General features: G+C 59.3%; 52 protein-coding genes (1 of these 52 only partly in view). 32 read left to right on the forward strand and 20 right to left on the reverse strand.

What is annotated here, in order from left to right; genetic code table 11:
* Positions 1-279, reverse strand: the start of a protein-coding gene (gene recA / locus ABIE13_RS16790) for a recombinase RecA (protein ID WP_354445480.1). Its footprint begins 843 nt before the window's first position; the window shows 279 of its 1,122 coding nt (coding positions 1-279); its start codon is at positions 277-279; its stop codon lies off the left edge, out of view.
* 130 nt (positions 280-409) lie between these two features.
* On the opposite strand from recA, the gene ABIE13_RS16795 reads away from it, so the two are divergent.
* The 4 genes from ABIE13_RS16795 to ABIE13_RS16810 all read left to right on the forward strand — a co-directional run bounded on the left by ABIE13_RS16795 (position 410) and on the right by ABIE13_RS16810 (position 3,924).
* A complete protein-coding gene (locus ABIE13_RS16795; protein WP_354445482.1) occupies positions 410-877 on the forward strand; it encodes a MarR family winged helix-turn-helix transcriptional regulator in 468 nt (155 codons plus the stop codon).
* Positions 878-932: 55 nt separating this feature from the next.
* Positions 933-1,607, forward strand: a complete 675-nt coding sequence (locus ABIE13_RS16800; protein ID WP_354445484.1) for a response regulator transcription factor — start codon at positions 933-935, stop codon at positions 1,605-1,607.
* Between the two features lie 131 nt (positions 1,608-1,738).
* Entirely contained in the window at positions 1,739-3,181 is a 1,443-nt protein-coding gene (locus ABIE13_RS16805; protein WP_354445486.1) for a sensor histidine kinase, read from the forward strand.
* Between the two features lie 122 nt (positions 3,182-3,303).
* A complete protein-coding gene (locus tag ABIE13_RS16810) occupies positions 3,304-3,924 on the forward strand; it encodes a glycosyltransferase family 2 protein (RefSeq protein WP_354445488.1) in 621 nt (206 codons plus the stop codon).
* Between the two features lie 76 nt (positions 3,925-4,000).
* On the opposite strand, the gene ABIE13_RS16815 is transcribed toward ABIE13_RS16810, so the two are convergent.
* From ABIE13_RS16815 to ABIE13_RS16825, 3 genes are all read right to left on the reverse strand, one after another.
* Entirely contained in the window at positions 4,001-5,671 is a 1,671-nt protein-coding gene (locus ABIE13_RS16815) for a glycosyltransferase (RefSeq protein WP_354445490.1), read from the reverse strand.
* Between the two features lie 72 nt (positions 5,672-5,743).
* Entirely contained in the window at positions 5,744-6,400 is a 657-nt protein-coding gene (locus ABIE13_RS16820) for a glutathione S-transferase family protein (RefSeq protein ID WP_354445492.1), read from the reverse strand.
* 127 nt (positions 6,401-6,527) lie between these two features.
* Entirely contained in the window at positions 6,528-7,343 is an 816-nt protein-coding gene (locus ABIE13_RS16825; RefSeq protein ID WP_354445494.1) for an IclR family transcriptional regulator, read from the reverse strand.
* 187 nt (positions 7,344-7,530) lie between these two features.
* On the opposite strand from ABIE13_RS16825, the gene ABIE13_RS16830 reads away from it, so the two are divergent.
* Genes ABIE13_RS16830 through ABIE13_RS16840 form a run of 3 tightly spaced genes read left to right on the forward strand, consistent with a single transcriptional unit; the run spans position 7,531 to position 10,906 of the window.
* On the forward strand, positions 7,531-8,652 hold the full coding sequence (locus ABIE13_RS16830; protein ID WP_354445496.1) for an NAD(P)H-dependent flavin oxidoreductase: 1,122 nt from the start codon (positions 7,531-7,533) through the stop codon (positions 8,650-8,652).
* Between the two features lie 38 nt (positions 8,653-8,690).
* Entirely contained in the window at positions 8,691-9,680 is a 990-nt protein-coding gene (locus ABIE13_RS16835) for a Bug family tripartite tricarboxylate transporter substrate binding protein (RefSeq protein WP_354445498.1), read from the forward strand.
* Between the two features lie 5 nt (positions 9,681-9,685).
* A complete protein-coding gene (locus ABIE13_RS16840) occupies positions 9,686-10,906 on the forward strand; it encodes a CaiB/BaiF CoA transferase family protein (protein WP_354445500.1) in 1,221 nt (406 codons plus the stop codon).
* A gap of 478 nt (positions 10,907-11,384) precedes the next feature.
* Here ABIE13_RS16840 and ABIE13_RS16845 read toward each other — a convergent pair whose 3' ends face one another.
* Both ABIE13_RS16845 and ABIE13_RS16850 read right to left on the reverse strand, forming a co-directional pair.
* Entirely contained in the window at positions 11,385-12,167 is a 783-nt protein-coding gene (locus ABIE13_RS16845; RefSeq protein WP_354445502.1) for a biotin--[acetyl-CoA-carboxylase] ligase, read from the reverse strand.
* Between the two features lie 11 nt (positions 12,168-12,178).
* Entirely contained in the window at positions 12,179-12,754 is a 576-nt protein-coding gene (locus tag ABIE13_RS16850; protein ID WP_436278431.1) for an SET domain-containing protein, read from the reverse strand.
* 87 nt (positions 12,755-12,841) lie between these two features.
* Here ABIE13_RS16850 and ABIE13_RS16855 point away from each other — a divergent pair, with 87 nt between their 5' ends.
* The 4 genes from ABIE13_RS16855 to ABIE13_RS16870 all read left to right on the forward strand — a co-directional run bounded on the left by ABIE13_RS16855 (position 12,842) and on the right by ABIE13_RS16870 (position 18,158).
* Positions 12,842-15,856 (forward strand): DNA topoisomerase III, encoded by a 3,015-nt coding sequence (locus ABIE13_RS16855; RefSeq protein WP_354445504.1) that lies wholly within the window; start codon positions 12,842-12,844, stop codon positions 15,854-15,856.
* A gap of 297 nt (positions 15,857-16,153) precedes the next feature.
* Positions 16,154-16,624 carry an FKBP-type peptidyl-prolyl cis-trans isomerase gene (locus tag ABIE13_RS16860; protein WP_354445506.1) on the forward strand — a complete coding sequence of 157 codons (471 nt, stop codon included), beginning with the start codon at positions 16,154-16,156 and terminating at the stop codon, positions 16,622-16,624.
* A gap of 29 nt (positions 16,625-16,653) precedes the next feature.
* Positions 16,654-17,913 (forward strand): MFS transporter, encoded by a 1,260-nt coding sequence (locus ABIE13_RS16865; RefSeq protein WP_436278432.1) that lies wholly within the window; start codon positions 16,654-16,656, stop codon positions 17,911-17,913.
* A gap of 86 nt (positions 17,914-17,999) precedes the next feature.
* Positions 18,000-18,158, forward strand: coding sequence for a hypothetical protein (locus ABIE13_RS16870; protein WP_354445508.1), 159 nt, complete (start codon positions 18,000-18,002; stop codon positions 18,156-18,158).
* A 38-nt stretch (positions 18,159-18,196) separates the two neighbouring features.
* Here the strand turns inward: ABIE13_RS16870 and ABIE13_RS16875 are convergent, their stop codons facing one another.
* The 3 genes from ABIE13_RS16875 to ABIE13_RS16885 all read right to left on the reverse strand — a co-directional run bounded on the left by ABIE13_RS16875 (position 18,197) and on the right by ABIE13_RS16885 (position 20,914).
* The gene (locus ABIE13_RS16875) at positions 18,197-19,171 is read right to left on the reverse strand and encodes a Bug family tripartite tricarboxylate transporter substrate binding protein (RefSeq protein ID WP_354445510.1); all 975 of its coding nucleotides are present in this window, start codon (positions 19,169-19,171) and stop codon (positions 18,197-18,199) included.
* Between the two features lie 77 nt (positions 19,172-19,248).
* Positions 19,249-19,557, reverse strand: a complete 309-nt coding sequence (locus tag ABIE13_RS16880; protein WP_354445512.1) for an AtuA-related protein — start codon at positions 19,555-19,557, stop codon at positions 19,249-19,251.
* A 1-nt stretch (position 19,558) separates the two neighbouring features.
* Positions 19,559-20,914, reverse strand: a complete 1,356-nt coding sequence (locus ABIE13_RS16885) for an acyclic terpene utilization AtuA family protein (RefSeq protein WP_354445514.1) — start codon at positions 20,912-20,914, stop codon at positions 19,559-19,561.
* A 144-nt stretch (positions 20,915-21,058) separates the two neighbouring features.
* Here ABIE13_RS16885 and ABIE13_RS16890 point away from each other — a divergent pair, with 144 nt between their 5' ends.
* The 8 genes from ABIE13_RS16890 to ABIE13_RS16925 all read left to right on the forward strand — a co-directional run bounded on the left by ABIE13_RS16890 (position 21,059) and on the right by ABIE13_RS16925 (position 27,711).
* Positions 21,059-21,958, forward strand: a complete 900-nt coding sequence (locus ABIE13_RS16890) for a LysR substrate-binding domain-containing protein (protein WP_354445516.1) — start codon at positions 21,059-21,061, stop codon at positions 21,956-21,958.
* Between the two features lie 83 nt (positions 21,959-22,041).
* The gene (locus ABIE13_RS16895) at positions 22,042-22,359 is read left to right on the forward strand and encodes a DUF2007 domain-containing protein (RefSeq protein WP_354445518.1); all 318 of its coding nucleotides are present in this window, start codon (positions 22,042-22,044) and stop codon (positions 22,357-22,359) included.
* Positions 22,360-22,627: 268 nt separating this feature from the next.
* Positions 22,628-23,305, forward strand: coding sequence for a GntR family transcriptional regulator (locus tag ABIE13_RS16900; RefSeq protein WP_354445520.1), 678 nt, complete (start codon positions 22,628-22,630; stop codon positions 23,303-23,305).
* 14 nt (positions 23,306-23,319) lie between these two features.
* The gene (locus tag ABIE13_RS16905) at positions 23,320-24,270 is read left to right on the forward strand and encodes a VOC family protein (protein ID WP_354445522.1); all 951 of its coding nucleotides are present in this window, start codon (positions 23,320-23,322) and stop codon (positions 24,268-24,270) included.
* A 28-nt stretch (positions 24,271-24,298) separates the two neighbouring features.
* The gene (locus tag ABIE13_RS16910) at positions 24,299-25,141 is read left to right on the forward strand and encodes an alpha/beta fold hydrolase (protein WP_354445523.1); all 843 of its coding nucleotides are present in this window, start codon (positions 24,299-24,301) and stop codon (positions 25,139-25,141) included.
* Positions 25,138-25,575, forward strand: a complete 438-nt coding sequence (locus ABIE13_RS16915; protein WP_354445525.1) for a lipocalin-like domain-containing protein — start codon at positions 25,138-25,140, stop codon at positions 25,573-25,575. The genes ABIE13_RS16910 and ABIE13_RS16915 overlap by 4 nt, the downstream gene beginning before the upstream one ends.
* Before the next feature lie 122 nt (positions 25,576-25,697).
* Complete coding sequence (locus ABIE13_RS16920) at positions 25,698-26,666, forward strand: Bug family tripartite tricarboxylate transporter substrate binding protein (RefSeq protein ID WP_354445526.1); 969 nt, start codon at positions 25,698-25,700, stop codon at positions 26,664-26,666.
* 145 nt (positions 26,667-26,811) lie between these two features.
* Positions 26,812-27,711, forward strand: coding sequence for a hypothetical protein (locus ABIE13_RS16925; RefSeq protein ID WP_354445528.1), 900 nt, complete (start codon positions 26,812-26,814; stop codon positions 27,709-27,711).
* Positions 27,712-27,900: 189 nt separating this feature from the next.
* On the opposite strand, the gene ABIE13_RS16930 is transcribed toward ABIE13_RS16925, so the two are convergent.
* Complete coding sequence (locus ABIE13_RS16930; RefSeq protein ID WP_354445530.1) at positions 27,901-28,461, reverse strand: YaeQ family protein; 561 nt, start codon at positions 28,459-28,461, stop codon at positions 27,901-27,903.
* 819 nt (positions 28,462-29,280) lie between these two features.
* Complete coding sequence (gene purB / locus ABIE13_RS16935; RefSeq protein ID WP_354445532.1) at positions 29,281-30,708, reverse strand: adenylosuccinate lyase; 1,428 nt, start codon at positions 30,706-30,708, stop codon at positions 29,281-29,283.
* Between the two features lie 161 nt (positions 30,709-30,869).
* On the opposite strand from purB, the gene ABIE13_RS16940 reads away from it, so the two are divergent.
* Both ABIE13_RS16940 and ABIE13_RS16945 read left to right on the forward strand, forming a co-directional pair.
* Complete coding sequence (locus ABIE13_RS16940; RefSeq protein ID WP_354445627.1) at positions 30,870-31,490, forward strand: glutathione S-transferase N-terminal domain-containing protein; 621 nt, start codon at positions 30,870-30,872, stop codon at positions 31,488-31,490.
* Positions 31,491-32,196: 706 nt separating this feature from the next.
* Entirely contained in the window at positions 32,197-33,048 is an 852-nt protein-coding gene (locus ABIE13_RS16945; RefSeq protein WP_354445533.1) for a ferritin-like domain-containing protein, read from the forward strand.
* A gap of 243 nt (positions 33,049-33,291) precedes the next feature.
* On the opposite strand, the gene ABIE13_RS16950 is transcribed toward ABIE13_RS16945, so the two are convergent.
* Positions 33,292-33,786 (reverse strand): hypothetical protein, encoded by a 495-nt coding sequence (locus ABIE13_RS16950; protein ID WP_354445535.1) that lies wholly within the window; start codon positions 33,784-33,786, stop codon positions 33,292-33,294.
* Between the two features lie 384 nt (positions 33,787-34,170).
* On the opposite strand from ABIE13_RS16950, the gene ABIE13_RS16955 reads away from it, so the two are divergent.
* From ABIE13_RS16955 to ABIE13_RS16965, 3 genes are all read left to right on the forward strand, one after another.
* Positions 34,171-36,495, forward strand: coding sequence for an NADP-dependent malic enzyme (locus ABIE13_RS16955; RefSeq protein WP_354445537.1), 2,325 nt, complete (start codon positions 34,171-34,173; stop codon positions 36,493-36,495).
* 142 nt (positions 36,496-36,637) lie between these two features.
* Positions 36,638-37,039: a ribonuclease domain-containing protein gene (locus ABIE13_RS16960; protein WP_354445539.1), complete on the forward strand. Its 402-nt coding sequence runs from the start codon at positions 36,638-36,640 to the stop codon at positions 37,037-37,039.
* An 80-nt stretch (positions 37,040-37,119) separates the two neighbouring features.
* Positions 37,120-37,542 (forward strand): barstar family protein, encoded by a 423-nt coding sequence (locus tag ABIE13_RS16965; protein WP_354445629.1) that lies wholly within the window; start codon positions 37,120-37,122, stop codon positions 37,540-37,542.
* Between the two features lie 388 nt (positions 37,543-37,930).
* Here the strand turns inward: ABIE13_RS16965 and ABIE13_RS16970 are convergent, their stop codons facing one another.
* Together ABIE13_RS16970 and ABIE13_RS16975 are read right to left on the reverse strand one after the other, a co-directional pair.
* Positions 37,931-39,376: a hypothetical protein gene (locus ABIE13_RS16970; protein WP_354445541.1), complete on the reverse strand. Its 1,446-nt coding sequence runs from the start codon at positions 39,374-39,376 to the stop codon at positions 37,931-37,933.
* Positions 39,377-39,566: 190 nt separating this feature from the next.
* Complete coding sequence (locus ABIE13_RS16975) at positions 39,567-41,015, reverse strand: hypothetical protein (RefSeq protein WP_354445543.1); 1,449 nt, start codon at positions 41,013-41,015, stop codon at positions 39,567-39,569.
* Between the two features lie 357 nt (positions 41,016-41,372).
* Here ABIE13_RS16975 and ABIE13_RS16980 point away from each other — a divergent pair, with 357 nt between their 5' ends.
* Entirely contained in the window at positions 41,373-42,251 is an 879-nt protein-coding gene (locus ABIE13_RS16980; protein WP_354445545.1) for an alpha/beta hydrolase, read from the forward strand.
* A 68-nt stretch (positions 42,252-42,319) separates the two neighbouring features.
* On the opposite strand, the gene ABIE13_RS16985 is transcribed toward ABIE13_RS16980, so the two are convergent.
* Complete coding sequence (locus ABIE13_RS16985) at positions 42,320-43,072, reverse strand: IclR family transcriptional regulator (RefSeq protein WP_354445547.1); 753 nt, start codon at positions 43,070-43,072, stop codon at positions 42,320-42,322.
* Positions 43,073-43,185: 113 nt separating this feature from the next.
* Between ABIE13_RS16985 and ABIE13_RS16990 the strand changes: the two genes are divergently transcribed.
* From ABIE13_RS16990 to ABIE13_RS17015, 6 genes are all read left to right on the forward strand, one after another.
* Positions 43,186-44,277 (forward strand): CobW family GTP-binding protein, encoded by a 1,092-nt coding sequence (locus ABIE13_RS16990; protein ID WP_354445549.1) that lies wholly within the window; start codon positions 43,186-43,188, stop codon positions 44,275-44,277.
* Positions 44,265-45,665 carry a dihydroorotase gene (locus ABIE13_RS16995; protein WP_354445551.1) on the forward strand — a complete coding sequence of 467 codons (1,401 nt, stop codon included), beginning with the start codon at positions 44,265-44,267 and terminating at the stop codon, positions 45,663-45,665. The genes ABIE13_RS16990 and ABIE13_RS16995 overlap by 13 nt, the downstream gene beginning before the upstream one ends.
* A 33-nt stretch (positions 45,666-45,698) precedes the next feature.
* A complete protein-coding gene (locus tag ABIE13_RS17000) occupies positions 45,699-46,691 on the forward strand; it encodes a Bug family tripartite tricarboxylate transporter substrate binding protein (protein ID WP_354445553.1) in 993 nt (330 codons plus the stop codon).
* A gap of 171 nt (positions 46,692-46,862) precedes the next feature.
* Positions 46,863-48,233, forward strand: coding sequence for a flavin-containing monooxygenase (locus ABIE13_RS17005; protein ID WP_354445555.1), 1,371 nt, complete (start codon positions 46,863-46,865; stop codon positions 48,231-48,233).
* A 15-nt stretch (positions 48,234-48,248) separates the two neighbouring features.
* Complete coding sequence (locus ABIE13_RS17010) at positions 48,249-49,178, forward strand: bile acid:sodium symporter family protein (RefSeq protein ID WP_354445557.1); 930 nt, start codon at positions 48,249-48,251, stop codon at positions 49,176-49,178.
* A 5-nt stretch (positions 49,179-49,183) separates the two neighbouring features.
* A complete protein-coding gene (locus ABIE13_RS17015; protein ID WP_354445558.1) occupies positions 49,184-50,194 on the forward strand; it encodes an SDR family oxidoreductase in 1,011 nt (336 codons plus the stop codon).
* A gap of 140 nt (positions 50,195-50,334) precedes the next feature.
* Here the strand turns inward: ABIE13_RS17015 and ABIE13_RS17020 are convergent, their stop codons facing one another.
* From ABIE13_RS17020 to ABIE13_RS17035, 4 genes are read right to left on the reverse strand one after another with little or no spacing between them, the layout of a single operon-like run.
* The gene (locus ABIE13_RS17020; RefSeq protein WP_354445631.1) at positions 50,335-51,249 is read right to left on the reverse strand and encodes a uracil-DNA glycosylase; all 915 of its coding nucleotides are present in this window, start codon (positions 51,247-51,249) and stop codon (positions 50,335-50,337) included.
* Between the two features lie 13 nt (positions 51,250-51,262).
* Positions 51,263-51,754: a ribosomal protein S18-alanine N-acetyltransferase gene (gene rimI, locus ABIE13_RS17025; protein ID WP_354445560.1), complete on the reverse strand. Its 492-nt coding sequence runs from the start codon at positions 51,752-51,754 to the stop codon at positions 51,263-51,265.
* Between the two features lie 29 nt (positions 51,755-51,783).
* Positions 51,784-52,491: a tRNA (adenosine(37)-N6)-threonylcarbamoyltransferase complex dimerization subunit type 1 TsaB gene (gene tsaB / locus ABIE13_RS17030; RefSeq protein ID WP_354445562.1), complete on the reverse strand. Its 708-nt coding sequence runs from the start codon at positions 52,489-52,491 to the stop codon at positions 51,784-51,786.
* On the reverse strand, positions 52,488-53,483 hold the full coding sequence (locus ABIE13_RS17035) for a DMT family transporter (RefSeq protein WP_354445564.1): 996 nt from the start codon (positions 53,481-53,483) through the stop codon (positions 52,488-52,490). The genes tsaB and ABIE13_RS17035 overlap by 4 nt, the downstream gene beginning before the upstream one ends.
* 135 nt (positions 53,484-53,618) lie before the next feature.
* On the opposite strand from ABIE13_RS17035, the gene dacB reads away from it, so the two are divergent.
* Positions 53,619-55,127: a D-alanyl-D-alanine carboxypeptidase/D-alanyl-D-alanine endopeptidase gene (dacB, locus tag ABIE13_RS17040; protein ID WP_354445566.1), complete on the forward strand. Its 1,509-nt coding sequence runs from the start codon at positions 53,619-53,621 to the stop codon at positions 55,125-55,127.
* A 654-nt stretch (positions 55,128-55,781) separates the two neighbouring features.
* Here dacB and ABIE13_RS17045 read toward each other — a convergent pair.
* Positions 55,782-56,699 (reverse strand): GDSL family lipase, encoded by a 918-nt coding sequence (locus ABIE13_RS17045; RefSeq protein WP_354445568.1) that lies wholly within the window; start codon positions 56,697-56,699, stop codon positions 55,782-55,784.
* Positions 56,700-56,798 lie beyond the last annotated feature (99 nt).

Consider the following 56,798-nt stretch of genomic DNA (forward strand, 5'->3'; position numbering starts at 1 on the left):
TTTTTGCATTTCGGCAATGACTTGCAGTGTGAGGGTTGTCTTGCCGGAGCTTTCTGGACCGTAGATCTCGATCACACGGCCACGTGGCAAACCACCTACGCCAAGAGCCACATCCAGGCCCAGTGAACCGGTGGAGACAACCTGGATGTCCTGGATCTGCTCACCTTCGCCCAGGCGCATGATGGTGCCCTTGCCGAACTGCTTTTCGATCTGCGCCAGTGCGGCTTGAAGGGCTTTGGCTTTTTCAACTTTATCCGTAACGGCCAGGCTCGTGCTCATGAGTTTTCCTTTTAAATCAATTAGTTACTGCATTCAGATTGTGTTTAACTGGATGCTTGAACAGGACTGTATATCAATACATTGAATGGTGTAAACTGATTTTTAAGTCAGTTTGCCTTACTATCTAAAAATGGTTCATGAAGATTCCTGGAGACAGACCCATTTCGGCCGATTGTTAGGTCATGCCATGCGTCGCTTCGACGATCGCGTGCTTCACCTGATGGCCGACGATGAACAGGTTCCCCTGGCGCTGGCCCATCTGGCAGCGCGCGACAAAGTCGGCGCGGCGCATATCCACATCACGCGCCACCTGGGGCTGGAAGGCTCGCGCCTGACCGACCTGGCAGATGCGGCAGGCATGAGCAAGCAAGCCATGGGAGACCTCGTGAACCAATGCGAAGCCTGGGGCTTGGTCACACGCCAAGCTGATCCGCTCGATGGCCGGGCGCGTTTGATTCAGTTCACACCTACCGGCCTGGCCTGGCTGGCGGCCTTCAAAAGCGCGGTGGGTCAGGCAGAGGTGGAGTTTCGCGCGGCCGTGGGGGAAGAAGTGGCCACCGTGGTGGCGTTGGGGCTGGAAGCCTATGCACAGGTTTGAAGCGCCCTAGGAATAGAATTTGCCGGGAGGCCGGGTTCAAAAGGAGACAAAAACCATGCGTATTCTTATCGCCGAAGATGATCAGGTACTCGCCGACGGGTTGATGCGCAGTCTGCGCAATGCAGGCGCGGCGGTGGATCACGTCGTCAACGGCACGGAGGCCGATGCCGCGCTCATGACCAATACGGAGTTCGACCTGCTGATCCTGGACTTGGGCCTGCCCAAGATGCATGGCCTTGAAGTCTTGAAAAGATTGCGCTCACGCGGGCAGACCTTGCCCGTGCTGATTCTCACAGCGGCTGACAGCGTGGACGAGCGTGTCAAGGGACTGGACTACGGCGCGGACGACTATATGGCCAAGCCCTTTGCGCTGAGCGAGTTGGAAGCGCGTGTCCGCGCCCTCACACGACGCGGCATGGGTGCGGCCACGTCCACCATCAAGCATGGCCCCCTGGAATACGACCAGGCAGGGCGCGTGGCCAGCATTGATGGCAAGCTGGTCGATCTCTCGGCGCGCGAGCTGGGTTTGCTCGAAGTACTGCTGCAACGCTCTGGCAGATTGGTCAGCAAGGACCAGCTGGTCGACCGCCTCTGTGAATGGGGCGAAGAAGTGAGCAACAACGCGATTGAGGTCTACATCCATCGCCTGCGAAAAAAAATCGAAAAAGGGCCCATCCGCATCGCGACCGTGCGCGGCCTGGGCTACTGCCTGGAGAAGATCCCTGGGTAGGCCATGACGGACCACGCCGGCTTCCCCGGCCCCCATCTTCATTCGGCGTGTGACCAAGGTCGCCGACAACCCTGGAACAACCCGTCCCGTGTGACCCCTGTTCGACCGTGGCATGCGGGTAGTGTGGCCCCATGAAGATCTTCCAGCGCGCGCAGCGTTCGCTATTCGGAGAGATCCTCGATTGGATGCTGACTCCGCTGCTGTTGTTGTGGCCTGTCAGCCTGGCCCTGACCTGGCTGGTGGCGCAAAATCTGGCCAACAAGCCTTTTGACCGCGCCTTGGTCTACAACGCACAAGCGCTGGCGCAGTTCATTCAAGTGGGCCCCGGCAAACGGGTGCGATTCAACCTGCCTCAGCCAGCCAGCGAATTGCTGCGCGCAGACGATTCCGACAACGTGTACTACCAGGTGTTGGGCGGCAACGGTGAGTTTCTCTCCGGCGAGCGCGACTTGCCCAAGCCCGCTGCCCCCGAGCCCAACGAAGACATTGAGGCACCTGAAGGGGCTCACCTGCGCGACACGGAATTCAGGGGCCTTCCCGTGCGCGTGGCTCACCTTTGGGTGCGCATGGAGGGCTCGTCGCAACTGGCCTTGGTGCAAGTGGCGGAAACCCGGGAAAAGCGCAGCGTACTGGCCACGGAAATCATCAAGGGCGTCATGCTGCCGCAATTTGCCATCTTGCCGTTGGCTGTGTTGCTGGTCTGGTTGGCCCTGGTGCGGGGCATCAAGCCACTGGCCGAATTGGAAGAGCGCATTCGCGCCCGCAAGCCTGATGACCTGAGCCCGCTGGATGATCATGCCGTGCCGCAGGAAGTCGCCCCGCTGGTGGCCTCGGTGAACGACTTGCTGACGCGGCTGAAGGACTCCATAGCAACGCAAAAGCGCTTCCTGGCCGATGCGGCGCACCAACTCAAGACACCGCTGGCTGGCCTGAGGATGCAGGCGGATCTGGCCCAGCGTCAGGAATCCAGCGCGGAAGATCTCAAGCAATCACTGCAGCAGATCGGGCGCGCCAGCGTGCGTGCCACGCATACGGTGAATCAGCTTCTGGCATTGGCGCGTGCTGAAGGCGGTGGCGCAACCCTGGGCCAACAGCCTTGTGACTTGGCGCGCCTGACCATTGAAGTCATACAAGATGCAGTGCCTAGAGCCATGGAGCGTCATGTCGATCTCGGTTATGACGGCCTGGAGGCTGGCAGCCCGGACGTCACGATACCGGGCAATCCCACGCTGCTCAAGGAAATGATACGGAACATGGTGGACAACGCCATCAACTATGCGCCTTCCACCCCCGGGCACCAAGGTGTGATCACAGCCCGAGCCTTCAAAGACGGACTCAGCCGCGCACCCATCATTCAGGTGGAAGACAACGGCCCGGGCATACCTGTCAGCGAACGAGAGCGTGTGTTCGAGCCCTTTTACCGCGCACTGGGGACCAATGTGGACGGCTCGGGCCTGGGCCTGCCTATCGTCCGGGAAATTGCACGCCAGCACGGCGCTGAAGTCAGCGTCGAGGACGCTCGCAGCGGCCAGACTCAACCCGGCGCTTGCTTTACGGTGCGGTTTTCCGGTTAGCCATTGCCCTGGAGCGGCCGGCATAGGGCCTGCAAGTTGGAGTAAATGCTAACATTGGCTGTGCATTTCATCTGTCTAACAGCGAGCCTGCGTCTCGCATATTTTCCCCGTTTGCTCCCGTCATGATTACAGTGGTCGTTGCCTCGTATCGCTACGGGCATCTGGCTTCCCACTGCATCGAGTCATTGCTGAGCCAGAGCCGAGCGCCTGAACGTATTTTGTTCGTCGACGACGGTGCGGGAGACTGCGCCTTCCTGCAGGCGCTTTATCCTGAGGTCGAGTTTGTGCTGCGCGACCAGAACCTGGGTGTAGTAGCCAATTTCCAGGACATGTTGGAGAGAGTGAACTCCGAATATGTGATGTTTGTGGGTGCCGACAATTGGCTTAGGTCCGACGCCATCGAAATTCTCTCGCAAGCTCAATCGGACATAGTCACGTACAACATCGTCGTCACAGGTGAACTCAAAGACCATATTCCGCGCAGATACCCGGAAAGTACCCAGCCTGTGCACGGAGATTTCTACTGGCGCCGAGCCGGGCAACACCATGGCTCCATGCTGTACAAAACGTCCCTCGGCAAAAAGGTGGGATACGCCCGCAGGCCCGGAGCCCATGCCAACCACCCTGAAGAAGACTGGAACCTCTGGAACGGCATGCTGGCTGAGGGCGCCTCAGTTTCTCACGTAGATCAGGGACTGCTCTACTACAGGCGCCACCGGGAAAATTTCCTCAAAAGCTACTGACGCCTGCTCGCCTGCGGCAAACTCAGGTTGGCGCCCCATTGCATTGGCCTGTCAATCACAGGATCTGCCCTCACCATCAAGGCGCCGAGGCCATCTCATAGCCGCGAAGTGGATCAATGGCATTCAAGACCATGCCATTGGAGGTGTCGGTCAGATAGTCGTAACCAAGTGCCTGAAACCGATTGTCGGGGTCCAGCCGGACATAGCGGTCTCGGCGGGCTTCACGCTGCGCGGCATGGATCATTCGCAGGTGGTACATGTGGTAGCCCGTCGCGATGAATTGCCCGCGCGCGCGAACTTCGTCCGGATACCACGGGCCGTGCAGATCAGAGGTTGAATTGAAACTGATCTGCTTGGGCAACTTGAAAAAGCGCGCGACCCGCTTTCGGCCCCATACACCGTCCACTCGGTACTGATCAGGCCGGTCCCAAAGCTCTCTCAGCGCCAGGCTCACACACGGCAGCCTTACGGGGCCGAGCGTTGTCGCAACCGCCCGCAGATGCCTGAGAAACAGGCTCTCCAGCCTTTCATCTGCATCGCACACCAAGACCCAGTCGGCACCTGCGCGTTGCGCGGCTCGAAGCAAGCGCAGCTTATTGCCTTTTTCATCCCAATGGTGCGGTTCGACCACGGGAGTTCGCAGATGGACAGCGAGCTTTGGCTCAACTTCGATCACGCGGGGCGTGTGGTCCGTGGAGCCATCATCCAGAATCACGAAGCCATCAACATACGGACGCAGGTGATCGAGACATCCCTTGAGCAGCGCAGCCTCGTTACGTACCTGCACCACGCCCAAAATCCGGCTGCGTTGGATAGCCACTGCTGCCTGCGGTGCACAGAGCCCGCAATGGCCTCGCACAGCTTGGTAGTGCATATAGCGATAGCAAACTGGGCAGACCCGGGTCGACCCTAGTGGCGCCCACGGCGTCGCATCCTGCGACGGCAGCGGTGGCGAAGCCCTTTCAGTGGGGACCGTTCCGGCAATCACGTCTGCCGCTCTTTCCTCCGGGAGCCCTCCCCTCATACAGCCCTGTCCGGCCAGAGCAGACGCTGGCGAATAGGCCATCGCGTTGAGCAAGAGGTCAGGCCAACCTCGGGGCACCTTCGGGCTGTCAGAGATGTGCAAGGCTTGCAATTGAGGGCTTACGCGCAGTCCATACCCTGCGGCCTCTAGCCGGATGCGCAGGTTATCTTCATTGGCGTGTTCACCGGCGATTTGCTCGTCATAACCGGCCACCTCCATGAAGGCCTTGCGTGGGGCGGCAGTTAAACCGCTCAGCGAAGCTGGGTCAATATGGGTTGACGCCACCGCGTCGAACACGGGGGACACGGACTGCGCATTGACCCAACGAGCCACAGGAGCCTGAGCACATCGCCCAAGAAGCACGGTAAACGGATGCCTGGAGAGTTCAGCCACGACCTGCGAGGGGACATCGCTGACAAATGCGAGCGCATCGCCGCAAACCAGTACGAATTCACCCTTGCAATGCCGCAGGCCTGCGTTGAGTGCACGTGCGCTCCAATGAAGGTCCGCAGGAGCACTCACCAGAACCACCGTAGTTCGGATAAGTGGCAGCCCTTGCATCAGTGCCACGGCGGCAGATTCAAGACCTGCATCCGCCGCAAGCACCAGTTCGATGCCAGCGCGAGCGAGCATGGGATGGTTCAGGCCGATGGAACGCTCAAAATCCTCCAAGGCACCGCAAAGCGGCACCACCACACTGAGTCGAGTTTCGGAGGATTGCATGAGCCTTGTACGTCAATACCAAGCTGCACCATGGTCCTGGGCGCGGGAGAGGTCTACCGGCGCCACGTCTAATCAGGGCTTGTAGAGGCTTAACTGAAGCTTCTCGCGTTCCATCGCTCGCGCCACCGCGGGCACTTGAGCCACGCGCTGGACAAATGCCCACAGCTCTGGAAAGTCTTCAGGGTTGATGCCGGCGATGGTGCCCCAGCGCAGGAGCGTGAGAGCATAGGTGTCCAACGGTCCACAATGCACACCGCCCAGCCAGTCGCGACCCTCCGTCTTGGCTTTTTGCACCAGGCCCTGCAGCTCCCCCATCAACTGGCGATACACACCCTTGTTGTAGCCTTTCATTGCTTCCTGGGCAGCGGCATCGTCGCTGTACTTGAACGGCATGAAGATATGGGTGAAGGTGGGATGAACCGTGTTGTTCATCCAAGCCAGGGTTTCTACAAATTTTGCTCGCGCCAGCGGATCCTTAGGAATGAATCCGGCTTCAGGAAACTTGGCGTCGATGTAGTTGATGATGGCGACGATCTGCGTGATGACCTGGTCGCCGTCCACCAACACGGGTACCTGACCGCGCGGGTTGATGGCCTTGTATTCGGGGCTGTTCTGCTCGTTTTTGTGCAGCTTGACCGTCATGGGCTCGAAGGTCGCGCCGGCGATCTCCAGCATGGAATGAGGCACGAAGGAACAAGCGCCCGAGGCGTAATAAAGTTTGATGGTCATGGTGTTTCCTCAAGCAAATTGAAAGGAGCGCGCCGCAGCTTAAGCACTGCATATGCAATGCGGCAAGAAAGCCCTCTTCGACGGCGCGCAGATCGTCAATTATGAAACGAGCAGCACCTGAAGGGAATCAAGGATGCCGCCCCGTAGCGTCTTTCAACACCCGCACCAGGTTGAACAGCCGCGGAGCGATCTGCTTTTGCAGGGTGTCTGGCTGCAAGTTGAATTGGGCGGTGACGCAGTTCAACACGATGCGCTCTTCGTCTATGACTCCCACGGGCACAGCGATCGCCGTGAGGCCCGCTCCGGGGGTCACGACGACGCAATAGCCGTGCGCCTTGAATTGCGCTTGAGACTCTGCAAGTCGCTGGCGCACCTCCGGCCAGCCTTCTGGGTCACGCGCGCGCAGCAAGGAGTCAATCTCAGCACGCTCGGCGTCACTGGCGGCGCAGTAGTACGTGTGCCCGATGGAGGTGTCGTGAAAGTGACGGCCAGCACCGACATCCGGGCGGCCAGATGGGGCGTTGCGGTCCACGCAGGTTTCGATGAGCACGAGCTGATCCCCACCGCGCATGGCCAGAGAAACCGCACCTCGGGCGAAATCAGCCAGTTCCTGCATGTAGGGCCGTGCGAGCTGCCGAACGCCGAGCTGGCATAGCAAGGGATAGCCGAAGGAAAGCACCGGAGCAGCCAACCTGTAGCGCGCTGTGGAATCGTTGTAGCGGAGGTAGCCCAACTGCGAAAGCGTGCGCGTCAAACGCACCACCGTCTGCCGGCCAATGCCGGTTCGCGTGGCGATCTCCCGATTGCTCAAGGTGGGTGACGCGGCGTCGAACGCCCTCAGCACCTCCAGCCCTTTGGCGAGCGTATAGGCGAACTGGGGGTCTTTCTCGGCTTTGGCGGCGGTCGTTTCCACGGAATTCGAGACAACAGATGGAGAAGGCATGGATCGTAATGCCAGCCGGCGAACGGGCTCGGAAATCGGTGCTTCCCCGATCGGCAACAAGGCAGCAAGGTAGGGAGCTTTTCGGTCGAAGGTTGACTTCTTATAAACTCGGTGGAAAAATTATACGTCAATCTGACTGATATTTTGTCAATCAAATTTTTCTGAAAACACTATCAGGAGACTTTTCATGCCTTTCGACCCCCTTCAGACCCGCTTGATCCGACGCCTCGGTATCGCCAACCCAGTCTTCGGGTTTGCACACGACGCGGCAGCCGTCGCAGCCATTACCAACGCGGGGGGTTTCGGCGTGTTGGGTGCCACTCGCCATACGCCAGAAGAAATCGAGCGTGACCTGGCCTGGATTCGCACGCAGGTCGGCAAAAAACCTTTTGGCGTGAATCTTGTGCTGCCCACGGGCATGCCTGAGACTGACAACCGTGCAGCCATTGAGGCGCAACTGCCTGAAGCACACAGGGCTTTTGTACGCGGCCTGCAAGAAAAATATGCCGTACCCGCTGCGAGCCAGGCGGGCATGCGTTCCCGATTCGTGCGCTCTGAAGAATCAGCGCAGGCTCAATTGGAAGTGGTCATGCGTTCCGATGTGAACATGCTGGCCTGCGGAATTGGCTCCCCGCTTGAGGTCATCGAACGCGCCAAGGCTACGGGCAAACTGGTGCTGGCCCTGGTGGGGTCGCCAAAACATGCGAGAAACGCCCTGTCCAAACCTATCGACATCCTGGTGGCGCAGGGCTATGACGCTGGTGCCCACACCGGCTCCATCGGCACTTTTTCCCTGGTGCCACAGATTGTGGACGTCGCAGGCGATGTACCCGTTCTGGCCGCAGGAGGCGTCGCCACAGGAAGACACCTGCTGGCTGCTCTGGCCATGGGCGCCCAGGGGGTATGGATGGGCACGGCGTGGCTGACTACCGCAGAGCACCACATGCACCCCGTGGTCCGCGACAAGCTGCTCGCGGCGCGCAGCGAAGACACCGTGATCTCGCGTGCGGACAGCGGAAAAACATTGCGCCAAATCCGCAGCGCATGGTCAGACGAATGGGCTGCCCCTGGAGCACCTTCACCGCTGAAGATGCCTCTTCAGGACATTCTGGTGGGCGATCTCCTGGGTGCCATTGATGAACATGAAGTGCAAGCGCTCATGCACCACCCCGCAGGTCAAAGCATTGGCTACTTCAATGAAGTTCGCACCGTGGCCGATGTCATGGACGGCATCGTGGCCGAGGCACGCACCCGTCTGGAGCGATTGGCCGACGAGAACGAAGTCACCACTGCAACGGCCACGTCCTAGGCCCCATCCCAGATTCATAAAAACCAAGGAGACATCCAATGAACATCCGCATTCGCTTCTGGCCCCTCGCTTGCCTGGCTTGTTTGGTCGCCACACTGGCAGCGCCTGCATTTGCTCAAAGCGGAGCAGGCGCCTTTCCGACCAAGGCCATACGCCTGGTGGTCCCCTACGCGCCTGGTGGGGGCACCGACCTGGTGATGCGCGCCATTGCCCCTGGTATGGCGGAAGCCTTGGGCCAACCTGTCGTCGTTGAAAACAAGCCCGGTGGGGGCACTATCAATGCGACCGAGATCGTGGTGCGAGCAGCGCCTGATGGCTACACCTTGCTTGCAGTGGGCGCGCCCATCTATCTCAACACGGCACTCGGCATCAAGACACCGTACGATCCTCTGAAAGACCTCACGCCGCTTTCACTTCTGGTCAACAACCCAGGCCTGCTGCTGGTGAGTTCCAAGGTGCCTGCAAAAAACGTTCAGGAACTGATAGCTCACAGCAAATCTCAGCCCAAGGGCTTGAGCTACGCCAGCGCAGGAACGGGCAGCATCGGACATCTGGGGGGTGAGTTGCTGAAGGCCAAACTGGGGCTGAATATGCTGCACATTCCCTACAAGGGAAGCGCGCCCGCATTGGCTGACCTGATGGGAGGACAGATCGAGGTCGCCCTGGACGCGATGATCCCTTCAGGCCCGCAGGTGAAGTCCGGCAAGGTCCGTGCGCTGGCCATCCTGACCAACCAGCGCTCGCCTCAACTCCCCGACGTCCCCACCCTGGCCGAAGCGGGATACCCCGGCCTGGAATTCGGTGCAACTTTCGGCGTGATGCTGCCCGCCAACACGCCTCCTGCCGTTGTCAACCGCTTGCACGGCGCCATGATGCAAGCCATCAACCAGCGTGCCACCCGGAAACAGCTGGTGGAAATGGGCTACGAGATCGTGGCCAACACGCCATCACAGTTTGGCACTTACCTGCGCCAACAGATCGATGCCTGGACGAAGATCGTCAAGGACAACCACATCACCGTGGATTGAGTGCCATGTCGAACTCGACAAACTCTCTGGCAGGCCCTTTGCAAGGCGTGCGCATTCTGGACATGGCGACGGTACTTGCAGCACCCTTCGCAGCCACGCTTTGCGGTGACCTGGGCGCTGAAGTCACCAAGCTGGAACTGCCCGACGGCAGCGACACGCTTCGCCATATGTTGCCTGTGATGGGAGAACATGCCCTTTACTGGAAAGTCACCAACCGCGGCAAGCGAGGCATTTCACTGGATCTACGCAAGCCCGAAGGGCGCGAGCTGTTTCTGAAAATGCTGCCTCGCTACGACGTGCTGGTGGAGAACTTCCGTACCGGCACCCTGGACCGCTGGGATCTGGATCTGGCGACATTGCACGCGCACAACCCTGATCTCATCGTGCTGCGGGTCACAGGCTTCGGCCAGACAGGACCCTACGCCAGCAGACCGGGCTTCGCGCGCATCTTCGAAGCCATGAGCGGCTTCGCCCACCTGACCGGCGAGTCGGGGCGCTCACCCCAGCACATGAATCACCCGCTAGGTGACGTGGTCGCAGGCGTGTTCGGCGCCTTCTCGATCGCAGCGGCCATTGCCGGACAGGCGCGGCAGCCCTCAGGAATGCCCAGAGGCTGCGAGATCGACCTATCCGCCACAGAAGCCCTGCTTCGCACATTAGACCCGCTAGCAGCTGAGTACCAGCTGATGGGCAAGGTACGTGAGCGCACCGGCGCACGCGCCACCTATTCAGCGCTATCCAACATCTTCGCAACGCAAGACGGCTACTGGCTCACGATAGTGGGCACCAGTGGCGCTGCCTTCAAGCGCATCTTTGATGCCATGGGTCGAACCGATCTGCTGGAAGACCCTCGCTTTGCTACGACCGCCACTCGCCTGGTCCACGCCGACGAAATTGACGGCCTGGTGGCCGACTGGTGCCGCAGCCATACCCTGGCCGATCTCCAGCAGAGGTTGACTCACTTTCAGGTCCCCCACAGCAAGATCCACTCCATCGAAGACACCTTGGCCGATCCGCAGATTCAGGCGCGAAAGGCCGTCATAGACCTGCCCGATCCAGATCTGGGCGAGATCCCCGCCCCATGCATCGTGCCTCGCTTTTCGAACTACAGCCCGCCTATTCCTCGCAGCGGGCCAGCGGTAGGCGAGCACAACGAAGAGGTGTATGGCGAGCTGGGATTGAATGCAGCGGAGGTTGCTGAGCTGCGAGCGCATGGAGTCATATGACCGGAATGGCGTGGGCGTGGGCGTGGGCCGAGCGAAGCAATGGCCCGAATCAGGTTCCCCGCCCCTTTGGCCGTGCCGAGGAGCGCAGGGCAAGGGGCGGGCAAGAGCACTGCAAGAGGCTCTTGCTTCGTGAACTAGCTTGCGGCAGCTGTCTGAGCGTATTGAGCGAAGCGAAAGTAGCGAGTTCTGCCGCACCGCCCCTGGACCGAGCACCGGAAGGTGCCTGGAGCGAAGCGGAGGGTCGCGGACAGTGGGGCCGCCTTTTTTCTGCCTACTCTATTTTGGCGGAGCCGGATGGCCGGCCCCAAAAAAGAGTAGGTGCGCTGCCGGGCGCACATCCCGGCCTCCGGCCTATCCGTTAACAGCAGAAGGCCACTACAAAGCACAGCCAACAACTCAAACGCCGCTCGCCCTCACCGGTTGGCCGGCCCCCCAACCCGCTCCCCAAAGGGAGAGGGAGCAGAGAGGGAGAAACCTCTCACGCAGACGGCAAAGGCCTCACACTGACCTCAGAACTAATGATCTCCCGCAACCCCGTGTCAGTCTGCACGCGCAAAGCTCCATTGGCCGCGACGCCAAGAGCCTGCCCTTCCGTGCCATCAGACAGCCGCACCGCCAGCCCCGCAAACGCATCACGCGCATTGAAGCGCTCAGCCAGCGGCGCGAACCCGTGGCGCTCGAATCCGCGCACAGCACGCACTAGCGGTTGCACCAGACGCCCCAGGGCGGTCGGCGCATCCAGTGCCGGATCAAGCGCCTTCAGCCAGGCAGGCCGCGTGGAGAAGTCACCCCCTTCCAGGGGCTCGACATTGATGCCCACGCCAATCACCACAAAGCGCCCGTCGGCCTGGGCCGTCCCTGCCGTCTCAACCAGAATGCCCGCCAGCTTGCGGCCCTGCCACCACAGGTCGTTCGGCCATTTAAGCCGGATGTCCGGGTGCAAGCTCTCAGCCACCGAAAGGCCCACCGCGAGCGACAAACCCGACCAGTCCGCAGGTGCCAATGGAAGCCCGAGCGAAAAAGCCAGCGCACCCCCAGGCTCGCCCGGGCCGCCCTGCCAATGGCGACCCATGCGCCCCCGCCCTGCCGTCTGTCGTTCGGCCACTAGCAGCGTGGGAGCGTCGCGTCCGGCGCGTGCACGACGGATCAGCTCCGTGTTGGTGGAGTCGATTTCAGGAAGCACTTCGGCGATAAAGCCGGGGAGCACAGGGGCTACCGCTTGCTCGATGGCATCAAGACGCCAGGACAGAGAGCCACTCATACGCGTTGTCTCTACTTGCTCTTTTTCTTGGACTTCTTCTTCTTTTTCTTGGCCTTCTTCTTTTCCAGCGGCGCCAGCAAAGTGCCCCGGCACTGTGCGCTACCGCACCAGCAAGGGTAGTCGGCCAGCAGCTCGAGGGTCATCGGCTCATCAATCACCAGGCCGTAGTCGTAGTTCAACTCCTGGCCCGCCTTGATGGGGCGCAGCGACTTGATGAATATGCGGCCGTCTTCCTCGTCCGCCTCGCAATTGGGATCACAGCTGTGGTTGATCCAGCGGGAAGAGTTGCCACCATACGCGGCATCGATCACGCGGTCTTCGTCCACATGAAAATAGAACGTATGGTTGGGCTGCGCAGGATCATGCGGGTGGCGGCTCTGCGCTTCATCCCACCCTATGATTTCGCCTACATACTCAATGATGCGTTCGCCAGCAGGAATATCCTGCACTGCGAACACACCCTTGCCGTGCACCCCAGAACGTCGGGTTTGTATGCGCCGACCGCTGTCTCCGGCAGATGGCGCCCCCTTGGGTGGCAGCGAACCTTGCGAAGCAGTGGCGCTTTTAGGCCTGGTTTTTGAAGGCACGGCGAAAGTTTGTTATGGTGAATTTATGCGTATGCGCGTGCACATGTGTGCGAGCGCGCCCGCGCGAGGAAAACGAATTCTAGCCACATGAAAACATTGGTCATTGCAGAGAAGCCTTCGGTTGCTCAGGATATCGTGCGTGCACTCACGCCCGTAGCCGGCAAATTCGACAAGCACGACGAGCATTTTGAGAACGAACATTACGTCGTTACCAGCGCCGTGGGTCACCTCTTGGAGATCCAGGCGCCGGAACAATACGACGTCAAGCGCGGCAAGTGGAGCTTTGCCCACCTGCCCGTCATTCCCCCCCACTTCGACCTGAAACCGGTAGACAAGACCAAGACGCGCCTGAACGCGGTGGTCAAGCAAGCCAGGCGCAAGGACGTGAACGCCCTCATCAACGCTTGTGACGCCGGGCGTGAAGGCGAGTTGATCTTTCGGCTGATTGAGCAATATGCGCTGGAAGGCAAGCATGCGAGCAAGCCTGTGCGGCGCCTGTGGCTGCAAAGCATGACCCCACAGGCCATCCGGGACGGGTTCGATAACCTTCGCTCAGATGTGCAGATGCAGGGCCTGGCAGATGCGGCGCGCAGCCGCAGCGAAGCCGACTGGTTGGTGGGCATCAACGGCACGCGAGCCATGACGGCGTTCAACTCGCGCGATGGCGGCTTCTTTCTGACCACCGTGGGACGCGTGCAGACGCCTACCCTGGCGGTGGTGGTAGAGCGCGAAGAGCAGATTCGCAAACACGTGGCGCGCGACTACTGGGAAATTCACGCGACTTTCGGTGCCCTGGCAGGTGAGTACACCGGCAAGTGGTTCGATCCAGCCTGGAAAAAAGGTGAAGATACTGAAGCGCGCGCAGACCGCGTATGGGTGGAGCAAGAGGCACGCGCCATTGCCGAGGCTGTCCGGGGCAAGTCGTGCACCGTCAAGGAAGAGAGCAAGCCAACGACCCAAGCCTCACCGCTGCTGTTCGATCTGACCAGTCTGCAACGTGAAGCCAACGGCAAATTCGGCTTTTCAGCCAAGACGACGCTGGCGCTAGCTCAATCGCTCTACGAACGGCACAAGGCACTGACCTACCCCCGTACCGATTCGCGCTATCTGCCTGAAGACTACGTCCCAGTGGCGCGCAAGACCTTCGAGATGCTGGCCTCCAGCGGCCAGCGGCACCTTGCGCCGCATGCCAAGCTGGGTCTGGAACAGGGCTATGTCAGGCCAAACCGGCGTATTTTTGACAACGCCAAGGTGTCAGACCACTTCGCCATCATCCCGACTCTGGAAGCACCAGGCGCACTGTCTGAGGCAGAGCAGAAGCTCTACGACTTAGTGGTGCGGCGCTTTATGGCGGTCTTCTACCCCAGTGCCGAATACCTGGTCACGACAAGGATCACAACAGCAGTAACGGCCCCTACGCTCCCTGCTTCGCATGGTTCGCGGCCCGGCGCTGGAGCCAGCGCCCCCACGCTCCCGGAGAAGGCCTACAACTTCCGCTCAGACGGCAAGGTGCTGGTCAAGGCCGGATGGTTGGCCATCTACGGCAAGGAAGCCGCCAACGAAGCTGGAGATGGCAAGGACGAAGGCAAAACGCTGGTTCCTGTGCAGCCGGACGAGAAGGTGCTGGCCAACGAAGTCGAACCCAAGGCCCTGCGCACACGCCCGCCTGCTCGATACAGTGAAGCCACGCTGCTGGGCGCCATGGAAGGCGCAGGCAAGTGGATAGAAGACGATGAGCTGCGTGAGGCCATGCAGGAAAAGGGCCTGGGCACGCCCGCTACCCGCGCCGCCATCATTGAAGGCCTGCTCAACGAGAAGTACATGCTTCGCGAAGGTCGGGAGATGATCCCGACCGCCAAGGCATTCCAGCTGATGACTTTGTTGCGTGGACTGGAAGTGGAAGAGCTCAGCAAGCCCGAACTGACCGGCGAATGGGAATACAAGCTGTCGCAAATGGAGCAAGGGCGCCTCTCGCGCGCCGCCTTCATGCAAGAAATCGCAGCGATGACCGAGCGCATCGTCAAGAAAGCCAAAGAATACGACCGCGACACGGTACCCGGTGACTACGCCACGCTGCAGACCCCATGTCCGCACTGCGCCGGCGTCGTGAAGGAAAACTACCGCCGCTATGCCTGCACCGGCCCTGCGGGTGACGGTGAGAGCGCCTGCGGGTTCTCGTTCACCAAGACACCCGCCGGTCGCGCCTTCGCGCTGGAAGAAGCCGAGGCATTCCTGCGCGACCGCAAGATCGGCCCGCTGGAAGGCTTTCGCAGCAAGGCGGGCTGGCCCTTCGTCGCCGAGCTCACCCTGGTGCGGGATGAAGAGGCGGACAACTTCAAACTCGAGTTTGATTTTGGCGAGGACGCCCGCGCAGAGCAAAGCGGTGAGATCGTCGATCTGTCCGGCGTTCCCAGCCTGGGCGCTTGCCCCAAGTGCGGCGGCCCTGTAAAGCTATTTGGCAAGAACTACGTGTGCGAGCGCTCCGTACCTACCAACGAGCAGCCCACGCCCAGTTGCGACTTCAAGAGCGGACAAACCATCTTGCAGCAGCCTGTGGAACCCGAGCAGATGACCAAGCTGCTTGCCGAAGGCCGCACCGACCTGCTGGATAAGTTCGTCAGCATGCGAACCCGCCGTACGTTCAAGGCACGCCTGACGTGGAACGCCGAAGAGAACAAGGTGATCTTCGAGTTCGAGCCTCGCGAAGGCAAGGCTGGCAAGTACCCGGCACGCCCCGCAGCAGCCAAAAAGACAGCCGCTCGTGCCGGAGCCGCCAAGGCCGCTGGCAAAACTGCCACTCCTGCCAAGAAAGCTGCAGCCAAGAAAACGGCCACGCCCAAAGCCGCCAAGGCTGAGAAACCCAAGGCCCCGCGGGCCGGAACGCTCAAGCCCAGCCAGGCACTGGCCGCCGTGATCGGCGATGGACCGTTTGGGCGCGGCGAGGTCGTCAAGCTGCTGTGGGACTACATCAAGGCTCATAACCTGCAAGACCCCAAGGACAAGCGCACCATCGTGGCAGACGCCAAACTGCGTCCGGTCTTTGGCGCTGACAGCGTGGGCATGTTCAAGCTGGCAGGGATTGCTGGCGAACATCTGAGCTAAGGAGGCCGTGGGGCGCTTGCGCACCTTGCACTGCACCAGATAAGTCCCAAGGGAACGCAGCCCGCTCTGCCGCCCCAGGATCTTGCTGGTGGGCCTAATCCACTTCTTTTGAGCGGCTATTCGCCGCCGATAGGCGGCAAAAGGCGAAAGAATCGAACATCGGGCTTGCTGCAGCATTGAGTTTTCGCACTCCCCATCCGTTCGAGCTCAACACAAGCTGGGCTCAGGATGGCCGGATATTCACGCTGCATAAGTGATTGAAAATAGAAGAAAGCAACTGTTCGTCGAGAAAAAACCATGAAAATTGCACGCGATACCGCCGTTACCCTGAACTTCCGTATCACCGACCTGAAAGGCAAACCGCTTGAATCAGGAACGACTTCCTACTTGCACGGTGGCTACGAGAACCTGTTCCCCAAGGCAGAAGAATTGCTTGAAGGCAAAGATGTGGGCGAGAGCATCAACTGCGAACTTCAGCCAGCGGATGCTTTCGGAGATCGCGACGAGGCACTGACACGCACCCTCGCCAAGGCAGATTTCCCGCCAGGCGTCAAAGTGGGCGGCCAGTTGCAAGGACCTGGGCCGGATGGACAGCCGCGCCTGTTCCATGTGGTCAAGATCAAAGGCCCCGAAGTCCTTCTCGACGGCAATCACCCGCTCGCTGGTCAAGCCATCCGTTTTGCCGCCACGGTCAAGGAAGTCCGAGCAGCCACGGCAGAGGAAATTACCCACCGCCACGTGCATGGTGACCACGGTCACCACCATTGATCCTGAATTGACGCTGATAAGCACGGCTCGTGAACCCTTCCAACGCGACAGGTAGCGGCGCTGCCCCAGGGTCGGCCCTGAGCGCCCGGCTCGCCTGGATCATGCTGCTGACGCTGGCCAGCGCTTTTGCGCTCAGCCAGGCGTTTCGAACAGCAGCCTCCATCATGGGCCCCCCATTGGCTCGTGAGCTCAGCCTTTCGCCCCAGCAGTTGGGACTTTGGGCGGCCGCATTTCACTTTGCGTTCGGTTTCATGCAATTGGTCATGGGGGTCTCCATTGACCTTTTTGGCGTGCGCCGCACCATCGTGGCCGCATTTCCCCTGGCCATCGCGGGGGCCGTGATTTCAGCCAATGCCCAGGGCTACGGCGCGCTGCTGTTCGGCCAGATGCTGATCGGCACCGGCTGCGCGCCTGCCTTCCTCGTCTGTACGATCTTCATCGCTCGCCACTTCCATCCTGAGAAGTTCACATCGATGTCTGGGCTGATCATGAGCATCAGCAGCATTGGCGTGTTGGCCACCGCAACGCCGATGGCCTGGTTGATCGACATCAGCTCATGGCGCTGGGGGTTCTGGGCCATGGCTGCCGGAGCCCTCATTGCATGGGTCTGCATCTGGTGGCTGGTGCATGAGCCTGCCACCAAAAAGCCAGGCACTCCGCAGGTTCGGCCTGACCCTTTCGCAGCCCTGCGCGAAATGCTGCTGCTGTTCAAACTGCCCCACACCGCAGGCCTCATCATGTACGCTGCGGTGACCTACGCGGGCTTCATCGCCTTGCGTGGCCTGTGGCTGGGTCCCCTGCTGATCGACCGGCATGATTTCTCGTTGGTACAGACCGGCAACGTCGCCCTTGTGATGACATTGGCCAGCATGCTGAGCCCAGCCGTTTTTGGCCGCTTTGATCCAGGCGGAGTACGGCGCGTTCGCTGGATGATCTACCTTTCTGGACTGTCAGCCATCTTGCTGGCCACCATGGGACTGATGTCACTGGCGTGGGTAGACGTAGGGTTGGCCATCGGCTATGGCCTGCTCTCAGGGTATGGCGTGCTGCAGTACGGGTACGTTCACAGCGCCTACCCTGCAGCTGTTCGCGGCCGGGCTCTTTCGCTGTTCACCATGGCCATGTTCCTTGGCATCTCATTGATGCAGTGGGCAACGGGATTGGCCGCGTCACTGGCACAAGCTGCTGGGTTAGAGCCCTTCAAAGCTGTGTTGCTGACAATGAGCGCCATGCTGTTGGCAGGTGCCTTGGCATTCTGGAAGCTGCCGCAAAAAGCCAACGCCGACTGAAACCCGAGCGGTTACCTTTTGAAGCCCCAAACCCGTCCCCTCAGGCATACTGGTACCGTCTGTTCGAAGACAAGGAGTTTGCTGCCATGAAACGTTTTTACCTTCTCATCTGCGCGGCGGCATTGGGCGCCCTGGCTCTGGCCGGGTGCGTCACCACCGGAGCGGGCGCAGGCGGCAGCAGCGGGACCTCTTCCGGCAGTGGCATCACGGTGTACGGCACTATGGATGCAGGCATCACGCGCTAGACCTTCTCTGTGCCACGCGGGTCAACGCCAGCGAGACATTATTCGGGCTGAATCCCTGCCGCTCGAATCATTCGGCCCCATTTTTCGGTTTCAGCGGCCTGGAACTTGGCAAGCTCTTGCGGTGTACTGGTGGTAAGCGTGGAGCCTGATTTCCTCAAATGCTGCGCCATGGGTTCCGTATTCATGACGCGCACAAACGCCTGCTGCAGTTGTTCGGTCAATTGCGGCGATGCCCCCTTAGGAAGATACACCGCGGTCCAGGACGACATTTCATAGCTCTTCAGACCTGATTCGGCCACCGTGGGCAAGTCCTTCAGGTGCGGCAGGCGACGATCACTGGTCACCGCCAAAGGCCGAAATTTTCCGTGTGTGGCGTCAGCCAGGATCGCAGTCTCCATGGCTGCCACATCAACTTCAGCACCCATGAGCGCGGTCGCCACATGAGGATTGCTCTTGTAAGGCACATGCAGCATCTCAACTCCCGCAAGTTGTTTCAGCAGCTCAATCCCCATTCGCGAGGAAGCACTGCCGCTGCCAAAGGTCAGCTTCCCGGGTTGGCGTTTGGCCAGATCGACCAGCTCCGCCACCGACTTGGCCGGCAAGTCCGACCGGACCAAGATAGTCTGATAGGTTTTACGCAGCAAGCTCACTGGAGTGAAATCATCCACCGGGTCATACGGCAAGTTCTTGTACATGAACTGATTCGCCGCATGTGTCGTATTGGTCGTGATGAAGATGGTGGTGCCATCCGGGCGAGCGCTTGCCACCTGCTTGGCCGCAATCAGTCCGCCTGCGCCGGGCTTGTTGTCAATCACCAACGTGGTCTTGAGCTCAGGGCCCAGTAACTGCGCGAGCAAACGCGCAATCGCGTCCGTAGAACTGCCTGCCGAAAACGGCACCACCAGCGTGATCGGTTTGCCCGCGAGATCCTGGGCCTGAACAGCAGGAAGCATGGACATGGCTACGCTGGCTGTGATCGCAAAGCTGGACAAAAACTTGCGTTTGGTCATCATGACTTGTCTCCTTGTACTGAATTGGGGTAGCTCAGGAAGGCAGGCGTCAGAAAGAGCGCCAGTTGCCGCCCACGCCTTTAAATCTCGATGGTCAGCATCAGGCTGCTCAGCGATTTGCCGTGAGCGTCTTGTGCAAGGGAGCGCGTCACGCCGCCCCGCAATGCCCGCACCAACACAAAGTTCAGCGCCTGCAACTTGGGAAGTTCATACCTCCGCACATAACCGCCTTCGGCAAACACATGAGAAAAGTGCTTTTGAACCAGCTCAGGGGTCAACTTTTCTCGAAGCAGCTCCCATGAATCCGGGCTGTAGGCGATGACAGAAATGTTGGATGTATCTCCCTTGTCTCCGGCGCGAGCATGCGCAATGTCATAAAGACGCGTCATTTCAATGAACCTCCTGAATACGCACTTGTGCGTCCACCAGCGCCTTAGGTATCAAAACGGACTGCACAGCCAGAACCTCACGCACCACCGGGTCAGCTCCGCCGCCACCGCCGGTTGGCCCGTTGACGTGCAGCGTGCGTGTTTCAAAGCCGACGGCCTCGGCAGCTCGGCGATCTTCCGTACGCGCTGCAATGCGTAGCCGCACTTCGTAGGGCTCTGCCGCTCGGTCCGTTCGGCCATGCAGGCTCGAAATGCCAATCAAGTCCACTCGCACTTCCGAATAGCTGTGTCCGGAGCGTTTCAGGCGTTCCTGCACCACTTCCGCCGCAAGCTTGGCTCGCGCCACCGCGTTGATACCGGCATACGACACCTGTCCTTCGCCGATATAGCCATCCCGGTACCCTACGCTGACTTTGTAGGTATCGGTCTTGGGACGGGCCTTGGCCCCGGTTACCCCTACGCGATCCTTGGCAAGCTGATGCAATTCCACATCCGTGATGTCCAGCACACAATCCGGCGTGAGATAGGTGAAGGGGTCGTGTACCTCGTAGAGCAATTGCTCCTTGCAGGTCGCCAGGTCCACTCGCCCGCCTGTTCCCGGCAGTTTGCTAATGGACAAACCACCCGCTGCATCTATATCCGCAAACGGAAAGCCCAGGCTTGCCAGATCGTCCACATCTTTCCGGCCAGGATCGGCAAAGCAGCCCCCGCTGACCTGAGCGCAGCATTCCAGCAAGTGCCCCATGGCCGTAGCGGAGGCCATGCGCTCCAGATCGTCCTCCTGCCATCCAAAATGATGCAAAGCTACCCCCGAAAACAGGGAAGGGTCTGCCACGCGACCCGTCATCACCACCTGAGCGCCTGTATCCAGCGCGCGGGCAATTGCATCCGCCCCCAGGTAGGCGTTGGCCGATACAAGCCTCGCCATCAAGGTGTCTACGGGCTCGTTGCTCTCCATGAGGGGAAGCTGCGGATTCGCCCTGATGAGCTCTGAGACATCATCGCCCAGCAGAACTGCGCACCTCACTTCAGGCAAGCCAAGGCGCTTGCTCGTCTGAATCACCTCGCGGCCTGCAGCCAAAGGGTTGGCAGCCCCCATGTTGGCCACAATCCGCGTACCCTGGCGCATGCATGGGCCCAGAACCGCTTCCAGGCGAGGCACCAGCAGAGGGCTATAGCCGCGCTGCTCATCGCGCAGGCGGGATAGCGTCTCGCGCGCTATCGTTCGTTCGGCCAGGCACTCAAAGACAAGATAGTCCAGTTCGCCTTTCTCCGCCAGCTCCACCGCTGGCGCGAATCGGTCGTCTGCAAATCCCGCGCCGGTCCCAATCCGGATGGTGTTGGATGTTTTGGTCATATGGCAGCCTGCTCGTATTCCCAGGCGACTTCAGCGTTGAACACGCCCTGACTGTGATCCCACCTTAGTGATATGGGAAGTGCATAATTAGACTGTCCGCAATTCATAAAAATCATTACCAAGCTGCACGGCGAGCTGCATACGATGAGACCGAAGCTCACGTTCTCAGAATTGGAAGCCGTGGTTTATCTCGGCGAAACCCGCAATTTCAGGCTTGCTGCGTCTCAAGCGCACATCACCCAGTCAGCCCTTTCCAGGCGAATTCAGTCTGCTGAAGCCAAGCTGGACGCCAGGCTATTTGACCGCAACACCCATAGCGTGGAAGTGACGCAGGCAGGGCTTGAGCTTTTGCCAATCGCAGAAAAAATGATCGCGGAATTTCAAGATTCGCTGAGCGATCTTTCCGCCTTCATTGCCGGGCGGCGCGGCACCATCAAGATCTCCGCGCTCGCATCCACTGCCGCGTCCATACTTCCGCCTGCCATTAAGGAGCTTCACGCTTCGCACCCGGGCGTTCGGGTGTCAATAGACACCGCTTCCGCAGACCAGATTGCGGGTGCCGTCGCCGGCGGCAATGTGGATTTCGGCATCTCTATCGCGGCGTCGCCAAAGTTTCGAGACCTCCACTTTCAGGAACTGGTCTCGGATGAATTTTTACTGGTGTGCTCCAGTGAAGACCCTCTTGCCAGGAAAAGATCCGTGGATTGGAGCGTCTTCCTGGAGCGTCCCTTCATCGCCAGTGGTCCGGAAAGCAGCGTCCGCATGATCACAGAGCGCATATTCAGCGATAGTGGCTATGCCGTTCGACCTACCTATGAATCTCCGAATGTGGCGTTGATAGGCGTCATGATCGCCAATGGAGTGGGTATCGCTGCGCTCCCAAGACTGGCCTTCCCTCTTCTCAACACGGAACGTGTCCGGACTGTCCCTTTGCGATCGCCCGTGGCGACTCGCCGCATTGGCTTGCTTACGCGCCGCGGCCGAACCCTGCCCAAGGCAACCAATGTGTTTCTGAATCTGCTGATCGAACTGAACAGGCCCTGAATTGCAGGGTCCGCTCGGCGACTTTGAACACCCCCACGGCCCCACCCCAAGCCGAAAACGTGCACGAGGAGCACAATAAACGCATGCGCCGCCTGACTCGCGCCCCCAACGCCGCCATTGCCCAGATATGGGCCGATCTGCTTTGCGAGGGCGGCTACCCCGCCACTGTTCAACGACTGTTTCTCACAGGCGTGGCCGGTGAGCTGCCCCCCGATCAATGCCTGCCAGAGATCTGGCTTTTGCACGATGAACACGAGGCCGCCGCCAGCGCCCTGCTTTCCGACTTGGCGCGCGTCCCGCAGCGTCATTGGCTCTGCAGTGCGTGCGGTGAAGACGTCGAAGGCGGCTTCGAGCAATGCTGGCGCTGTGGCGCGCTGATGCCCCAGCCCCAGGCGGACTAGGGCGTCATCAATTAGCGCCCAAGCCCCAATACTGTTCAGTTAAACCCAGTCCGTTCGGGCTGAGCTTGTCGAAGCGTCGCACCCGGCTTCGACAAGCTCAGCCCGAACGGATATTTGTGTGCTTAAGTGAACAGCATTGCCCCAAGCCCTCAGAAAGACGACGTTGTTCGTGTGCGGGCGAAACGCGGGCCGCCGAATTACGTATGATATAAATTGACACATCATATGTTTTCAGCCTAAGCTTGAGGCACTCAACGCTTTCAATGCCATGCAGGAATCTCCCGCTGTTACCAACCGCACCACGGACTTCGCCCAGGCCTTGCGCGTGGAAATTCTGTCCGGCAACAGGCTGCCGGGCGAGCGCGTACAGCTGGAGGGATTGCGTCAGGACTACGGCGTTTCGCTGAGCCCCATTCGCGAAGGACTATCGCGCCTGGTCGCAGAAGGCCTGCTGATACCTTCCGGCCAGCGAGGCTATCGCGTGGCCCCTGTCACCGTAGACGAGTTTCTGGACATCAAGGCGCAGCGCATCCAGCTGGAACAGCGTGCTCTGGGCGAATCCATCCGCCTGGGTGGAGAAGACTGGGAAGTGGCCCTGATGACGGCCTTCCAGCGTCTGAAGAATTTCGAGGCCAAACGTTGGCAAGCCCATGAAATCAGCGCGTGGGAAGAGCGCCATCACGTGTTCCATCGAACCCTCATCAGCGCCTGTGGCTCGCCCATCCTGATGCGCTTTTGCGAACTGCTGCATGGCATGAGTGATCGCTACCGCAGGGTATTGATGAAAACGAGCGAGCCTGATCGCAACGTGATCCAGGAGCACCAGGCCTTGTTCGATGCAGCACTGGCGCGAAATGCCCCGCTCGCAGCGGAGGTCCTTGGCGCGCACATAGAACGCACCGGCGCCAGCGTGTTGCGCATGATGCAAGCGCTGGCAGACCACTGAAACGGAAACTCACCATGATCAATGCCCTAAGCTATGTTTTGATCAACACCCCGCATCTCCCGGCCTGGATGGAGATGGCCACCACCATGGCGGGCCTTCAAGCCGAGGAGATGGAACCAGGGCGCAGCGTGCGCTTGCGACTGGACGAGAAAGCGCAACGGCTGCTGCTGCAATCGACCACCGGCCAACCCAGCCTGGGAATGGGCTACACGGTGCCAAGCCCAGAGGCCCTGGACGCCATGATTGCCAAGGTCGAAGCCGCCGGATTCCCGGTGACCCCTTCGACGGCGGACGAACGCGCCCTGCGCGCCGTGAGCGCCATGGCGCACTTCACGGACCCTGACGGCTACCGAGTCGAGTTGGCCCATGGTCTGCAAGATGCCACGACGCCCTTTGTCCCTGGCCGCCCTATCGGCGGTTTTCGCACGCGTGCAGGAGACATCGACCTGGGCATAGGTCATACCGCATTGATGGCAGGCGACTTCGCTGGCATGAAGCACCTCTATCACGAGGTACTGGGCTTTGCGTTGAGCGACCGTGCCAGCGCCCCCTTCGTGGCCGAGTTCTTTCACGTGAACCCACGCCACCACACCATAGGCCTGGCGGACACTGGCACTGGCCCCGGGGTCTACCACCTCATGCTGGAATACAAGGAGTGGGACGACGTAGGCCGTGCCTATGACATGGCGCTGGAACAGCCGCAGTCCATTGGGGTCTCGCTGGGTCGCCACAGCAATGACCACGTCACCTCTTTTTATCTGCGCACACCAGATGGCTGGATGCTGGAACTGGGGTGGGCTGGTCGCCTGATCGATCAGGACTGGCAGATCACCGAACTGCCCGGCATGAGCCTATGGGGGCATGACCGCACCTGGCTTCCCCCCGCCAAACGCGAACAGGCCCGCCAGATCCTGAAAGACATTGCCGCGCGCGGCCTGCGCGCACCGATTGCCCCATCCGAATAAGAACATCCGCACGAGACGCCCCCAACCTATGACCCTGCCCGTCAATTCATCTCCTGAGATTGCCAAATCCTTGCCCTTGGGTGAATGCACCCTCAACGTCCATGACGTGGGCCAAGGCGAGCCGATACTGCTCATCCACGGCTCGGGCCCCGGGGTCACCGCCTGGGCCAACTGGCGGGGTGTGATTCCGGTGCTGTCGCAGCGCGCACGGGTGGTGGCGCCGGACATGCTGGGCTTTGGCTACACCAGCTGCCCCGCATCAAAGCCGCTGAACGTGGACGCCTGGGTCCAACAGCTTACGGACCTCCTTAACGCACTGGGTCTTCCCCAGGTCTCTGTGGTGGGCAACTCGTTCGGTGGCGCCATCGCACTGGCGCTGGCGCATCGGCATCCAGATCGGGTCAAGCGCCTGGTGTTGATGGGGGCAGTGGGCCTGTCGTTTCCCATCAGTGAAGGTCTGGAGAAGGTCTGGGGATACCAGCCCTCGCTCGAAGCCATGCGCGAGCTGATCGGCGTCTTCGCGTTTGACCAGAAAATCGTCACCCCCGAGCTGGTCAAGATGCGCTACGAGGCCAGCACGCGTGCTGATGTGCAGGAGCGATTCGCCGCCTTGTTCCCGGCGCCGCGTCAACGCGGCGTAGACATGCTTGCCCTCCCTGAATCTGCGCTGCGCGGCATCACCCAGCAGACCCTCATCATCCATGGCCGGGACGACCGCGTGATTCCGCTCGAAGTGTCCGAACGACTCGTGCGTCTGATCCCCCACTCCGATCTGCACGTGTTTGGCGAATGCGGCCATTGGGTGCAGATTGAAAAAGCCGCAGCCTTTACCCGGCTGATCTCCGAATTCCTTCTCGAAACCCAAGCATGAGAAAAGAAGACATCCTGGGCCGTTGGCGCATTGTCGACTGGCGACAAGACTACGACGATGGGAGGTGCACCTACCCTATGGGCCAGCATCTGCGCGGCTTCATAGAGTACAGCGCCCACGGCATGTTCTGCGTTATCGAGAAAGCCGAGCGCCCTCCCCTGTCCGCCAGCCAATGGACTGCCGCAGAAGCCGACAAGGTCAGCGCCTACAGCAGCTACTTCAGCTATGCGGGCGCCTGGGAGGTAGAGGGCGAAAGCGACCGGGGCACTGTGATTGCCCATCATGTGGAGCACAGCCTTTATCCCAATTGGGAAGGAGGCATCCAGCGCAGAACAGCCCAGATGCGCGACGGACTGCTCTACCTCAGCGCCAGGTTTGAAGACGGCACGCCTGAGGCTCGTTCTGCCAACCTGATCTGGCAGCGGCAGGCCTGATTCCTTCACTGGACTGAAGGACCCAGGGAAACCCCCGATCGCCTTATGGAGCGCAGTGCGTTGAGATAGAGCACTCGCGCATTTCAATTCAAATTAAACAACTAGCTCCGGAGACACAATTCATGAAGATAGCCCTGATCGCTTTGGCCGCACTGGCAGGCGTTGCCGCCAGCTCCCCCGTCCTGGCGCAATCGGCCTGGCCCACCAAGCAAATTCGCTGGGTTGTGCCCTATCCCGCCGGCGGCGGTTCGGACTTCATGGCACGCACAGTCGCGGCCCAAATGGCTACCGATCTGGGCCAAAGCATCGTGGTGGACAACAAACCCGGTGGCAATGGCGCCATTGCGGTCCAGGACATTCTGCGCGGCGGGCCGGACGGCTACGCAGTCATGAACGCTGACAACGGGCACATGGTCTTCAACCCGGTGCTCTATAAAAGCCTGACCTACAAAGTCAGCGATCTGGCGCCGGTGTCGTTGATCGGCAGGGTGCCCATGATGCTCGTGACCACCCCCGGAAGCGAGTTCAAAAGCGCCAAGGATGTGATCGCCAAAGCCAAGGCCAACCCCGGCAAGTACAGCGTCGCTTCTGCGGGTTCTGGCAGCCCCCACCATTTGGCGCTGGAGCTTTTCAAGCAGACTGCTGGCTTGCATCTGGTTCACATTCCCTACCGCGGTGCGGCGCCCTCTCTGGCTGACATTGCAGGCGGTCAGGTGACCTTGGGCATCAGCGACTTTGCGGCTGCTGCTGGGTTCATCAAAGGTGGCAAGGTCACCCCGCTGGCTGTGTTCACTCCTCAGCGCATTCCACAACTGCCTGATGTCCCCACCATGAATGAACTGGGCCTGAAGGGCGTCGAAGCCGCCGCCTTGGTTGGTCTGGTTGCGCCTGCCGGCACCCCTGCCGACGTGATCTCCAAGATGCAGCAAGCAGCTGCCAAGGCCATGCAAAACCCCACTGTGAGCAAGAAGTTCACCGATTTCGGGGTGGAACCAGTGGGCAGCACCACGGCCGACTACACCGCCCTGCTGGGGCGCGAGAACACGCGCTGGCACAAGCTGATCCGTGATTTGAAGATCCAGTTGGACTGACCGGGCAGATGCGAAGGACCTCCGGATGCCCGGAGTTCCTTGTCCCGTTGCTCGGGCGTGAGTAAGCTTGAAAATACTACAATAGTATTCTTTTCTGGGATTTGTCCAATAGTCCCAAACATCTTTCACGCTTTGAAAATCTCACATGCAACTAGCTAATCTAGCCAACGCCCAGAGTTTGAACTCCACCCTTTTGCTCAATAACATCGCGGAGCTCGGCAGCGCACTCCATAGCATCGGCAAGAACGTCAACGGTCAGCTTTTTTCCACCGGCAACACCGGTGATACGCCAAGGCTCCTCAACCAGGAATTCGCCTTCAACGTGACGGCAAGCACGCCCCTGAGCTTCAAGTCCAGCGAATATCTGGACGACACTACCACCAAGGAACTAGGGAAAATCTGGGAATCGATTGACGGTCTGAAGTCTCGAGTGTCCGATCTGGAGAACATGAAAGCGGGCACACCGAGTCAGCTCTCTCAGTTCATCGACCAGTTGCCCATTCAGGCCAACCGCTTCATCGCCAGCGCTTCCGAGCAATTCACTTCCTTGGTGGGAGAGAATTTGCCGAGCCGACTGGCAGCCTTGGTGCAAAGCCTTCCTGGGCTCACCTATGACATTTTCCAAAATGCAGGTGCCCGCATCACTGAAGTCACGGGCAAGGAAGTGCCCAGCCAGGTGAGCGGCTTCTTCGGTCAATTGCCTGAGTGGACGAGTGGGTTCTTCACCAGCGTCCATCTCAGCGAAACGACTGCATCGGTGAAACAATTTGCAGGCCAGATCAGCACTTACGCCTGCCAAGTTTTTGAGCTGCTGAAAACTGCTTACGCCCATATGCCGGAAGTGAAGTTTGAAGATTTCACAACCGGCGCTCTGGCTCTCAAGGATCAGCTGATGCAATCGACGATGAGCCTGGTGGCCCAAGGAGATGCCCTGCTGAAAGAATATGCGGGCGACAAGAATGCCAGCTTTGTCATTTCCACGTCGGTAGCCATCGGCATCGCAGTCATTGCAACCTTCGCCGCAAGCTTTGTCGCCGGCGCTTGACCGCTTGCCCAGCGCAATCTACCGACGTTATCGCAATGCACGAGAACCAATCTATCGCCTAGGGCGCTGAACTTCTGTAATTTCGGTCAATCACCACAAACCGTTCGGGCTGAGTGTTTGTCATGAATTACGAAAAACCCAACATCAGCGTGAACGCACGTGAGCGGCACTGCGTTGCAAGCCAGGCGCTTACTTCCAGCGCACTGGCTCCAGGCTTGCGCTGGCGTCTCCTACGGCCAGCGTCAGCTGCCCTTCCTGCACTGTCGCGGACAACTGCATGGAGCGGGCTGCCAGGCTGTTCAAGGCTTGCGCCTGATCAGCAGGCACGCGCCATACGGTCAGCCGCTCCAGCCGAGACAGCTTGCTCTCGATACCGCGCCACCAGACTTCACCGGCAGGGCCATACACATACAAGATCACCTGGTCTGCCTTGGAACATGCCTTGATGAGCGGCTTCTCATCCGGCTGCCCTACTTCAATCCAGAGCCGGGTCCGGCCGGTGAAATCCACCAGTTGCACATCTGGCTCGTCCGGACTTGAAAGCCCGGCACCAAAGCTGATCTTGGCATCGCCTCCGCAGAGGTCTTGCACCTGGTGCGCATTCAAGGCCAGCGCAGCGAGGCGCATCATCATGCGTTCGTCTGTTTCGCTGGGGTGGCGCGCGAGCATTAGCGCCATGTCGGTGTAACAGCTGTGGTCAATGTCAGCCAGGGCCAGATCGGCTTTGAAGATGGTGGATTTGAGAGCCATGGGGGGATTACATCATTAGGTGTGGGAATCGTGCATCACGATGGGCTGCGGATACACATGCTGGCTGTGCGTCAGCATGGATACGCTGCTTGCAACCGGATGGCCAGCGTTGCCCAGTTTGTCCATACGCTGTGCCTCACTCCTCCGGGAGCCCGTCTGGGGTTTACTCCCTCTCCCTCTAGGGAGGGGGGCGGGGCCGGCCAACCGGTGAGGGCATGCGGCGGTTGCTTTCACTCCCTCTCCCTTTGGGGAGAGGGTTGGGGTGAGGGCGAGCGGCGTTTGAGTTGTTGGCTGTGCTTTGTAGTGACCTTCTGCTGTTAACGGATAGGTCGGAGGCCGGGATGTGCGCCCGGCAGCGCACCTACTTCTTCTTTGCTCCGCCAAAGAAAAGTAGGCAAAAGAAAGGCGGCCCCACTGTCCGCGACCCTCCGCTTCGCTCCAGGCAACCTCCGGTGCTCGGTCCAGGGGCGGTGCGGCAGAACTCGCTACTTTCGCTTCGCTCAATACGCTCAGACAGCTGCCGCAAGCTAGTTCACGAAGCAAGAGCCTCTTGCAGTGCTCTTGCCCGCCCCTTGCCCTGCGCTCCTCGGCACGGCCAAAGGGGTGGGAAGCCTGATTCGGGCCATTGCTGCGCTCGGCCCTACACATATCAATCGCAAGCGAGTGGTTTTAATCCCTCTCCTGCGGGCGGGCGCCCGGCTAGGGAAGAGGGAGCTCAAATCAAAAGGCCGCGGAGCAGGCCATGCGTGAAACGCCATGGACGGACCTGTGCCGGCCATCGGTGTTATGTCCCCCAGGGGGGAAGGCACCGAAGGTGACTCAGGGGGCGGGCGTGGCCCCCACCCGCTTCGCCAGCTCGGCAGCTTTCCCGATATAGGTGCCCGGCGTCAACGCCAGCAGCCTTTGCTTCTCCGCCTCTGGAATCTCCAGCGAGCGAATCAACTCATGCAAGGCTTCGCGCGTCACGGTCTGACCCCGCGTCACTTCCTTGAGCTTCTCGTAAGCCCCAGCCACGCCAAAGCGGCGCATCACCGTCTGGATAGGCTCAGCCAGGACTTCCCATGAAGCATCCAGATCGGCAGCCAGCGCTGCTTCATTCAACTCCAGCTTGTTCAGGCCGGTCAGCAGCGACTGATAGGCCAGTACCGCATAACCCAGTGCCACGCCCATATTGCGAAGCACGGTGGAATCGGTCAGGTCGCGCTGCCAGCGACTGATGGGCAACTTCTCGCTCAGATGGCGCAGCAGGGCGTTGGCCAGTCCAAAGTTACCTTCGGCGTTCTCGAAATCGATGGGGTTGACCTTGTGCGGCATGGTCGATGAACCAATCTCGCCGGCTTTGAGCTTCTGCTTGAAATAACCAAGGGAGATGTAGCCCCAGATATCGCGCGACAAGTCAATGCTGATGGTGTTGGCACGTGCCAGGGCATCGAACAGTTCGGCCATGTAATCGTGGGGCTCGATCTGAATGCTGTAGGGCTGGAAGCTGAGGCCCAGGCCAAAGGCATCGGTCGCACCCGTGCCCTGCTCACCGAGTTCCGGCGCCTCCACCACCTGACGGGCAAACGCTTCCCAATCGAAATCCGGCCATGCAGACATGTGGGCGTTGTAGTTGCCTACAGCACCGTTCATCTTGGCTCGCAGCGGCACTTCGGCAATCTTGGCCCGTGCAGCCTGCAAACGCACCAGAACGTTGGCCAATTCCTTGCCCACGGTCGTGGGGCTGGCGGTTTGGCCATGCGTGCGGCTCAGCATGGGCACTTCTGCATAGGCCAGCGCCAGCACCTTCAGACGCGCCAGCACAGTGTCCAGCACGGGCAGCAAAACCTGGTCGCGCCCACCTTTAAGCTGCAATGCGTGGCTGGTGTTGTTGATGTCTTCGCTCGTGCAGGCAAAGTGCACGAATTCACTGGCAGCCTCCAGTTCAGGACGCCCCTCAAGCTTGGACTTGATCCAGTATTCGACCGCCTTCACATCGTGATTGGTGGTCTTTTCAATCGTCTTGATGGCTTGTGCGTCAGCCTCGCTGAAGTTGTTCATCAAACCTGCGAGATAGGCGCGAGCGTCAGCCGTCAGAGGTTTGAACTCAGAGAATCCAGCGTCTGAAAGCGCCACGAACCAGGTCAACTCGACCTGCACGCGGCGATGCATATAGCCCAGCTCGCCCATCAATGGGCGCAGGGTGGCAAGCTTGGCGGCGTAACGGCCGTCCAGGGGCGAAAGAGCGGAAAGAGGGGTGAGGTCCATGTGCAAATTGTATGTAGGCGGCGCGCACTAGGGCGTACTGGGGCTTAATTCACACCTGCGCAAGGTAACGGCAAGCCGCAATTGAGGGGAGCCAACCCCGACACACCCTACAATGAACTGCGGCCAAATTGCCGCTATTTCATTGAAACTTTCCCATGTCCATGCGATTGATTGGCGCCCAAACCAGCCCCTATGTGCGCAAGGTGCGTGTCGTCCTGGCTGAAAAAAAGCTGGATTACAAGTTCGTGCCGGAAAACGTCTGGGCTGAAGACACCACCATTGGTACTGCCAATCCGCTCGGCAAGGTGCCTTGCCTCGTCATGGACGGTGCAGACGCGGTGTTCGACTCCCGCGTCATCGTGGAATACCTCGACACCCTGTCGCCTGTGGGCAAGCTCATTCCACCTCCCAGCCGTCAACGTGTAGAAGTCAAGACGTGGGAAGCGCTGGCAGACGGCCTGATGGATGCAGCGATCCTCGCGCGTCTGGAAGCCACCTGGCCTGGCCGCGCGGAAGGCGAGCGCAGCCAGGCGTGGATTGATCGGCAGATGAAGAAAGTGGACGACGCCCTCAACGCCATGAGCAATGGCTTGGGTGAAAAACCGTGGTGCTCAGAAGGCGTACATCTCAGCCTGGCTGACATTGCAGTCGGTTGCGCCCTCGCCTATCTTGATTTTCGCTTCCCGGCGCTGAACTGGCGTGAACGCCACGCCAATCTGGCACAGTTGCTGGACGGCAAACTGATGCAACGCCCCAGCTTCGCAGACACGAAGCCTGAATAACACCTTCTCCTACATCACCCCGGCGCTCAACTCATGAAGACGCCGCTGGGTTTATGAAAACACAGCGGCGTCTCGGAATAAAAAAGGCTGCGAAGCGACCTGAAGCGAAGGAGGAGGAGGGAGGGAGGAGGAAGTGCGCTTCAGGTTTTTCACCGGCTATAAAGCTGGAGGCTTGGCAGCGTTAATGGAGTCTGGAGTCAATCAATAAGCATTCAGTCCTTGTGCATGTTAAGAGGGCCAAAAAATGCTGAAAGTTCCGCTCGTGTTGAACATCACTTCGTAAAGAACTGTTAACGAGTCGAGAGCTCCGGGACAACCGACGTCCCACACGCGCGCCGCAGGATGAGAGATTGCCTGGGCAAGAGCCAGGTGCCCTGACAAACAGCCAGCGACAGGATGGCCCCGATCTCTGAATATTGCCCATATTTGCGCTCTAAAGAGAGGGCTAGGAGCCTGTCGGACTTGGAGCGCCGAAAGCGAAAATGGGCCCCAGCGAGGACAGTTTTCGTTGGATTCGCAGGCCCATAGCCCAGCTATGGGTCAAGAAGCCGATGAAAAATGGACCGCTGCGGCCCATTTGTAGCCGGCGATTTCCAGGTCCGACAGGCTCCTAAGGGAAACAGACATACCCATGTCACAAGCTAGTCATTAAAATAGAGCGTTTGGGGTGCGATTTTGCGTTGCCTCGTCTGGGAGAAAACTAAACGTGCTGTATCCGGAACTGTTCAAACAACTTGAGGCTGTGCGCTGGGACATGGGCAAGGATATTCCTTGGGACAAGTTCGAAGCCACCAAGCTGAGCGACGACCAAGCGCAGACCATCAAGATGAACGCCATCACGGAGTGGGCAGCTTTGCCCGCCACGGAAATGTTCCTGCGCGACAACCAAGACGACTCTGATTTTTCCGCCTTCATGTCGATCTGGTTCTTCGAGGAACAAAAGCACTCGCTGGTTCTGATGGAGTACCTCAAACGTTTCCGTCCAGACCTGGTTCCCACTGAAGAAGAACTGCACGCTGTCCGTTTCGAATTCGACCCTGCACCACCCCTGGAAACGCTGATGCTGCATTTTTGCGGCGAGATCCGCCTCAACCACTGGTATCGCTGCGCGGCTGAATGGCACAGCGAGCCCGTCATCAAGCAGATCTACACCACCCTGAGCCAGGACGAAGCCCGCCACGGTGGCGCGTATCTACGCTACATGCGCCGTGCCATAGCCAAATGCGGCGACGAAGCGCGTCTGGCGTTCGCCAAGGTCGGCGTGCTGATGGCCAGCGCGCGCCGGACCGCGCAAGCGCTGCACCCCACCAATCTGCATGTCAGCAAAGCGCATTTCCCGCGCGATACCGTGCAAAGCCGCCTGCCGGACCCGGAATGGCTGGAAGAGTGGCTGGACAAGCAGATCAAGTTCGACACGAGCTGGGAAAACAAAGTGGTCGAACGCATTCTTCACAATCTCGGTTTACTGATGGGTACCGGTTTCAAGACCGTACAAGAGCTGAACCGCTACCGGAAGACCCTAAGCACGGGCAGCTCCAACCCGGTTGCTTCGACCTAAGAAGCTGTCGGACCTGAAATCCGCCTGCGGCTGGGGCCGCAGTGTCCATCTTCACTGACGTCTTAACCCATAGCTTGGCTATGGCGCTGCGAATCCGGTACTTAAGCGGCCCTCGGATTGGCTTGGTTGTAGCCCAACGCCCCCAAGAAGCCTCGCACCACAGGCTCGGGTAGATCGTGTTTCCCCCTCGGGCCTTACCGATCAGTGGGCGCAACAAACTAGTCCGCCCAAGGGCCCTGCGCTTCAGCGCCCGAGGTTGCTCTTGATCTTGGCCAGCGCAATCATCAGCGCTCCTGCGCCCAACGTCTTCACCAGTTCGGGGTGTTCCGCATAGAACTGCCCCATACGATCCATGATGCCGGGCTCACCGGTTTCTGCAGCGCTCACTACGTCGCGCACATCCCTGGTGGATATCTGGCTGGCCTTGTCTAGGGGAATGGCGGGTGTTGCTGCCCCCTCGTGACCAGCCAGCGCACCACCGGCTACGCCAGCCAACGCGCCGGGGCCCAATTTTTCGACGATAGCGTTCAGCATGGCGGTGCGCTGCTCCGGGGTGGCTTTCTCAAACAGGCTGCCTACCATCTCCGCGAAAGGAGGCGTTTCCTTGGAGCGAAAAGCCTCTGCGACACCATGGCCCAATTGATCCTTGGGCGCCTCGCGCGTAACGGCATCTATCTGTTGGGCACTCGGCGCAGTGGCGCTGTTAATGACCTGTTGCAGCGTATCTAATAGACCCATGATTTCACCTTTTGATTAAAGATTTTGGAGACCCTTCGACAGCGATAAACCTAGCGAACCGTTGCAAGCGCTCAACTGCCGGTTCAAGGTTCAATGCCATCTCCGAAGGCTGATGTTGCTTGACTCAGTGGCAAAAAACACATGCTAGCGCGACTCCATGTCTCCGTGGTGTAGTCCCATTTCGTCAGATCGTGATCTTGAGAAAAATGTCCGGCCCTGCAACCACCGTGCACCTGCTCGGCAAGCATCGTTCGCTCCGAATACTGAGCAGGATCTCAGCTGTCCAAGCGGGGATTCGGAGTAAGGAAAGGGCTGGCCGGCAGCCTGGATCGCGGGGGCCCTAGAATCGATATCCATTCGCGCCCCGCACCAGGAGATTTAGTCATGCCCGATCCCATCAACGTCTCTAACGAAGAACGACGCGCCGAGTTGCGCCGTGCAGCGCTGGCCTACCACGAGTTCCCCGTGCCCGGCAAGATAGCCGTGACACCCACCAAGCAACTGGTCAACCAGCATGAACTCGCTCTGGCCTATTCGCCCGGTGTGGCCGCGCCCTGTGAAGAGATCGTCAAGGATCCAGCGGCTGCTTTCAAATACACGGCACGTGGCAACCTCATCGGCGTAGTGACCAATGGCACGGCGGTGCTGGGCCTGGGCGATATCGGCCCGCTCGCAGGCAAGCCCGTCATGGAAGGCAAGGCCGTCCTGTTCAAGAAGTTTTCCGGCATCGACGTTTTCGATATCGAGATCAACGAAAAAGACCCTGACAAGCTGGTCGAGATCATCGCGGCCCTGGAGCCCACTTTTGGCGGCATCAACCTGGAAGACATCAAGGCCCCTGAGTGCTTCATCGTAGAACGCAAGCTGCGCGAGCGCATGAAGATTCCGGTCTTCCACGACGATCAGCATGGCACCGCCATCGTGGTGGGGGCAGCGGTCTTCAACGGCCTCAAGGTGGTCAACAAGCCCATTGAAGAGGTCAAGCTCGTGGTCTCCGGCGCAGGTGCCGCTGCATTGGCTTGCACTGGTTTGCTCGTCAAGCTGGGCGTACGCCTGGAAAACGTCTGGGTCACCGACATCAAGGGCGTGGTCTATGAAGGCCGTACCGAACTGATGGACCCGGACAAGGAAGTCTATGCCCAGAAAACTGACAAGCGCACGCTCGCTGAAGTGATAGACGGTGCGGATGTCTTCCTGGGTCTTTCTGCCGGAGGAGTGCTCAAGCCCGACATGGTGGCGCGCATGGCTGAGCGCCCGCTGATACTGGCGCTGGCCAACCCCTATCCGGAGATCACACCGGAAGAAGTCAAGGCAGTCCGTGATGACGCGGTCATGGCCACCGGCCGCACCGACTATCCCAACCAGGTCAACAACGTCCTGTGCTTTCCCTACATCTTCCGCGGCGCGCTGGACTGCGGCGCCACGACCATCACCATGGAAATGGAAGTGGCCGCCGTTCACGCCATTGCAGATCTTGCGCAGGCGGAGCAAAGCGAGGTGGTGGCGCGCGCCTATGCGGGCGAGAAACTGGCCTTCGGACCTGAATACCTGATTCCCAAGCCGTTTGACCCGCGCCTGATGATGATGATTGCACCCGCTGTTGCCCAAGCTGCAGCGGACAGCGGTGTTGCTACGCGCCCCATCACGGATCTGGACGCTTACCGAGACAAGCTGCAGACTTTTGTCTACGCGTCTGGCACGACGATGAAACCCATCATCGATGCTGCAAGAGCCGCCACCAAAAAGCGCATTGCCTACGCAGAAGGCGAAGAAGAACGCGTTCTGCGCGCCGCCCAGATTGTGGTGGATGACGGTATCGCGCGGCCTACCTTGATCGGCCGTCCGCTCATCATTGCCCAACGTATCGAAAAATTCGGCTTGCGGCTGGCCGAGGGTCGTGACTACGACGTAGTGAACGTCGAGAACGACCACCGTTACCGGGGGTTCTGGCAGGAATACCACGAGCTGACGAAGCGCCAGGGAATTACGGTGCCCATCGCCCGCATCGAAATGCGCCGCCGCCTCTCCCTGATCGCCGCCATGCTCCTGCGCTCCGGCGACGTTGACGGCATGATCTGCGGCACTTGGGGCACCAATGCCATGCATCTGGTCTACATTGACCAGGTTATAGGCAAGAAGCCAGGGGCTCGGACCTTTGCGGCCATGAACGGCCTGATGTTGCCAGGTCGCCAGGTATTCCTGGTCGACACGCACATCAATCTCGACCCGACTGCAGAGCAACTGGCCGAGATCACGGTCATGGCCGCGGAAGAAATGATGCGCTTCGGGTTCAAACCCAAGGCGGCGCTCCTGTCTCACTCCAACTTTGGGTCTTCCAACTCACCTAGCGCGCAGAAGATGCGCCTGGTGCTCGAGCTTGTACGCGAACGAGCTCCGTGGCTGGATGTAGACGGCGAGATGCATGGTGACGTGGCCCTGGATGCCGCCCAGCGGCATGAAGTCATGCCGGACAGCCCCTTGATCGGCGATGCGAACCTGTTGGTCATGCCCAATCTGGACGCGGCCAATATTGCTTACAATTTACTCAAAGTCGCCGCGGGCGGGAACATCGCCATCGGCCCAATGCTTCTTGGTGCGGCCAAACCTGTGCATATTCTCACACCAAGCACCACTGTGAGGCGTATCGTCAACATGACCGCGCTGGCGGTTGCAGATGCCAACGCAGAGTCTGTAAGCGACGAAAGCTAAGTAACCGCTGACTTACAGCGAATTGCTCACCACACACCCTGCCCATTTATTGGGCAGGCCTATTGCTTTTTTGTTGCCGCTGAGTCACACTAACGCCTTGGAATTTTCGGGTTAACCCGAACGTTTCCGAAAGGTGTTTTTCATGTTGCGAACTGTGGCATCGCATGCTGCGCGATCGCTGGTGGTAATTTCGCTGCTGGCTTGTTCCGGAATCGGAACGGCTCAAGCACGCGGTTTTCCAAGAGAACCGGTTAGTACCACTTTAGCGGTAGCGGAGTTGCCTCGTGAGGGTCGGCTAACTTATCGGCTGATCCATCAGGGTGGTCCGTTCGCATACGAGAAAGACGGTACGGTTTTTGGCAATCGAGAGCGCTTGCTGCCTATGCAGCGGCGCGGTTACTACCGTGAATACACGGTAGCAGCCCCTGGCGCTCGCAATCGCGGTGCCAAGCGAATCGTCTGCGGTGGCCAGCGTCCCAAGACACCAGACACATGTTACTACACGAGCGATCACTACTCGAGTTTCAAAAGGATCGTTGAATGAAGGCCCTAGAACAATTCCAGGCAGCGCCTCCCAAGGTGTCGCTGCCAGACCTGTTACCTACCCAAGAGAAAGCAGCGGAGATGGATACACCACTTCGTCCACAAGAAGTCCCTCTCAAAGGGGTCCGGACCAACATCGTGCAATCGATCCGCGCGTTTCGCGTCAGTGATCTGCAGGATGCTGCCAGCCAGCTGAACCAACATTTCTTGTACGCGAATCTCGCCCATGCGCAGACCAAGCAAGACGTGCTGGACATGATTGCCGAGCAGTTCACGTTCCCTGCACATTTTGGCAAGAATTTCGACGCCCTCTACGACTGCATGACCGACCCACTGCACAAGTCCGGCCCCCAGCCTGGCTTTATTGTGGTGCTCGAGCAGATTCCTGCGACTGCCAAGTTCGACAAGGAAGCGCGCGAGCAGTTGTTGGATATCTTCCGCGACGCCTCGGATTACTGGGGTGATCGCAAGATCCCTTTCCGCTGCTTCTATTCTTTTCTGTAGCCCGTTCTGCACAAACCAGCCAAGCAGAACGGGCGAACGAGGCCCCCCCAGGCGAAGCACTGCGTGTGCCCGCCGCCGATGTCAGCGCCGAACCAGGCGAGAAAATGCCGACCGACAAACTGGTCGATATTTCTCCTCTGGCACTGCGCATGAGCAGCCCTTTTAACGCAGGATACTGGCTCTCCGCCGCCTGACGTATCCGCGCGTGGAGCCGGCTGTGTCAACAGTCGCTGCCCATGCCGGCCAAGAAAATGCCCCGCTATCGCGGGGCATTTTTTTTGGCTATCAACATTTCCGCGACCAGGCGAAGCACCATGGACGCTGTATGCCCTGTGGGGCGCAGCGTTTGGCCTTAGGGCGAGGCCACAGCAAGCATTGAACCCTTTTCCTAGCGCTTGTTCCAGAGATGGGCCCCTGTCGGCCAGGCTTGCGAATCTGTGAGCGAATCGGATGTCTCGAATTTCGGAGACGAGACACCCGAAGGGCTTAGTTCGAGACCCGAGATGGGGGCAGTAGACCAACCGCCCATCCAAGGGACGTACTTGGATTCGGCGCTCAACGGCATGTCGCGGTTGGACTGATGCGTCTTCACCTCAACCTTGGCGATTTCGACAGCGCTCAGATGTTCGTATTCTGGGAACCTCATTCTGATCTTGACGATTTGGGGGACAAACTCCCCCACCCTGTCAGCGTCGATCTCTGAAATTTCGAATTTCACCTCTTCAGAATCGTTCAACTTCAGCTTTAAATCCAGAAGCGCAATGTACTTTTCTTCTATCGAGGTTTGGTGTGAGTAGATGACACTCAACAGCTCTTGCAAAGACGTGTAACTTCCGAAATTTAAAAGAGAAGAATAACTACGCGCCTTGAACACGAATTCATCCCACTCATTCTCTAATGAAGAGAGCATTGAAGAGTCCTCTTCCAACAGCCTGGCTTCACTTAGGTCGCTGTGCACGCTTGCCAGTAAATTGGCACCCGAATTTAGGTCATGCGGATGCGCACCTTCATCAGGTTGCATCAATTTACTCAGCACCTGCATGGCCTCATCTTTTTGATTGATCAAAATGGCAGCAGGAAGATGAGGTTCAATTCTTCCGTACAGCTGATCCTTGATCTGTGCACTGACCGCCAGCTGTGCGACGGTAGAGTCATATCGCCCCGATGTGATGTAGGAAGGAAATCTCCCATCCTTATAGTCGATTCGCCCGTTGGAAATATCCAGAAGCATTCCAACCCTGGAATTTCGAGCGACTACGCCATCAATACCTAAGATAGCCTCTTCTTTTGTGAGCTGATGTTCATGCTGCGCTGTCGAAGAATTCGCGCCCGGATACAAGGTCTTCAAGCAACATTCGAACTGATCTCTATCTTCTTTTCGAGATATATCCGGAATGTAAGCCTTTGCAATTTCGTCCGCCTCCGAGCAATCTCTTTCTATAGACTGTTCAATGGAGTCAAGACCCTCAGCGGTCATTTTTAAGTGGTATATTTTATAGAATCCACCCTCTGGCTTAGCATGGTAGCTCACCTCAGGTGTCAGGAAATCTTCATTCCCAAACCCAGCCAACTCCTTGAGTCTGTAGAAGCTCTCGATCTTTTCCAGATCGGTGCTACTTTCTGAACAGAAGCTGATAAGGGCTCGCTTGGCCTCCTCGCGGCCTGAAGGAGAGAAAAACTCCCTGATGGCGTTCCAGATCCTTCTGATGATGTTGCCTTCGTCGATAGCACCCGCTCTCACCTGTTGCCAAGTCTTGGAAGAAACGGATATATCAAGGCCTTCGCCCGGCGAATAGCCGTTGAAGACAACATTGGAAGTGCGAATGGGCGCCATATCAATTTATCCTTAACGGCTGGTGATCACTATACGCCCTGGAATGACGACTTTGAATCATCGTTGGGAACCGCTGTAAGTTCGCCAGCGCCAATGGGGCTTGCTCAAAGCTCGACGGGCTGAAGCAATCGTTGAGGATTGGAGCCCAAGTGGGCCTTCATCGAGCGGGCATATAACGGTGGGGGTCAATTCATACTAGGCTTGAATTTGTGTCAGTTCTATCGGCTTCTGAAATCACGTCAAAATCATAGAAGATATCTTCTGGTTCATCCGCAGATAACTGTGAATGGTTGCTCACATTCAGGCGTTGCTGTGCGTAGGTTTCCATGGATCCATCGGGCTCTAGATCAAAAAACTCACTTGTGTCATTGAGTTTCTGAGCCACTGCAAGTCTAGAATATTCTGCGCGGACATGCGTAAGCTGCACACCCGCACCAATAGCGAATATGGCAGTCCAAGGACGGTACATGAGGTTACTTTGCGAACCTACTTCTTTTCCTGGATCAGCTACACGCAGCTTGGCGTTGAATATTTCTATGGGCTTCAGCGATTTTTCATTACCAGGGAAAACCATCCGTAGATTTATAATCTCAGCCAATGCCCCTTTTTCGCCTTTAAAGGAACCGACCGTTGACTGGGACACTTCAAACGCCATGCCAGGCAAGCTTCCAATCTGATTTCTCAATTTGAGCAGCGCCGCTTCTTTCTGTTGAAATGACGCACCCCTTGAATAGACTGTCTCTAGAAGTTTTCCGACCTGCTTATGATCGTTCTTCGTGTAATCCTTGGGACTATGGCCCATGGCTTGAGAAAGCAGTTGGAAGGCTTCATGTTTCTGATCAAAGGAAATCTGGGCAGGACGAAAGCTTTCGATCTTTGCCTGGAAATCGCTCTTGATCTCGGGACTTAATTTCAGATCGCAGATGGATTGGTCAATGGCTGATGAACCATGCACAGGAAATTTATTGTCTCTGAACGAAAGGCCATTATCTACGTCAATGGATACGCCAAGGCCTGGCGTTCTAATGTTGATTCCAGCCAAAATCAACGCGAGCCCTTGGTAGAATAGCGGATCTTTTTCGACCGCTGCCTCAAGCACATCAGGGCTTGCATAAAGTGCTTTGATACATTTTGCAAATTGCTGTTGATCATTTTCGCTAGCAATAATCGGGGAGTAAGCTTTGACGATTTCGTCCACTTCGTCGCAGTCCGCACTGACATGACGTTCAAGTGGCGTTTCTACACCTTCGACCTTGATTTTCAGGTTATAAAACTTAAAGAATCCCCCGTCTGGCTTGGCGTGATAGCTCACTTCTGGAGCGCACAGCTCCTGGTTGCCAAAACCCGCTAGTTCCTTTAGCTTATAAAAACCATCTAATTTGTCCTGATCATTGCTTTCACTGGAATAGAACTTCAAGAAAGCATTTTTTGCTTCAATCTGATCTGAAGGGGTGAAAAACTCCTTGATCGCCTCCCAGATTCTGGAAAAAAAGCTACCTTCATCCTGTGAGCCGTTTCGCACCGCGTCCCACGTCGCATCTGACAACGCAACATGCAGGCCTTCTTGAGCCTGGTAGGCCGGCTTCAACTGTGTTTCAGCAGGGGCGAAGCTGGGCGAGTTAAGGAGGATCGTTGCCATAGAAATTCACCGTATGAAATTAAGTTACAAATAAGGCGTCTTTAAAGACTTCCTGGGAACTCATTTAACGGAATGCTGCCGCGGCGATGAGTGGCGGCGTTTGCATGCCGATATAGGGTGAGTAACGGGGTGCGCGAGGAAGTTCCTTGCGCGCTGGGCAACCAATAGCCGTCTCACCTGCAGGCTTTGGGGTTGGCGCCGAACAGGTTTGGTGGTCCGCCAGCACTGATGAAGCGAAGCGTCCTTGACGTACTCGCTCATGATCTGCCTGCGGGGTTTTCAAGGACATGTGAAGATGCAGCGGCTGATGCTCAAGAAACCCGAACTTTTCCCATCTTCCAGAGTCGATTGCTGGTCATGAAACGACTTCACATCATTGCAGGCGTCGTGCTCGCCACCCTGCTGGCCGCCGGTTGCGCCGCGCTGGACAAATCACAGCGTCAATGGATCTTTCAACCCAGCGATAGAAGCTGGGGCAATTCCGCGGCCATGACCGAAGGCATGAAAGATGTCTGGATCAACTACGATTCGCGCCTGACCTCTGAGCCGGTGCGTTTGCACGCTTTGTGGCATCCGGCAGAAAGCGAAGCCACTTCATGCCGACCCGTTTTGCTGTACCTGCATGGTGCGCGCTACAACGTCACCGGTTCAGCGCCCCGCATCCGACGCATGCAAGAACTGGGCTTTTCTGTGCTCGCTGTGGACTACAGGGGCTTTGGCAAGACTTCGCGTGAGTTGCCATCTGAGGAAATGGCCAATGAAGATGCGCGCGCTGCCTGGGAGTGGCTGGCAGAGCAGTATCCCGATTCACCCCGGTATATTTTCGGGCACTCACTCGGCGGCGCCATGGCCGTCACCCTGGCAGAACAAGTCTCTGACGAGCGCGGGCTGATACTCGAAGGCACTTTTACTTCCATCCCCGATGTCGCGGGCACCATGAAATGGGGTTGGCTGCCCGTAGGGCCTCTGATCACCCAGAGGTTTGAATCGGCGACGCGCATCGGAAAGGTGGGCTCGCCCGTGCTGGTGGTTCACGGCTCGGAAGACCGCCTGATCCAGCCTGACCTGGGGCGCAAACTCTTCGACGCCGCCAGCGAGCCCAAGCAGTTCGTTCTGGTGGAGGGTGGCTCACATCACAATACCAACGCAGTGGGCCAGCCACAGTACCGCGCTGCCTTGCCGCAGATCTTCGCCAATGGGTGCTTCAGCTCAACGGTTGCTCAACAGCGAAGCTGAACCTGCATTCCAGTTGATGCACTTCGCAGGTCTACACGTCTGGCGCTCAACCCACGCCAGCCGTCAATTCAAGGCGTCTTGACACTCTCCAACGCCGCAGAAATTTCTCGCGCACTGCGTCTGACCTCCGCAGCAAAGCCCGCCTGATCGAACTGCGTCAGTTCGAAGACCAGGCTGACGCCTGCCACGACTTGCCCCTCCCAGAACACTGGGGCGGCAATGCCGATTCGGCCTGGCGCGACTTCTGAATCGGTGCACGCCACGCCAGCCTCCCGGATCGCCTTCATTTGCTCTGAAAAAGCCTTCCAGCCGCCCACCCCCGTGGACTCGCGAATCTCGTGTTCGTGGTTCAGATAGATCTGTTTGAGCGCACGGTCACCCAGATGCGCCAGGATGGCCTTGGACGTCGCCCCCTTGAACATCGGTAGTGCCACCCCGCGCTCATAAGTTGAAGACGGGGGATGGTCACTCCCTTTCTCCTGGTGCACGCACATCACCTGGTCTCGAAACCGCCGGCTGATCAGCACCACCGCATGCTGTGTGGTGCGCGCCAGCAGGGCGAGCATGGGTTCAGACGCCGCTTTCACCAGGGGGTCCCCCTGACGGATAAGCAGGTCATAGCGGATGAAGGCCGGACCGAGCATGTACTCCGAGCGCGCAGACAGCGCCAGAAATCCCAAATTGCTCAGTTCCTTGACGTCCCGATAAGCGGAGCTGATGGACACGCCCATCTCCAGGGCGATGTCCTCCACCGTCCAAAGCGACCTCCGCTCGAATAGCTGAAGGATGTGCAGCGTCCGGTTTCGTGTGCGGATGCTCAAGTTGGCATCCGAATTGCTTAATTTCGCACTATGTTCCATTTGAATATAATTCGCACCCATTGCGAATATGATATCGCTCCAACTTGGTGCAACTTTCGCAAAGGAGACACATTATGAGTTCCGATGGTGCACGGATTCCGGTCGCGCTGCTGACTGGCTTCCTGGGCAGTGGCAAGACCACGTTGCTCAATCGGTGGCTGCGCGAGCCTGCGTTGGCCAATGCGGCGGTGATCGTCAACGAGTTTGGCGATATCGGCATTGATCACAACCTCATCGCCAGCAGCAACGACAACACGATAGAGCTGAGCACGGGATGCCTGTGCTGCACCGTGCAGGGCGATCTGGTGGAGACCCTGCGTGATTTGTTCGACAAGCGCAGCCGCGGCACCGTTCGCGCCTTCGATCGTGTGGTCATCGAGACCACAGGGATGGCCGACCCTGGCCCCGTCCTCCAGGCCCTCATGACCTTTCCGGTGGCCAATGGCTACCGCCTGGCCCAGGTGATCACCACGGTGGACGGCGTCAACGGTGCCACCACGTTAAGCAGGTTTCCGGAGTCTTCCAAGCAAGTGTCCGTCGCCGATCAGCTGGTGATCACCAAGATGGACCTGGCCAACCCAAAGCAAGCGCAGGATCTTCAAGCCCAGTTGGCGCTGCTGAACCCGGGAGCCACGGTGAGCTGGGCCACGGACCTTCAAGTGCCATGCCTGGACGTCCTGACGGAGTTGGACGTCTACGCGGCCGCCACACCAGCGCCGGCCATCCGCCGTTGGCTCAACGCCGAAGCCTATACCGACCCCACGCGCTACCAACCCATCACGCCGGACTCTTCCGGGGGTCATAGCGAAGGCATTGAAACGTTTTCGCTGGTGTATGACGAGCCTCTGGCCTGGCAGGAGCTGGCTGCCTGGCTTGATGCACTGGTGATGGCGCATGGAGATGATCTGCTGCGCGTCAAAGGCATCTTGAACATTGCGGGAGAGTCCCGCCCTATCGTCGTGCACGCTGTGCAGCGCCTGTTCCATCCACCGGCGCCCCTGGCCGAGTGGCCTTACGAAGATCGGCGCTCGCGGCTGGTCTTCATCACCCGAGGGATTGGCCGCGCATTCGTCGAGCACATCTTCGACGTCATCCGTGGCCACGCCGCCCCTTCTTCCCATTCCTCCACTACCGCTCAAAAGGAAAACATCGCATGGACACTTTAATCCGCAACGGACTGATCGTCACACCCCAGGGGCGACGCATGGCCTCGATAGGCATCGAAAACGGTCGCATCGCCGGCATCTACGAGCCTGGTACGGAGCCGAACGCGAAGGAAGTCATCGAGGCAGAGGGCTTGGCCGTCGTGCCCGGGGCCGTGGACATGCACTCACACCACCGGCAGGGGTCCCTGCCAGGGTTTGAGTACAAGGACACGATCTACACCTCCACCATGCAGTGCGCGGCCGGAGGCGTGACCACCAGCGTGGCCATGCCCAACGTGCAGCCACCACCCAACACCCTGGAACTTCTGGAGCGCCAGTACGACATCTACCGCAGTGATGCCATCGTGGACTGGAATTTCAATCCCCCTCCGACCGTGAGCGATGAAATGCCTGCCATGACCGACACGGGCATCGCCGCCTTCAAAATATTCATGGTGGTGGACACTGGCCGCGACTACCCCCACATGCCCGGCATTGGCGTGCATGACCACGGCAAGATCCTTGAGATCATGCAGCGCTGCGCCGAGCTGAACGTCCCGCTGATGGTCCACCCCCATGACCAGGCGCTGATGGATGTGATCGAGCAGAAGTTCTGGGACCGCGGCGAGCGCGATGCGCTGGCCTATGCCAAAGCGTATGCTGCGCATGATGGCGTCATCTGGGAAACGGCCATCGCCACGCTGCTGCGTCTGCAACGCGCCTCCGGTTGCCATCTGCACATTCTGCACACCCAGACCGCTGGCAGCGTTGATCTGATCCGCCAGGCCAAGGCAGCTGGGCAGAAAGTGACTTGCGAAATCAATCCCTGGGCCTTGTTCCTGGGTTGCGAATGGTCTGCCATACAACGCCTGGGCTCGTATGCGCTGTCGTACTGGGTGCCAGAGAAAAACGTCCCGGGCCTGTGGGAGGGCCTGAAAGACGGCACCATTGACATCGTCGCGACCGACCACGCGCCGCACACCCGCGAAGAGAAGGAAATCGGCTGGAAAGACGGCTGGAAGGCCCATACGGGAACACCGTCCACCCAGTTCTACTACAGCATGTTCATGACTGCGGCGTTGGAAGGCAAGATCAGCCTGGAGCGCGTCGTGGAAGCGTGCAGTGCCAAGCCCGCCGAGCTGTTCCGGCTTGAACACAAAGGCGCGCTGAAAGTGGGCGCAGATGCAGACCTGGTGCTGGTGGATCTCGATCTGGAATACGAAGTGCGCGACGAAGAAGTGCTCAGCCTGATTGGCTGGAGCCCCTACGCCGGGCGCAAGCTCAAGGCCAAACCAGTGCGCACAGTGGTGCGCGGGACCACCGTCTACCTGGACGGCAAGGTGATTGGCCAGAAGGGCTTTGGCAAACAAGCCAAAGCGGTTCGCGCCCCGGCTGAAGTGCCAGCCTGAACTCATTCGCACCCTATTCAGGAAGGATTTATCATGAAACGACGTTCCTTTTTGCGAAACTCCCTGTTGTTGCCCACTCTGGGCGGCGCAGGGTTGGTGAGTACTGCCGTACGAGCACAAGCGCAGGCCTGGCCAGAGCGTGCCATCACGCTGGTGGTGCCGTACCCGGCGGGCGGAAACACCGACTTTGTTGCCCGCATGACGGCAGACTATCTTGGCCGGGCCTTGGGCAAGCCGGTGGTAGTGGATAACCGTGCGGGAGCCGGCGGCACGATTGCTGCGGCTCTGGCGGCGAAGATGCCTGCCGACGGCCACTCGCTGTTTCTGGCTTCCATCGCCCAGATTTCGCTGGCGCCATTTCTCTACAAGATTCGTTATGACCCGATCAAGGACTTCCAGCCCATCGCCAACGTAGCCGGCAACCCCCAGGTGCTGGTTGTCCCGATGGCTTCGCCTCACAAGACCTTGAAGCAGTTCGTGGACTACGGCCTGGCCAACAAAGGGGCGCTCTCGATGGCTCACGCGGGCACAGGCTCCATGTCGTTCCTGGCGGGCGCCGCTTTTCTCAAGCGCGCCGGAATCGAGGCCGTCATGGTGCCCTATAAAGGCGGAGCAGCTGCGATAAGCGATACGACCTCTGGACAGACAGATGCCTACACCGCGAACATCTCCGAGATCCTGCCTCATCTGCAGGGCAATCGTCTGCGAATGCTTGCAGTGACAAGCCCTCAGCCTGTGGCCATGCTCCCGGGCGTGCCGACCATTGCGTCCATGTTTCCTGGCTTCCAGACGGAAACGTGGAACGGTCTGCTGGCGCCAGCAGGAATTCCTGCTCCCATCGCGGAGCGCCTCGGGGCCCTGGTGTCCACCATGTTTTCCGACGAGGGGGTGCAAACACGAATGGCCACGGCCGGCCTGATCGCGCAGACGGGCCAGCAAACCTCGAAAGATTTCGGGCGCAGGATTCAGAACGACATCGATCTATGGAGACCCATTATCAAGAGTATCGACGTCAAGCCTGAGTAGTACTGCGGCATCCCCGCAGCGCCCGTGATTCAAGGCTGATCGCCCCCACGTTCCAAATACTTGCGGTTTCGTCAAAAATCCCGCAATCGATATGGACGAAAAAGCACCGTTCGAGGTATTTAAAGACTCTAATAGAGTGTCATAAGAACGTGTTCAAAGAGGGAGACCGCCATGCAAATCGACAGCCTTGCAGCATCTGCATCTTCCGGTGGAGAGGTCATGCCGACCACACCCACCGAGCAGATGATTGCGCTGATCGGGGCGGGGCCTTCGGGGTTGGCCGGTGCACGCAATTTGCAGAAACTGGGAATCCCGTTCCAAGGCTTCGAAGCCTATAGCGATGTCGGGGGACTTTGGAATATTGGCAATCCGCGCTCCACGGTCTATGAGTCTGCGCATCTCATCTCGAGCAAACGCACGACGGAGTTCACGGAATTTCCCATGGCGGACGATGTTGCGGACTACCCCAGCCATCGTGAACTGAACCGTTATTTTGCGAGCTTCGCCGATCATTTCGACCTCCGCCGCCATTTTCGGTTTGGCGTGCGCGTGGAGCGGGTGGAACCCCTGCAACCGGACGATCCGCTGACCCTTTGGCGCGTGAGCATCCGCAACTCGGCGGGCGGACTTGAAAGCGCGGTCTACAAAGGCGTGGTGATTGCCAACGGAACGCTGGCCGAGCCCCATAGGCCTGCGTTTGAGGGGCAGTTCACGGGCGAGCTGCTGCATACCAGCCAGTACAAGAGCGCGGAGCAGTTCAAGGGCAAGCGCGTCCTCATTGTCGGTGCGGGAAATTCCGGCTGCGACATTGCCGTAGACGCTGTGCACTACGCGCAAAGCGTGGACATTTCCGTGCGCCGCGGCTATTACTTCGTGCCCAAATATGTCTTTGGCAAGCCGGCGGACACCCTGGGCGGAAAGAGGCCTTTGCCGCGCTGGCTCAAGCAAAGGCTGGATACCATTGTGCTCAAGTGGTTCACCGGAGACCCCACGCGTTTCGGTTTTCCCAAACCCACCTACCGGATGTACGAGTCTCATCCCATCGTGAACTCGCTGATCCTCTACCACCTGGGCCATGGCGACATCCGCGTCAAAGCGGATATCGCGCACTTTGATGCCCGGACCGTGCACTTCAAGGACGGAACCCGGCAAGACTATGACCTGGTGTTGATGGCCACCGGCTACACGCTGCACTATCCCTTCATCGACCGCACGCACCTGAACTGGCAGGGCATGGCGCCGAAGCTCTACATGAACATCTTTGCCCCACGGTACCGACGCTTGGCCGTACTGGGCATGATCGAGGCGAGCGGTATTGGCTGGCAGGGCCGCTACGAACAGGCTGAGTTGCTGGCCCGCTATTTCAAGGGACTGGATGACCAAACGCCCGCCGCCCAGCGCATGCAGGCCTCTATTGCGGGTCCTGCTCCCGACATGTCAGGCGGTTATAGCTACCTGCAACTGGAACGCATGGCCTACTACGTGCACAAGGATACCTACCGCCATGCCGTGCGGCAGGCCGCCGAGACCCTCAGCTCCTAGTTCAAGGAAACTGCCATGCTTCCTGTGGACGAAATAAGGCTGAACTTCAATCCAGCATCGCTCGCACTGCTCAATGGGGTACTCGCATTTTTGATGTTCGGCGTCGCGCTGGACACCAGGATAGAGGACTTCCGCCGGGTTGCACGCATGCCCTGGGCCATGGCGGTGGGCATTGCGGCGCAGTTCATCGTGCTGCCGGCCTTGACCTTCGTGCTCACGCTGCTGCTGGGAGTGGGGCCCAGCATTGCCTTGGGCATGATCCTGGTGGCGTGTTGTCCGCCCGGCAACATCTCCAATATCCTGACGCACCGGGCCAAGGGCAATGTGGCGCTTTCCGTTTCCATGACCGCCATCTCCAATGCCATTTCCATTGTGGTCATGCCGCTGAACTTCGCGTTCTGGGGGGGCATGCATCCTACGGCTTCGGCATTGCTCAAGACGATTGCGCTCGATCCGCTTGAAATGCTGGGCCATATTCTCATCATCATCGGCTTGCCCTTCATTCTGGGCCTGTGGTGTGCACACCGTTTCCCACACGCCACACAGAAGGTCACCAAGCCTGTGCGCCTCATCAGCTTTCTGGCGCTGATCGCGTTCATCATCGGCGCGATCGCAGGCAACTGGCGCTTTTTTCTTGACTACGTGGGCCTGGTACTGCTGGCCGTAGCGCTGCACGATGCCATTGCGTTTGCCACCGGCTATCTGTGCGCCCGGGTAACAGGCCTGCAGGACTATGAGCGCCGGGCCGTGACCATGGAGGTGGGTATTCGCAACGCTGGGCTGGGGCTGGTCTTGGTTTTCAGCTTTTTTGGCGGCCTGGGAGGCATGGCGGTGGTGGCCGGCGTGTGGGGTTTCTGGGACATCATCGCAGGCTTGGTCCTGGCCACGGCATGGGGCAAGAAAAACCCCAAAGGCACACCCGATCTCGAGCAGCCCATCCAATGAGCTCTATGGAATCAAACACGAACAAGTCAGTTGGATTTGCCGCGCAACGGGTGTTGGTCACCGGGGCAGACGGTTTCCTGGGCCGCAGTGTGGTCAAGGCCCTGAGCCAACGCGCCGACACGGCCACGGTCGCACTTGACGTGCGCCCAGTGCCCGCTGAACGCCAACTAGACCATGTCCAGTACGCTTCAATGGATGTGCGCGACGCTGGCATTGGCGAGGCCATGCGCCAGAACCGTATCGACACCGTGGTGCACCTGGCCTCCATCGTGACCCCTGGCAAGGACAGCAACCGGGCGCTCGAGTATGACGTCGACGTCAACGGCACGCACAATGTGCTGAGCGCATGTATTGCGCAAGGTGTGCAGCACGTGGTGGTGTCTTCCAGCGGCGCTGCCTACGGCTACCATGCCGACAATCCCCCGTGGATCGAGGAACACCATGCGCTGCGTGGCAACCCGGTGTTCGCCTATTCCGATCACAAACGGCTGGTCGAGGAGATGCTGGCAAAGTGGCGCGCGGAACACCCGCAGCTGGCGCAGACCGTGCTGCGCATTGGCACCATCCTGGGTGAGCATGTAGACAATCAGATCACCGCCTTGTTTGAAAAGCCGCGCCTGCTGGCCATTCGCGGCAGCGACAGCCCTTTCGTGTTCATTTGGGACCAGGACGTCACGGGAGCCATACTTCACGCCATCAACGGTGGCGCGCCCGGTTGCTACAACCTGGCGGGAGACGGCGCGCTCACCATCCATGAGATTGCGGCGCGGCTGGGTAAGACCACCCTTGATCTGCCGGCGAGCCTGCTGCGCGGCGCGCTGTTTCTTGGTTCACGCCTGGGTATCAGCAGATACGGACCTGAGCAACTGGACTTCTTGCGCTACCGCCCGGTACTGCTCAACACGGCACTCAAGCGTTGGGGCTATGTGCCCCAGAAGACCAGCGCCGAAGCCTTTGAGGCGTTCGTAGCGGCGCGCGAGGCACAGGGCCGGCCCTTGAGAAGGAAGCTTGGATGAGTGCGTCGGCAGCTTCGCTGTTGATGGTCTGAAGACGGATCTGCGCTCGCCTCACAAGCAGGCCCTTGACGCCAAAACCGTGATGGCTGCGTTTACCTGGCCTTGCTGTCAGGCGGCTACAAGGGCCTTGATCTGTTTGATCAAAGCGCGGGCTCTCCTTGCGCCACTTCCAGAGCCAGGCACAAATCGTCCCAAGCCTTGGCCTTTTCTGGCAAGGCGCGTAGAAGATACGCAGGGTGATAGGTGACGACCACGGGCACGCCTTCGTAATGGTGCACGCGGCCGCGCAAGCGGCCGATGGGTTCGCTGCTCTGAAGCAAGGATTGCACTGCAAAACGGCCCATCGCAAGAATGATCTTCGGACGGACCAGTGCAACCTGGCGGCGCAGATAGGGCTCGCACTGGGCAATCTCTTCAGGCTGAGGGTTGCGGTTGCCGGGGGGCCGGCATTTCAGGACATTGGCTATGTAGACGCTTTCCTTGGCGCCCTTTGCAGTCGTGGCAGGTTTTTCGGAGAGGTCGTCCGCTGGGTTTCCCGCTTTCCGAGACAAATTGATGGCCGCCAGCATGTTATCCAGCAGCTTGCCCGCCTGGCCAACGAACGGCTCGCCCTGGCGGTCTTCGTTCTCTCCTGGCGCTTCGCCCACCACCATCCAGTTGGCATGATGGCTTCCAACGCCGAATACCGTCTGGGTCCGGCCGTCGCACAGTCCGCACGCGCGGCAAGAAGCGACCGTGGCCTCAAGTTCCGGCCAATCCATGCGCTCGACGCCGTCGGGTGAAACCGGCGGACGGGCGGGCGCAGGGGGTGCGGTGACAGGTACCTGGCGAAGCTGCTGCTCGGACGATGTGGCCCGCTCTTGCTGAACGGCTTTGGCAGCCGGCTTTTCATGAGCCAGCAAGGGTGCGGGAGCCTTGGCGGATGAAGACCCGGGTACGGCGGGCACCTGAAGCGTATCTGCCGCCACGGGCGGGAGAGGCGGCGCAGCCTTGGGTGCCCACACGCGTACCCCCATCTCGGCGAGCATGGCGCGTTGGCGATCATCGAGAAGCATCATTTCTTTCCACTCATAGCATGAGGCTCATCACTACCGCGTCCTCACGCGTCCCATTCTCAGCGGGGTAATAGCTCTTGCGCTGGCCGGCACGGACAAAGCCATGGCGCTGATAGACATGCTGCGCCCGCGTATTGCTTACGCGAACTTCCAGCCATAACCAGCGCACGCCCTGCCCCCTCGCCCAGATGCTTAAGCCCTCAAGGAGAACGCGGGCCCATCCCTGGCGCTGGAAGGCCGGAGCTACGGTAATGTTGAGCAGATGAACCTCGTCGACGCCCTTCATGGCTACAAAATAACCCAGAAGCTCATTTGCTGCGAACAGGCACTGTGCCTGGTAGCCCGCATTCAGGGCATCGAGGAAGTTGCCTCGGGTCCACGGATGAAGATAAGCCGCCTGCTCCACCACCAGGACCGTGTCCACTCGTTCGGGCGTCATGGTCTCAAAGGCTGCTTGCTGTGCGCACTCTGGGGAGTCAGCGGAAAAATGGGGAACGGCGCTCATAACAGGAGTAAGACGAATTCAGGCTGTATTTACCGGTTAGCGGCAGCGCGCTCGGCCGTCGTTTGCGCCACTTTATCGCGAATGTATAACGGCAGTGCCTGATCCGCAGAAACACCCTGGCCAGCGGCCAGCAGGGCCGGCGCCAGACTGAGCAGCGCGGGAGCATTCGGAACGACTTCGATGCGGGTCAGGTTCATCAAAGGGGCCGACAGGCGATCACCATAGGCGGCCCAGATATTACCTGCCAGAACCCAGTGCTGGCCTGCGGGCAAAGCCAGTTGCTCCGGTTTGCCCACGCCGATCTCGGTGGCACAAGCCCATGCAGTGCCCTCCCAACAATAGGCGGCACTGTAAACCTCGCCCATCCGCGCGTCGAGCAACGCCAACACACGCGTGGCTCCGCTTTCCATGCGTGCCGCTTCAGCCACAGCCAATAGCGTATCTACCGGCAGCACGGGAACGCCCGTCCCCAGCCCTTGCCTGGCCCCAAAGGCGAGTCCCTGGGCTACCGAGCAGGCCGTGCGCAATCCGGTGAACGAACCGGGACCTCGTCCAAAGACTATGGCGTCCAGATCGCCCGTTCCCAGTCCGGCCTGGGCCAGCAGGTCGAGCACACAAGGAATCAAGGCGGCGGACGACTGAGCCCCGCCGGCTCCAGAATGCACCCATTCGCGATGGCCGTGCCGCACGGCAATGGAAAGCAGCTCCGTGCTGGTGTCAAATGCAAGAAGTTTCATGGCGTCGCGCCCTTGGTCATCACACTCACCGGAGTACCCAGCTCGGGCCCTTTGGCTTTGGAAGAAGCGCGTACTCCGAACAGAATGCCGATAGTGACCAGGGCCAACCCCGCCAGGAGATTCAGGCCCAAAGGCTCACCGAGCAAGAACACTGCGCCCAGGGCGGAAAGACCGGGCACCGAGGCCGTGATCATCGTCGATCGCACGGGGCCGAATTGCTTGACCATGTAGGTGAATGCGATACCGGCCATCACCACGGATCCCCCGCCCTGAAAGACCATATGAAAGATGATCTCGCCCCAGGCCACGGTTGATAAGTGGCTTGTGAGCGCGCCCAGTTGAGTCAACAGCAAAAAGACCGGGACATAAGTGCAAAAAGCGAACGCCGTGATGGCAATGGTGCCCCGAACAGCGTCCAGTTTGAACTGGCGCGCCAGGATGCTGTAGACGCCCCAACACATGGCTGCTGACATGAAAATCAGATCACCCTTCCAGACCTCCCCGCCTTGGAAAGCACGCAGCAAGCTGGCACCTCCCACCAGGAGATCGCCAGCCACAATGCACGCCAGGCCCACCAGGCGCAGCTTGGTAAAACGCTCTCCCAGCAGCAGAAAGGCCAATACGGCGGTCCAAAGTGGCAGGCTGCCCGGCATCAGCACCGAGGCATGGGCCGCCGGTGCATACACAAAGCCTGCATAACAAAGCACCGCGTAAAGCGGTCCCCCGACAAACCCCACCATCAGGGTCTGGCGCCAGGGCAGAGGGGACAGCCCCCACAGTGACGACGATGCTCTGGCTGTTGCATCACGCCGCGTGAGATAAAGCCCCCATGGCAACAGCACCACGGAAGCTCCCAGAATCCGCAGCAACCCAATATCGAACGGTGTCAGTGTGCGCGCCGCCGAGGCGCGCCCAATGATGATGAAGCCGGTCCAGATGGCAACCGTCAGCACGGCCGCCATCACACCGAGCGCTCGGGAAGAAATACGCATGCCCGAATTATCAGTGCTGTGGGTTTTTGGAGTGTGACCACGGTCTCTCCACGCCTTGCTCAAGAATCACGGCATTTGCCGCGTCGAAGTCGCAATACGCCCTAAACTTCCAGCGTGATGCTAAAAAATCTCCGTTTGACCCTCGCTGTCTGTATATGTTCTGCGGCATGGCCCCTGCAGACACTTGCCCAGACCAGCCTACCCCAGGACGGTTTGCCCGAATCCGTGATGCAGGCGCTGACCACCGCAGGCATCCCGGCAAGCAGCGTTTCCATGGTGGTGGCCCCGTTGCCCGCGCCGCCCGGTACGGTCACACACCAGGCTTCACCCTCCGTTGCAAGCGGAGAGCGCAACGCCGCACCAGCGCCGCAAGTGCTGCCACCACCTCGGCTGGCCTGGCAGGCGGATGTGCCCATGAATCCCGCCTCGGTGATGAAATTGGTCACCACCTACGCCGGCCTCGACCTCCTGGGGCCTGGTTATTTCTGGAGAACACGCGTGTTCACAGAGGGCTACATCAAGGATGGCGTACTGAACGGCGACTTACTCATCAAGGGCAGTGGCGATCCCAAGCTGGTACTGGAGCGACTGCAGGATCTGATGCGCGCCATTCAGAGCAAAGGGGTACGCGCCATCCATGGCGACATACTCCTGGACAATAGCGTGTTCCGCTTGCCCGCCCACGATGCAGCGGCCTTCGATGCCGATCCGCTGCGGCCCTATAACGTGGGGCCGGATGGCCTGCTGGTGAATTTCAAGGCCCTGATTTTCAAGTTCACCCCCGAGCCTGGAGGTCGCCGCGTACGCATTGAAAGCGAGCCCCCTATCGCCGGCGTGGAAATCCCCTCCGTAGTGCCTGCCGTCAAGGGCGCGTGTGGCGATTGGCGTACACGCCTGGGCGCACGTTTTGACGACCCTAACCGGATCACCTTTGCGGGCCGCTATCCTGCAAGCTGCGGCGAACAGAGTTGGTCCGTGGCCTATGTCGACCCTGCCAGTTATGCACCCAGAGTGATAGAAGCCATGTGGCGCGCCTCTGGCGGCCAGTTGACCGGCCGGGCGAAGATGCTCGGCCAGCCCGGCGTGGGGCAACCGCTGGTCACCGGCTTTTCATTGCCCCTGACCAGCATCATTGCGGACATCAATAAGTTCTCCAACAACGTGATGGCCCAACAGCTGTTTCTCTCTTTGTCAGTCAGTGGAAACAGTCGCGGCAGCTTTGCAGAATCGCGCAACCTGCTTCAGCGCTGGTGGCGAAACCGCTTCGGCATGCGAACGTCACCCATCGTCGAAAACGGCTCCGGCCTCTCCCGCGCAGAACGCATCACCGCCGGGTCATTGACCGCGCTATTGCAACGAGCGTCCGAAGGCCCTTCAGGCCCGGCATTTGAGCAATCGCTCAGCATCGCGGGCCTGGATGGCACCACCCGCGCCATGGCCAGCAGGAACCCGACTTCGGAGGCAATTGGCAACGCCCGCCTGAAAACCGGCACCTTGCGAGACGTAGCAGCCGTCGCTGGCTATGCGACGGGCCGGTCGGGTCAACGCTATAGCGTCGTGGGGATGATCAACCACGAGAACGCCCCTGCCGGGCGCCCTGCGCTCGACCGACTGGTGGAGTGGGCTGTGAGTGAGATGCCTTGAGATGGTCCTCAGCGCGAAGTGCAGGGTTTAGCACTTCGCCGGGACTGAGATTGCCCTGCTATTTGAAATCGACCCGGTAGATTGCGTGCCCTGATTTCAAATACAGCTCATCTTGGGGACCAATCGCCATCGCGTTCAAATTTGAACACAGTCCCTAGCTGGCGTAGCGATATTGAATCGCAGGTGCATGTACAGAGGCGGCCATCATTCGCTTGCCTTCCGTGTTGATTCACAGAAAGCGCTGGAATGGGACTTGGTGCTGAATCGTTTGGGGACTCACCAAGGCGCGTCCGTCTCTCGGCAATAAGAAAGCCGAGCAGGAGCTCGGCGGTCCCAGCGGGGTCAACGTGAGACACCAAGCTTGGCAACAAGGCTACTGACGCGCCAAGCCCGTAGTTGAGCTGTCAACGCTCTTGGTCGCTCAGTAGAGTCTGTGCACTCCGGACGCGCCGCCTACCCTCACCGGTTGGCCGGACTCGCCCTGCCCCTCCCCTAGCCGGGCGCCCGCGCGCGGGGAAAGGAAAGGGAGAGAGAGTCCAATCCGACGGCCGCGGAGCAGGCCATTCGGGAGTAGCCGCGGAGCGGGCTCTGCCCGGCCGCTGGCTGCGTCCCCCCCGGGGGGAAGGCGCGACAGCGCCTCAGGGGGGGTCAAAGTCACCAGCGCAATTTAATGCGCGTGTAAGCGTTTTCCAGGAAGCTCTCGTTCACGAACAAACGCTGCGCCGCTGGCGTGTAATACAGTTCATCGGCGAACAGGAAGCGGTTGTAATCAGCGCCTGCCAATATGGTGCCGGCAGTGCAGGTAGTTGAGCTCGGCGTGGTGCAAACGGCTCTGGTGACGTCATCGAAAGGATAGTTCGATGGCTTGCCGGCGATCAGGTTGTAGAACAAAGCTGAGTCAAGGAACAGAACCGTAGCGCCTAGATCCGCAATGTTGATAAGCAGTTGACTGTTGAACGCTGTGCACAGGTCTTCGACGCCAGTGGCCAGATTCTTGCCAAGCGCCCAAGGCGACATGCCTAGGTTATAGACACCAGCCACGACCACGTGCGTAGCGCCAGCATTCACCAGGCGCCGGACCTGCGCAGCCTGTGCAACCCCAGCCGCCCTGACCGCTTGTGTCGACGCCTCGGAAATACCCGTGGCATTGACTGTGTTCACGATATCTGCAATGCCACCAGTGACGAGCACGAGGTCATCACTCGCCATGGTGGTGCGCGCCAGCAGAGCGTCGATCTGATCAGACACGCTGGGTGCGTTGGTACCACTGGTGGTGTCTGCCGAAGCGATCATCGCATGGCCCTGCGCATAGCTGAAGCCACCGGCAGAAGCAGCCGTCAACGTCAAGCCATAGAAAGAGGCCAACTGCTGCGTCCAGAGGAGCGTGCCATCGTTGACAGAGTAGACGTAGCCTTTCTGGCCCACATCGGCAAACCCATCGCCCACGGAAAGGAAACGTTTAGGCGTGATGGCTGAGGCAACGGAGCCTGAACCGCACGCGCTCAGCGCTGCCGCCGCGACACCAGCGGAGGCAGCCGTCAAAACAGCTCGGCGTGACCAGAGGGAAGTCATCAATGATCTCCAAAAATATTGGGCATAGTTTAAGGCAACGCGGACAAAGCCCTGCCCTGCCGGACTCCTGGATGGCTAGGCCCCCTGGGAACCGTCCTT

The organism is Ottowia thiooxydans (assembly GCF_040548795.1).
In the GTDB taxonomy this organism is placed as follows: Bacteria; Pseudomonadota; Gammaproteobacteria; order Burkholderiales; family Burkholderiaceae_C; genus Ottowia; species Ottowia thiooxydans_A.

Bases quoted from the DNA above. Each gene is read 5' to 3' on its own strand.
- ABIE13_RS16960 (WP_354445539.1), top strand. From the start codon at position 36,638: ATGTTGCGAACTGTGGCATCGCATGCTGCGCGATCGCTGGTGGTAATT.
- ABIE13_RS16845 (WP_354445502.1), bottom strand. From the start codon at position 12,167: ATGAGTGGCTCTCTGTCCTGGCGTCTTGATGCCATCGAGCAAGCGGTA.
- ABIE13_RS16950 (WP_354445535.1), bottom strand. From the start codon at position 33,786: ATGGGTCTATTAGATACGCTGCAACAGGTCATTAACAGCGCCACTGCG.
- ABIE13_RS16835 (WP_354445498.1), top strand. From the start codon at position 8,691: ATGAACATCCGCATTCGCTTCTGGCCCCTCGCTTGCCTGGCTTGTTTG.
- ABIE13_RS16925 (WP_354445528.1), top strand. From the start codon at position 26,812: ATGCAACTAGCTAATCTAGCCAACGCCCAGAGTTTGAACTCCACCCTT.
- ABIE13_RS16910 (WP_354445523.1), top strand. From the start codon at position 24,299: ATGACCCTGCCCGTCAATTCATCTCCTGAGATTGCCAAATCCTTGCCC.
- ABIE13_RS16900 (WP_354445520.1), top strand. From the start codon at position 22,628: ATGCAGGAATCTCCCGCTGTTACCAACCGCACCACGGACTTCGCCCAG.
- ABIE13_RS16800 (WP_354445484.1), top strand. From the start codon at position 933: ATGCGTATTCTTATCGCCGAAGATGATCAGGTACTCGCCGACGGGTTG.
- ABIE13_RS17020 (WP_354445631.1), bottom strand. From the start codon at position 51,249: ATGCTTCTCGATGATCGCCAACGCGCCATGCTCGCCGAGATGGGGGTA.
- ABIE13_RS16830 (WP_354445496.1), top strand. From the start codon at position 7,531: ATGCCTTTCGACCCCCTTCAGACCCGCTTGATCCGACGCCTCGGTATC.
- ABIE13_RS17045 (WP_354445568.1), bottom strand. From the start codon at position 56,699: ATGACTTCCCTCTGGTCACGCCGAGCTGTTTTGACGGCTGCCTCCGCT.
- ABIE13_RS17005 (WP_354445555.1), top strand. From the start codon at position 46,863: ATGCAAATCGACAGCCTTGCAGCATCTGCATCTTCCGGTGGAGAGGTC.
- ABIE13_RS16975 (WP_354445543.1), bottom strand. From the start codon at position 41,015: ATGGCAACGATCCTCCTTAACTCGCCCAGCTTCGCCCCTGCTGAAACA.
- ABIE13_RS16820 (WP_354445492.1), bottom strand. From the start codon at position 6,400: ATGACCATCAAACTTTATTACGCCTCGGGCGCTTGTTCCTTCGTGCCT.
- ABIE13_RS16875 (WP_354445510.1), bottom strand. From the start codon at position 19,171: ATGATGACCAAACGCAAGTTTTTGTCCAGCTTTGCGATCACAGCCAGC.
- rimI (WP_354445560.1), bottom strand. From the start codon at position 51,754: ATGAGCGCCGTTCCCCATTTTTCCGCTGACTCCCCAGAGTGCGCACAG.
- purB (WP_354445532.1), bottom strand. From the start codon at position 30,708: ATGGACCTCACCCCTCTTTCCGCTCTTTCGCCCCTGGACGGCCGTTAC.
- tsaB (WP_354445562.1), bottom strand. From the start codon at position 52,491: ATGAAACTTCTTGCATTTGACACCAGCACGGAGCTGCTTTCCATTGCC.
- ABIE13_RS16825 (WP_354445494.1), bottom strand. From the start codon at position 7,343: ATGCCTTCTCCATCTGTTGTCTCGAATTCCGTGGAAACGACCGCCGCC.
- ABIE13_RS16890 (WP_354445516.1), top strand. From the start codon at position 21,059: ATGAGACCGAAGCTCACGTTCTCAGAATTGGAAGCCGTGGTTTATCTC.
- ABIE13_RS17035 (WP_354445564.1), bottom strand. From the start codon at position 53,483: ATGCGTATTTCTTCCCGAGCGCTCGGTGTGATGGCGGCCGTGCTGACG.
- ABIE13_RS16920 (WP_354445526.1), top strand. From the start codon at position 25,698: ATGAAGATAGCCCTGATCGCTTTGGCCGCACTGGCAGGCGTTGCCGCC.
- ABIE13_RS16795 (WP_354445482.1), top strand. From the start codon at position 410: ATGGTTCATGAAGATTCCTGGAGACAGACCCATTTCGGCCGATTGTTA.
- ABIE13_RS16870 (WP_354445508.1), top strand. From the start codon at position 18,000: ATGAAACGTTTTTACCTTCTCATCTGCGCGGCGGCATTGGGCGCCCTG.
- ABIE13_RS17015 (WP_354445558.1), top strand. From the start codon at position 49,184: ATGGAATCAAACACGAACAAGTCAGTTGGATTTGCCGCGCAACGGGTG.
- ABIE13_RS16995 (WP_354445551.1), top strand. From the start codon at position 44,265: ATGGACACTTTAATCCGCAACGGACTGATCGTCACACCCCAGGGGCGA.
- ABIE13_RS16990 (WP_354445549.1), top strand. From the start codon at position 43,186: ATGAGTTCCGATGGTGCACGGATTCCGGTCGCGCTGCTGACTGGCTTC.
- ABIE13_RS16885 (WP_354445514.1), bottom strand. From the start codon at position 20,914: ATGACCAAAACATCCAACACCATCCGGATTGGGACCGGCGCGGGATTT.
- ABIE13_RS16970 (WP_354445541.1), bottom strand. From the start codon at position 39,376: ATGGCGCCCATTCGCACTTCCAATGTTGTCTTCAACGGCTATTCGCCG.
- ABIE13_RS16860 (WP_354445506.1), top strand. From the start codon at position 16,154: ATGAAAATTGCACGCGATACCGCCGTTACCCTGAACTTCCGTATCACC.
- ABIE13_RS16930 (WP_354445530.1), bottom strand. From the start codon at position 28,461: ATGGCTCTCAAATCCACCATCTTCAAAGCCGATCTGGCCCTGGCTGAC.
- ABIE13_RS16880 (WP_354445512.1), bottom strand. From the start codon at position 19,557: ATGACGCGTCTTTATGACATTGCGCATGCTCGCGCCGGAGACAAGGGA.
- ABIE13_RS16955 (WP_354445537.1), top strand. From the start codon at position 34,171: ATGCCCGATCCCATCAACGTCTCTAACGAAGAACGACGCGCCGAGTTG.
- ABIE13_RS16810 (WP_354445488.1), top strand. From the start codon at position 3,304: ATGATTACAGTGGTCGTTGCCTCGTATCGCTACGGGCATCTGGCTTCC.
- ABIE13_RS16895 (WP_354445518.1), top strand. From the start codon at position 22,042: ATGCGCCGCCTGACTCGCGCCCCCAACGCCGCCATTGCCCAGATATGG.
- ABIE13_RS17000 (WP_354445553.1), top strand. From the start codon at position 45,699: ATGAAACGACGTTCCTTTTTGCGAAACTCCCTGTTGTTGCCCACTCTG.
- ABIE13_RS16855 (WP_354445504.1), top strand. From the start codon at position 12,842: ATGAAAACATTGGTCATTGCAGAGAAGCCTTCGGTTGCTCAGGATATC.
- ABIE13_RS16815 (WP_354445490.1), bottom strand. From the start codon at position 5,671: ATGCAATCCTCCGAAACTCGACTCAGTGTGGTGGTGCCGCTTTGCGGT.
- ABIE13_RS16965 (WP_354445629.1), top strand. From the start codon at position 37,120: ATGGATACACCACTTCGTCCACAAGAAGTCCCTCTCAAAGGGGTCCGG.
- ABIE13_RS16805 (WP_354445486.1), top strand. From the start codon at position 1,739: ATGAAGATCTTCCAGCGCGCGCAGCGTTCGCTATTCGGAGAGATCCTC.
- ABIE13_RS16980 (WP_354445545.1), top strand. From the start codon at position 41,373: ATGAAACGACTTCACATCATTGCAGGCGTCGTGCTCGCCACCCTGCTG.
- ABIE13_RS16905 (WP_354445522.1), top strand. From the start codon at position 23,320: ATGATCAATGCCCTAAGCTATGTTTTGATCAACACCCCGCATCTCCCG.
- ABIE13_RS16840 (WP_354445500.1), top strand. From the start codon at position 9,686: ATGTCGAACTCGACAAACTCTCTGGCAGGCCCTTTGCAAGGCGTGCGC.
- ABIE13_RS16915 (WP_354445525.1), top strand. From the start codon at position 25,138: ATGAGAAAAGAAGACATCCTGGGCCGTTGGCGCATTGTCGACTGGCGA.
- ABIE13_RS16940 (WP_354445627.1), top strand. From the start codon at position 30,870: ATGCGATTGATTGGCGCCCAAACCAGCCCCTATGTGCGCAAGGTGCGT.
- ABIE13_RS17010 (WP_354445557.1), top strand. From the start codon at position 48,249: ATGCTTCCTGTGGACGAAATAAGGCTGAACTTCAATCCAGCATCGCTC.